At 56.8% G+C, this 53,991-nt stretch carries 40 protein-coding genes; 17 read left to right on the top strand and 23 right to left on the bottom strand.

The annotated features are described in order from the left end of the window. Positions 1–141 precede the first annotated feature (141 nt). Entirely contained in the window at positions 142–1,497 is a 1,356-nt protein-coding gene (locus KHU29_RS18925; RefSeq protein ID WP_211454701.1) for an ATP-binding protein, read from the bottom strand. A gap of 62 nt (positions 1,498–1,559) precedes the next feature. Beyond that, positions 1,560–2,282: a response regulator gene (locus KHU29_RS18920; RefSeq protein ID WP_211454699.1), complete on the bottom strand. Its 723-nt coding sequence runs from the start codon at positions 2,280–2,282 to the stop codon at positions 1,560–1,562. A gap of 343 nt (positions 2,283–2,625) precedes the next feature. Between KHU29_RS18920 and KHU29_RS18915 the strand changes: the two genes are divergently transcribed. The 6 genes from KHU29_RS18915 to KHU29_RS18890 all read left to right on the top strand — a co-directional run bounded on the left by KHU29_RS18915 (position 2,626) and on the right by KHU29_RS18890 (position 13,555). Continuing rightward, positions 2,626–3,126: a Spy/CpxP family protein refolding chaperone gene (locus KHU29_RS18915; RefSeq protein WP_211454697.1), complete on the top strand. Its 501-nt coding sequence runs from the start codon at positions 2,626–2,628 to the stop codon at positions 3,124–3,126. Between the two features lie 351 nt (positions 3,127–3,477). Then, positions 3,478–4,968 (top strand): MdtA/MuxA family multidrug efflux RND transporter periplasmic adaptor subunit, encoded by a 1,491-nt coding sequence (locus KHU29_RS18910; RefSeq protein WP_211454695.1) that lies wholly within the window; start codon positions 3,478–3,480, stop codon positions 4,966–4,968. Positions 4,969–4,985: 17 nt separating this feature from the next. Beyond that, complete coding sequence (locus tag KHU29_RS18905; protein WP_211454693.1) at positions 4,986–8,153, top strand: MdtB/MuxB family multidrug efflux RND transporter permease subunit; 3,168 nt, start codon at positions 4,986–4,988, stop codon at positions 8,151–8,153. Between the two features lie 18 nt (positions 8,154–8,171). Next, positions 8,172–11,390 carry an efflux RND transporter permease subunit gene (locus tag KHU29_RS18900; RefSeq protein ID WP_211454691.1) on the top strand — a complete coding sequence of 1,073 codons (3,219 nt, stop codon included), beginning with the start codon at positions 8,172–8,174 and terminating at the stop codon, positions 11,388–11,390. Between the two features lie 120 nt (positions 11,391–11,510). After that, on the top strand, positions 11,511–13,010 hold the full coding sequence (locus KHU29_RS18895) for an efflux transporter outer membrane subunit (protein ID WP_211454689.1): 1,500 nt from the start codon (positions 11,511–11,513) through the stop codon (positions 13,008–13,010). Positions 13,011–13,123: 113 nt separating this feature from the next. Beyond that, the gene (locus tag KHU29_RS18890) at positions 13,124–13,555 is read left to right on the top strand and encodes an EamA family transporter (protein ID WP_211454687.1); all 432 of its coding nucleotides are present in this window, start codon (positions 13,124–13,126) and stop codon (positions 13,553–13,555) included. 8 nt (positions 13,556–13,563) lie between these two features. On the opposite strand, the gene pabB is transcribed toward KHU29_RS18890, so the two are convergent. Then, positions 13,564–15,483, bottom strand: coding sequence for an aminodeoxychorismate synthase component I (gene pabB / locus KHU29_RS18885; RefSeq protein WP_246542264.1), 1,920 nt, complete (start codon positions 15,481–15,483; stop codon positions 13,564–13,566). Positions 15,484–15,630: 147 nt separating this feature from the next. Between pabB and KHU29_RS18880 the strand changes: the two genes are divergently transcribed. Next, entirely contained in the window at positions 15,631–17,022 is a 1,392-nt protein-coding gene (locus KHU29_RS18880; RefSeq protein WP_211454683.1) for an MFS transporter, read from the top strand. Positions 17,023–17,045: 23 nt separating this feature from the next. On the opposite strand, the gene KHU29_RS18875 is transcribed toward KHU29_RS18880, so the two are convergent. From KHU29_RS18875 to rpsP, 11 genes are all read right to left on the bottom strand, one after another. Next, a complete protein-coding gene (locus KHU29_RS18875) occupies positions 17,046–21,062 on the bottom strand; it encodes a translocation/assembly module TamB domain-containing protein (protein ID WP_246542262.1) in 4,017 nt (1,338 codons plus the stop codon). Positions 21,063–21,103: 41 nt separating this feature from the next. Beyond that, on the bottom strand, positions 21,104–22,894 hold the full coding sequence (locus tag KHU29_RS18870) for an autotransporter assembly complex protein TamA (protein ID WP_425514491.1): 1,791 nt from the start codon (positions 22,892–22,894) through the stop codon (positions 21,104–21,106). A 279-nt stretch (positions 22,895–23,173) separates the two neighbouring features. Beyond that, entirely contained in the window at positions 23,174–24,565 is a 1,392-nt protein-coding gene (gene fumC, locus KHU29_RS18865) for a class II fumarate hydratase (RefSeq protein WP_211454681.1), read from the bottom strand. A 62-nt stretch (positions 24,566–24,627) separates the two neighbouring features. Further along, the gene (locus tag KHU29_RS18860) at positions 24,628–27,465 is read right to left on the bottom strand and encodes a bifunctional diguanylate cyclase/phosphodiesterase (protein ID WP_211454679.1); all 2,838 of its coding nucleotides are present in this window, start codon (positions 27,463–27,465) and stop codon (positions 24,628–24,630) included. Positions 27,466–27,601: 136 nt separating this feature from the next. Continuing rightward, positions 27,602–27,949, bottom strand: coding sequence for a DUF3579 domain-containing protein (locus KHU29_RS18855; protein WP_211454677.1), 348 nt, complete (start codon positions 27,947–27,949; stop codon positions 27,602–27,604). Between the two features lie 184 nt (positions 27,950–28,133). After that, positions 28,134–29,090 (bottom strand): CobD/CbiB family protein, encoded by a 957-nt coding sequence (locus tag KHU29_RS18850; RefSeq protein WP_211454675.1) that lies wholly within the window; start codon positions 29,088–29,090, stop codon positions 28,134–28,136. Positions 29,091–29,373: 283 nt separating this feature from the next. Next, positions 29,374–30,054, bottom strand: coding sequence for a CoA pyrophosphatase (locus KHU29_RS18845; RefSeq protein ID WP_246542259.1), 681 nt, complete (start codon positions 30,052–30,054; stop codon positions 29,374–29,376). Positions 30,055–30,302: 248 nt separating this feature from the next. Then, positions 30,303–30,695, bottom strand: a complete 393-nt coding sequence (rplS, locus tag KHU29_RS18840) for a 50S ribosomal protein L19 (RefSeq protein ID WP_211454673.1) — start codon at positions 30,693–30,695, stop codon at positions 30,303–30,305. A 168-nt stretch (positions 30,696–30,863) separates the two neighbouring features. Beyond that, positions 30,864–31,613: a tRNA (guanosine(37)-N1)-methyltransferase TrmD gene (gene trmD, locus KHU29_RS18835; RefSeq protein ID WP_211454671.1), complete on the bottom strand. Its 750-nt coding sequence runs from the start codon at positions 31,611–31,613 to the stop codon at positions 30,864–30,866. Positions 31,614–31,695: 82 nt separating this feature from the next. Next, positions 31,696–32,289, bottom strand: a complete 594-nt coding sequence (rimM, locus tag KHU29_RS18830; RefSeq protein ID WP_211454669.1) for a ribosome maturation factor RimM — start codon at positions 32,287–32,289, stop codon at positions 31,696–31,698. Positions 32,290–32,306: 17 nt separating this feature from the next. After that, on the bottom strand, positions 32,307–32,558 hold the full coding sequence (gene rpsP / locus KHU29_RS18825; RefSeq protein ID WP_092413551.1) for a 30S ribosomal protein S16: 252 nt from the start codon (positions 32,556–32,558) through the stop codon (positions 32,307–32,309). 360 nt (positions 32,559–32,918) lie between these two features. Between rpsP and KHU29_RS18820 the strand changes: the two genes are divergently transcribed. After that, positions 32,919–33,371, top strand: a complete 453-nt coding sequence (locus tag KHU29_RS18820; RefSeq protein ID WP_246542257.1) for an NINE protein — start codon at positions 32,919–32,921, stop codon at positions 33,369–33,371. 116 nt (positions 33,372–33,487) lie between these two features. Here the strand turns inward: KHU29_RS18820 and KHU29_RS18815 are convergent, their stop codons facing one another. The 4 genes from KHU29_RS18815 to KHU29_RS18800 all read right to left on the bottom strand — a co-directional run bounded on the left by KHU29_RS18815 (position 33,488) and on the right by KHU29_RS18800 (position 37,855). After that, positions 33,488–35,278 carry an acyl-CoA dehydrogenase gene (locus KHU29_RS18815; protein ID WP_211454667.1) on the bottom strand — a complete coding sequence of 597 codons (1,791 nt, stop codon included), beginning with the start codon at positions 35,276–35,278 and terminating at the stop codon, positions 33,488–33,490. Positions 35,279–35,434: 156 nt separating this feature from the next. Continuing rightward, positions 35,435–36,364: an electron transfer flavoprotein subunit alpha/FixB family protein gene (locus tag KHU29_RS18810; RefSeq protein ID WP_211454665.1), complete on the bottom strand. Its 930-nt coding sequence runs from the start codon at positions 36,362–36,364 to the stop codon at positions 35,435–35,437. A 107-nt stretch (positions 36,365–36,471) separates the two neighbouring features. Further along, positions 36,472–37,224 (bottom strand): electron transfer flavoprotein subunit beta/FixA family protein, encoded by a 753-nt coding sequence (locus tag KHU29_RS18805; protein WP_211454663.1) that lies wholly within the window; start codon positions 37,222–37,224, stop codon positions 36,472–36,474. A gap of 403 nt (positions 37,225–37,627) precedes the next feature. Beyond that, entirely contained in the window at positions 37,628–37,855 is a 228-nt protein-coding gene (locus KHU29_RS18800) for a sulfurtransferase TusA family protein (RefSeq protein ID WP_061534113.1), read from the bottom strand. Positions 37,856–38,116: 261 nt separating this feature from the next. On the opposite strand from KHU29_RS18800, the gene KHU29_RS18795 reads away from it, so the two are divergent. Then, a complete protein-coding gene (locus KHU29_RS18795) occupies positions 38,117–39,472 on the top strand; it encodes a DUF4013 domain-containing protein (RefSeq protein ID WP_211454661.1) in 1,356 nt (451 codons plus the stop codon). 6 nt (positions 39,473–39,478) lie between these two features. Here KHU29_RS18795 and KHU29_RS18790 read toward each other — a convergent pair whose 3' ends face one another. The 5 genes from KHU29_RS18790 to ugpQ all read right to left on the bottom strand — a co-directional run bounded on the left by KHU29_RS18790 (position 39,479) and on the right by ugpQ (position 46,046). Continuing rightward, a complete protein-coding gene (locus KHU29_RS18790) occupies positions 39,479–41,068 on the bottom strand; it encodes a rhomboid family intramembrane serine protease (protein ID WP_211454659.1) in 1,590 nt (529 codons plus the stop codon). Positions 41,069–41,235: 167 nt separating this feature from the next. Beyond that, a complete protein-coding gene (locus tag KHU29_RS18785) occupies positions 41,236–41,778 on the bottom strand; it encodes an NUDIX domain-containing protein (protein ID WP_211454657.1) in 543 nt (180 codons plus the stop codon). A 135-nt stretch (positions 41,779–41,913) separates the two neighbouring features. Continuing rightward, positions 41,914–44,538, bottom strand: coding sequence for an alanine--tRNA ligase (gene alaS, locus KHU29_RS18780; protein ID WP_211454655.1), 2,625 nt, complete (start codon positions 44,536–44,538; stop codon positions 41,914–41,916). A 294-nt stretch (positions 44,539–44,832) separates the two neighbouring features. Next, on the bottom strand, positions 44,833–45,054 hold the full coding sequence (locus KHU29_RS18775) for a hypothetical protein (RefSeq protein ID WP_246542255.1): 222 nt from the start codon (positions 45,052–45,054) through the stop codon (positions 44,833–44,835). A 206-nt stretch (positions 45,055–45,260) separates the two neighbouring features. Then, on the bottom strand, positions 45,261–46,046 hold the full coding sequence (gene ugpQ / locus KHU29_RS18770; RefSeq protein ID WP_211454653.1) for a glycerophosphodiester phosphodiesterase: 786 nt from the start codon (positions 46,044–46,046) through the stop codon (positions 45,261–45,263). A gap of 263 nt (positions 46,047–46,309) precedes the next feature. Here ugpQ and KHU29_RS18765 point away from each other — a divergent pair, with 263 nt between their 5' ends. From KHU29_RS18765 to KHU29_RS18730, 8 genes are all read left to right on the top strand, one after another. Continuing rightward, positions 46,310–46,618, top strand: a complete 309-nt coding sequence (locus KHU29_RS18765; RefSeq protein ID WP_246542254.1) for a 2TM domain-containing protein — start codon at positions 46,310–46,312, stop codon at positions 46,616–46,618. Next, on the top strand, positions 46,615–47,745 hold the full coding sequence (locus KHU29_RS18760) for a sensor histidine kinase (RefSeq protein WP_211454649.1): 1,131 nt from the start codon (positions 46,615–46,617) through the stop codon (positions 47,743–47,745). The genes KHU29_RS18765 and KHU29_RS18760 overlap by 4 nt, the downstream gene beginning before the upstream one ends. Continuing rightward, positions 47,742–48,542 carry a LytR/AlgR family response regulator transcription factor gene (locus KHU29_RS18755; RefSeq protein ID WP_211454647.1) on the top strand — a complete coding sequence of 267 codons (801 nt, stop codon included), beginning with the start codon at positions 47,742–47,744 and terminating at the stop codon, positions 48,540–48,542. Before KHU29_RS18760 ends, KHU29_RS18755 begins: the two co-directional genes overlap by 4 nt. Positions 48,543–48,695: 153 nt before the next feature. Continuing rightward, entirely contained in the window at positions 48,696–50,471 is a 1,776-nt protein-coding gene (locus tag KHU29_RS18750; RefSeq protein WP_211454645.1) for a glutamine--tRNA ligase/YqeY domain fusion protein, read from the top strand. A gap of 176 nt (positions 50,472–50,647) precedes the next feature. Continuing rightward, complete coding sequence (locus KHU29_RS18745) at positions 50,648–51,118, top strand: DUF4429 domain-containing protein (protein ID WP_211454644.1); 471 nt, start codon at positions 50,648–50,650, stop codon at positions 51,116–51,118. A 138-nt stretch (positions 51,119–51,256) separates the two neighbouring features. Beyond that, positions 51,257–51,766 (top strand): DUF1993 domain-containing protein, encoded by a 510-nt coding sequence (locus tag KHU29_RS18740; RefSeq protein ID WP_211454643.1) that lies wholly within the window; start codon positions 51,257–51,259, stop codon positions 51,764–51,766. A 162-nt stretch (positions 51,767–51,928) separates the two neighbouring features. After that, positions 51,929–52,549, top strand: coding sequence for a TetR/AcrR family transcriptional regulator (locus tag KHU29_RS18735; protein ID WP_211454642.1), 621 nt, complete (start codon positions 51,929–51,931; stop codon positions 52,547–52,549). A 28-nt stretch (positions 52,550–52,577) separates the two neighbouring features. Further along, positions 52,578–53,828 carry a glycosyltransferase gene (locus KHU29_RS18730; RefSeq protein WP_211454641.1) on the top strand — a complete coding sequence of 417 codons (1,251 nt, stop codon included), beginning with the start codon at positions 52,578–52,580 and terminating at the stop codon, positions 53,826–53,828. Positions 53,829–53,991 lie beyond the last annotated feature (163 nt).

Below are 53,991 nucleotides of genomic sequence, written 5' to 3'. Positions count from 1 at the left end.
AAATGCGCAATTTACTGCGAGAACCTTCGCGAAAGAAACGTCATTATCAGCAGGATCAATTCAGAGGAGGAAAGTTTGGTTAGCGCGTATGGGGCTACCCCCGGCGCACGTACCCACGGAGTAGCTAACGTTTTAGCTACCTCAAATCCCATTCAAAGCCGGCAGCCGCAGCGTAACCTCCAACCCACCCTCCGGATGATTACGCAACTGCAAAGTAGCCCGATGATTCTCCGCGATATTACGCGCAATCGTCAGCCCCAACCCAGTCCCCCCCGTATCCCGCGAACGCGAAGTCTCCAACCTGAAAAACGGATCAAACACCGTCTCCAGCAATTCAGTCGGAATACCCACCCCGCCATCACGAATCCTGATCACGATATCAGCACCCTCACGCGCCACCTGCAGACGCGCATAACGGCCGTATTTGGTCGCATTATCGACCAGATTTGTCAGGCAACGCCGCAACGTATTCGGCTGCGCCATGATCGAAGCCCGCGTACGCCCCTCCAACGTAACGTCCTGCCGGGCATCGACCGCATCGGCGCAAACGCTGTCAAGCAAGGAATCGATATCCAGCTTCTGCATCACCTCCGCCGAATCCATGCTACGCGCCAGATCCAACCCCTCACGCACCATGCTCTGCATGACAGCGAGATCCTCCAGCAACTTGCGACGCAAATCCTCCTCACCCACTTTTTCAAGGCGCAGGCGCAATCGGGTCAACGGCGTTTGCAAATCATGGGTAATCGCCGCCAGCATATGGGTACGATGCTGAATCTGCCGCTTGATGCGCGCTTGCATGGCGTTGAATGCGGTAGCCGCTTGCCGCACTTCGGTCGGCCCGGTTTCATCCAGTGGCGGCCGGTCGATATCGCGCCCCAGCTCGCCGGCGGCAACCGCCAGGTGCTTGATCGGCCGCGCCGTCATTTTGGCCACAAAAAAAGCCAGGCCACCGATCAACAACAGAAACAAGGCGAAATAAGGCGATAGATAGGGGATGCCGGGCGGCCGTCCAGCCGGCCCGCCCGGGCCACGCATCATGCGCAACCTCAGCTTCAGCAGTGTGCCGTCTTTGAGGCTGACGTAGACCACCTGGCATTCTTCGACCTTGCGAAATTCAACACCTCTGCGCGTGTGCAACTTGCAATCGTTTTGCCTGTCCACCACCACGTTGCGATTATGGCCAAGGCGCGCTTTCAGGAGCGCGGTCAGCGAAGGATTGTCATTGACCGCGTTTTCGGTATCTTTGACCATGCTGGCTTCGAGGCCAAAATTATCACTGGTCTGCAGCACGACAGAACGCATGTCGGGGCCGACATTATCTAACGAGAAAACGAGTTGTTCGACCCGTTCGGCGATGCGGAACTCGTAGAATTCCTTGAAAGCCTTGCGTCGCTCATTGTCGGCCAGCCAGCTGGTAGTGGCGGCCGCCACCAGTATCCCCGCCAGCAAAATCAGGAATACCCGGTTGGCAACCGAGCCAAGAAAATTTCTCACAGACAGAATTCCCTTTTTCTAGCGTTAGCCCACGGCTGCCGCTGCCGGAGCGGGCACACGCATCACGACTCTACCGTCACCGCGGTCGCCAGCACATACCCCTCGTTACGCACTGTCTTGATAATCACCGGAGTGCGGGCGTCGTCGCCAAGTTTTTGGCGCAAGCGGCTAATCTGGATATCGACTGAACGATCGAACGGATCGGATTCCCGGCCCTGGGTCAATTCCAGCAGTTGGTCGCGGTTCAGGACCCGGTTGGGATGATCCAGGAATACCTTGAGAATACGATATTCGGCGCCCGATAAAGCCACCACCAGGCCGTCGTTGTTGACCAGGTGGCGCGCGATCAGATCCAGCGTCCAGCGCCCGAACTGGATTTGCTGGGCTTCCGGCGAGACCATGTTCGGCGGCAGCGCCTGGGTGCGGCGCAAGACACTGCGGATGCGGGCAAACAATTCACGCGGTTCGAACGGCTTCGACAGGTAATCGTCGGCGCCCATTTCGAGCCCAAGGATGCGGTCCAGCGGCTCGCCGCGTGCGGTCAGCATGATCACAGGAATATTCGAATCGGCACGCAGGTTGCGGCACAAGGTCAGGCCGTCTTCCCCTGGCAAGGTGAGATCCAGCACCACCAGGTCGACCCGCGCTTCCGATAGCACTTTGCGCATGTCGCTGCCGTTGGTCGCCATCAAGGTGCGGAAGCCGTTGGCGTCCAGGTATTCGGCCAGCAAAGTCCGGATTTCGTGGTCGTCGTCGACCACCAATATGTGAGCAGCAGTTTCCATATGCGTGATTATCCTAGTAACTGCAGTGAGACCGGAAGCGCGGCCAATCGGAAAAAGAAAATGGTAGTAATGAAAGACGACGTATTCAATGCAATCGATTCCTGATAGTTGGAAGCAGCGGATGCCTTTGGTTTCTAGGATTATGGCAATTCGCAGCAAGAAAGACGATAGTAATTTGTATATTGGCATATCTGCCACATGCGTAGACACTTTAAGATACAAAGCAAACTTGATGCCATACATGGCGATACAAAGCCCCGCTTTCATGAAAAATCGGCGACACACCAGCGCGTTTCAATGCGAACTGTGCGGATTGCACTTACATTCATGGAAGGATTTCACTATGTTCAAGCTTCGCAAACAACTGCTGATCGGCATGACCGCACTGAGCTTTGCTGCCGTGGGCGTGACCGCCTATGCGCAAGCCGACGGCGCCGATGGCCGCCATGCGCCGACGCCAGAGCAACAGGCCAAATTTGCCGAAAAAATGGCGAAACGCCAGGCAAAATGGCATGACGATCTGAAAATCACCCCGGCGCAAGAAACTGCATGGCAGACCTTCCTGGGCAAAATCAAGCCAGTCAGGCCAGCCGGCGCGCCGCAACAACGCCCTGGCAAGGAAGAATGGGCCAAGCAAACCGCCCCTGAGCGCATGGACCACCAGATGGAATTCCTGAAACGGGCTGAGACCCGCCTGGCCGAGCGTACTGCTGCCGTCAAGGAATTCTACGCAGTGCTGACACCTGTACAGCAAAAGGTCTTTGATGAGCATTTCAAAAAAATGGAGCATCATCGCTTCGGTCATCGCGGCTTTCACCATGGCGATCCGGAAGATCGTCCATAATTGAACCCGGCCCGGCACCCGTCCGGGCCGAAACCGGCATTCGGTAAACGGCGAAATACGGGAGAGATGCAGGAACCAGCCGGGTTTAACTGGAAACCAGCCGTATCTCCGTGATTTTGCTGTTTGCCGGCCCCAATTCCGCCGGATCGGCCTCCATTGCCGTCCACCCGGCTAGCGGCTATACGGCCTCGCAAGCCCTTTCATTAATTTGAAACAATTTCCAATAAATACACACGACGGTAAAATTTACTCGCTAAACTCATGTATTGTTTTTCTACAATTTGCCGGATGTAAATTCCCGGCAAATTCATGCTTTGCGCCTGACCACACTCTGACTGACCTCCGCCTGCGATGACTACTACACCGACTCCCCGAATCGACCAATCCAGCCAAACCCGTCCCGCCCTTCCAAACCAATACCAGGGCGGATTCCAGCGCGGCTGGCTATGGCTGACCGGAGTCATTGTCCTGGCGCTGGCGGCCTACCTGATCTGGGGGCGCAGCCATCAGGCTGCCGATCCGGCGGCGGCAAAATCCGGACAGGCATCCGGACCGGCACAGGGACAGGCCGCCAATGGCAACGGCAAAGGCGGAAAAGGCGGTAAGCGCGGCGCATTCGCCGGCGCCGGGGGGCCTTTGCCGGTTGGCGTCGCGGTCGCCAAAACGGGCGATATCCGGATCTTTATTTCGGGCCTTGGCAGCGTTACTCCTGAAGCCACCACTGTCGTCAAAAGCCGGGTTAACGGACAGTTGATGAAATTGCATTTCCAGGAAGGGCAGGTAGTCAAGGCCGGCGCCTTGCTGGCCGAACTGGATCCGCGTCCTTACCAGGTGGCGGTGACGCAAGCCGAAGGCCAGCTCATCAAGGACACTGCCCTGCTGAAGGCAGCACAAATCGATTTGCAGCGCTATCGCACATTGCTGGCGCAGGATTCCATCGCCAGCCAACAGGTTGATACCCAGGCGGCTCTGGTCAAGCAATATGAAGGTGTGGTCAAGTCCGATCAAGGCGCGCTCGACAGCGCCCGCCTGCAACTCACTTACTCGCGCATCACTGCGCCGATCAGCGGCCGGCTTGGCTTGCGCCAGGTCGATCTCGGCAACGTGGTGCAAACCAGCGACGCCAACGGCATCGTCATCATCACCCAGTTGCAACCTATCACCAGCGTGTTCAGCATTCCTGAAGATAATATCCCCAGCGTCATGAAACAGATCCAGGCTGGCAAGAAGCTGGCGACCGATGTCTGGGATCGCGATCAAAAGAACAAACTCGACAGCGGCGCTCTGCTGACGATCGACAACCAGGTTGACAGCACTACGGGCACGGTCAAGCTGAAGGCAGAATTCCCGAACACCAATTACGCCCTGTTTCCGAGCCAGTTTGTGAATGTCCGCATGCTGCTCGACACCCGCCGCGACGCTACCGTGATTCCGAATGCGGCAATCCAGCGCGGCGCCCAAGGCAATTTCGTGTATGTGGTGAAAGCCGACCATACCGTGACCATCCGCCAGGTAACAGCAGGTCCGGCGGAAGGTGAATCGACCGCGATTGACAAAGGTATTGCGGTAGGTGAAACGGTAGTCATCGACGGTCTCGACAAATTGAAAGAAGGCGCGAAGGTTGAACCGGTGACCCGCGGCGGTACTGCAGCAACGGCTGCTGCAACCGCGGCAGCGACCGAAGCCGGTGCTGGCAGCGCCGCTGGCGCCCATAAGGGCGGCCATCGTCATCAACAAGACGCCAGCGGCGGCGCTGCGCCGCCTGCGGCACCTGCAGCACCAACCGCTCCGGCTACCGCACCTGCCGCCGCCCCCGCTGCCAACAACCGCAACAGTCAATAAACGACTGTGAAGAACGCATGAATCCCTCACGTCAGTTTATTCTCCGGCCGGTTGCCACATCCCTGTTGATGCTGGCCATTTTCCTGGCCGGCGTCGTCGCCTACAAGCAATTACCGCTTTCGGCTCTGCCGGAAGTCGACTATCCGACCATCCAGGTAGTGACGCTGTACCCTGGCGCCAGCCCGGACGTCATGACCTCATCGGTCACCGCCCCGCTGGAGCGCCAGTTCGGCCAGATGCCGGGCCTTAACCAGATGTCGTCGACCAGTTCCGGCGGCGCCTCGGTCATCACCCTGCAATTCAGCCTGGACCTGAGCCTCGATATCGCCGAGCAGGAAGTCCAGGCGGCGATCAATGCCGGCGGCAACCTGTTGCCGTCCGACCTGCCGACGCCACCGATCTACAACAAGGTCAACCCGGCCGATACGCCGATCATGTCGTTGGCGATTACATCGAAAACGCTACCGCTGCCCAAGGTGCAGGATCTGATCGATACCCGCCTGGCGCAAAAGATTTCGCAAGTGCCGGGGGTGGGCCTGGTCAGTTTGTCCGGCGGCCAGCGGCCTGCCGTCAGGTTGCAATTGAATCCGCGCGCTGTTGCCGCGCTGGGCTTGAACCTGGATGACATCCGCACCGCTATCGGCAACGCCAACGTCAACCAGGCCAAAGGCAGTTTCGACGGCCCCACCCGCGCCTCGACCATCGACGCCAACGACCAGCTGCGTTCGGCTGACGAATACCGGAACCTGATCATCGCGTACAAGAACGGCGCGCCGATCCGCGTCTCCGATGTCGCCGACGTGGTTGACGATGCAGAAAACGTCCGCCTGGCGGCCTGGTCCAACACCTCGCCTGCGGTGATTCTGAATATTCAGCGGCAACCCGGCGCCAACGTGATCGGCGTAGTCGACAACATCAAGAAGATCCTGCCGAAACTGCAGGAAACCCTGCCCGGCGCTATCGATGTCCAGATCCTGACCGACCGCACCACCACCATCCGCGCCTCGGTGGCGGATGTGCAATTCGAGCTGCTGTTGTCGATCGCACTGGTGGTGATGGTGATTTTCGTCTTCCTGCGCAGCATACCCGCCACCATCATTCCAAGCGTGGCGGTGCCGCTGTCGCTGATCGGCACTTTCGGCGTCATGTACCTGGCCGGCTTTTCGGTGAACAACCTGACGCTGATGGCGCTCACCATCGCCACCGGCTTCGTGGTCGACGATGCGATCGTGATGATCGAAAATATTTCGCGTTACATCGAAGAGGGCATGAAGCCCTTGCAGGCCGCTCTCAAAGGGGCGGAGCAAATCGGCTTCACCATCATTTCGCTGACATTTTCGCTGATTGCAGTGCTGATTCCGCTGCTGTTCATGGGCGACGTGGTCGGCCGTCTGTTCCGCGAATTCGCCATCACGCTGGCAGTGGCGATCCTGATTTCCGCGGTCATCTCGCTGACGCTGACGCCGATGATGTGCGCCAAGCTGCTGCACCATATCCCGGACGAAAAACAAAGCTGGTTCTATCGCAAGAGCGGCGCAGCTCTGGACCGGATCATCGCCCGTTACGGTGTGGCGCTGGAATGGGTGCTGCGCCACCAGATCTCGACCTTGGTAGTGGCCGTCGGCACGCTGGTATTGACCGCCGTGTTGTACATATTCATTCCAAAAGGCTTTTTCCCGGTGCAGGACACCGGCGTCATCCAGGGTATTTCAGAAGCTAGCCAGTCGATTTCATTTTCCGCCATGGCTGAACGGCAGCAAGCGCTGGCTGCCGTGGTGCTGAAAGACCCGGCAGTCGAAAGCCTGTCTTCATTCATCGGCGTCGATGGCAGCAATGCCACCCTGAATGCCGGCCGCATGCTGATCAACCTGAAGCCGCGCGACCAGCGCAATATCAGCGCCAGCGACGTCATCCGCCGCCTGCAGCCGGAACTGGATCGCCAGGTCGGCGACATCACGCTGTACATGCAACCGGTGCAAGACCTGACGATTGAAGACAGCGTCAGCCGCACCCAATACCAGTTCAGCGTGGAAGACGCCAATGCTGCCGAATTGAGCATCTGGGTACCCAAGCTGATCGAGCGCCTGCGCAAGGCTCCCGAGCTGGCCGATATCGCCAGCAACCAGCAAGACCTCGGTTTGCAAGCCTACATCGCGATCGACCGCGATGCGGCCTCGCGGCTCGGCATCACCACGGCGGCGATCGACAATGCCTTGTATAACGCCTTCGGCCAGCGCCTGATCTCGACCATCTATACCCAATCTAACCAGTATCGGGTGGTGATGGAGGTCAAGCCGGAATTCCAGAAAGGTCCGGCCGCATTGAACAGTATTTTCCTGGTCGCAGGAAACGGCAACCAGGTACCGCTGTCGAGCATCGCTACCGTTGAGGAACGCACTTCGCCGCTGGTGATCAACCATATCGGCCAGTTCCCCGCCACCACGATTTCATTCAACCTGGCGCCCGGCGCTTCGCTAGGCCAGGCGGTCAAGGCGATCCAGGCGGCAGAACTGGAAATCGGCATGCCGGAGAGTATCCAGACCAGCTTCCAAGGCGCCGCACTGGCCTTCCAGGCATCGCTGAGCAACACGCTGATGCTGATCCTGGCGGCGATCATCACGATGTATATCGTGCTCGGCGTCCTGTATGAAAGCTACATCCATCCGATTACGATCCTGTCGACGCTGCCGTCGGCCGGGGTCGGCGCCCTGCTCTCGCTGATGATCGCCGGCACCGACCTGGGGATTATCGGCATCATCGGGATTATCCTGCTGATCGGTATCGTCAAGAAAAACGCCATCATGATGATCGACTTTGCGCTGGATGCCGAGCGCAACGAGGGTAAAACGCCGCGTGAGGCGATTTACCAGGCTTGCCTGCTGCGCTTCCGCCCGATCCTGATGACGACCATGGCGGCTCTGCTAGGCGCATTGCCGTTGATGCTGGGTAGCGGTGTCGGTTCTGAACTGCGGCAACCGCTGGGGATCACCATGGTTGGCGGCTTGCTGGTATCGCAAGTATTGACCTTGTTCACTACGCCGGTGATCTACCTGGCGTTCGACAACCTGGCGCGCCGCATGAAGGCACGTTTCGGCAGCAAGGACGACAGCGAGGAAGCCACCAACCATGGCGATGACGACCACGATGGCGCGACGCTTGTCCCTCCGCCACAGCCGCAGCCGTAAGGTAAAACAGGTCACAGCATGAATATCTCGCGTCCCTTTATTGAACGGCCGATTGCCACCACACTACTGACCATCGGCATTGCCCTGGCCGGCATGGTGGCATTCCGGCTGCTGCCGGTGTCACCGTTGCCGCAAGTGGATTTCCCGACCATCTCGATCTCGGCTTCTTTGCCGGGCGCCAGTCCGGAAACCATGGCCGCCACTGTAGCGACGCCGCTCGAACGCGCGCTAGGATCGATCGCCGGGGTCACCGAAATGACCTCGTCGAGTTCGCTCAGCTCGACTCGCATCACCATGCAATTCGATCTCAGCCGCGACATTGACGGCGCCGCCCGCGATGTCCAGGCTGCGCTCAACGCAGCACGCAACCTGCTGCCGACCGGCCTGCCCAGCAATCCGAGTTATCGCAAGGTAAATCCAGCCGATGCGCCGATCATGATCCTGGCGCTGACCTCGGACAGCATGACGCAAGGCCAGATGTACGATGCCGCCGACACCATCCTGGCGCAAAAATTGTCGCAGGTAAAAGGCGTCGGCCAGGTCAGCGTCGGCGGCAGTTCGCAGCCGGCGGTACGGGTTGAATTGAATCCGGCCGCACTCAACAAATACGGCATCGGCACGGCCGATGTACGCACTGCGATTGCCGCCACCAATGCCAACCGCCCCAAAGGCATACTGGAAGACGGCGATAAAAATTGGCAGATCTACGCCAACGACCAGGCCAAGACCGCCGCCGAGTACATGCCGCTGATCGTCGCCTATCGTAACGGTGCGGCGGTGCGCGTCAGCGATGTCGCCACGGTAGTCGATTCGGTCGCCAACCTGCGCAACGCCGGCTCAGCCAACGGCAAACCCTCGGTGCTGGTGATCCTGAACCGCCAGCCTGGCGCCAACATCATTGAAACGGTGGATGAAGTACGGGCGCTGCTACCGCAGTTGCGGGCCTCGATCCCGGCCGCCATCAATCTCGATGTCGCGCTCGACCGTACGCCGACGATCCGCGCCTCTTTGCGTGAAACCGAACGCACCCTGCTGATGTCGATCGCGCTGGTGATCATGGTGGTGTTCTTGTTCCTGCGCAACGGCCGCGCCACGCTGATCCCGGCAGTCGCCGTGCCGGTCTCGCTGATAGGCACTTTCGGCGTCATGTATTTGCTTGGCTACAGCCTCGACAATCTATCCCTGATGGCGCTGACGATCGCCACCGGCTTCGTGGTGGATGATGCGATTGTGGTCCTGGAAAACGTTTCACGACACATTGAAAAGCGCATGAAACCGTTTGCCGCGGCATTGCAAGGGGCGAAAGAAGTCGGCTTTACCGTGATGTCGATGAGTATCTCCCTGATCGCCGTGTTCATCCCGATACTATTGATGGGTGGTATCGTCGGCCGCCTGTTCCGCGAATTTGCCGTCACCTTGTCGGTAGCTATCCTGGTATCGCTGCTGGTATCGCTGACCACCACGCCGATGATGTGCGCACGCCTGCTCAAGCACGAACCGCACCGCAAGCAAGGACGTTTCTTCAACGCCACCGAACGCGCCTTCAATGCCATGCTGCACGGCTACGAACGTTCGCTGGCCTGGGCCCTGCGTTTTTCGCCATTGATGATACTGATCCTGCTCGGCACCATCGCGCTGAACGTCTATCTGTACACCGTCATTCCCAAGGGCTTTTTCCCGCAGCAGGATACCGGCCTGGTAATCGGCGGCATCCAGGGCGACCAGGCGATTTCATTCCAGTCGATGAAGGTCAAGCTGAATGAGTTTGTGGAGATTGTCCGCAAGGATCCCGATGTGCAGAGCGTGATCGCCTTCACCGGCGGCGGCCAGAGCAATCGCGGCAACATGTTCATCACCCTCAAGCCGCTATCGGAACGCAAGCTCACCGCCGACCAGGTGATCGCGCGCCTGCGCGGCAAGCTCAGCCATGTGCCCGGCGCCAACCTGTTCATGCAATCGGTACAGGATATCCGGGTCGGCGGCCGCTCCAGCGACGCCCAATACCAGTACACCTTGCAATCCGACGACCTGGCCCTGCTGCGCACCTGGGAACCGAAGATCCGCGAAGCATTCAGCGCCCTGCCGGAACTGGCCGACGTCAATACCGACCAGCAGGACAAGGGCTTGCAAACCACGTTGACCATCGACCGCGAAACGGCGATACGCAGCGGCGTCACGCCGCAACTGATCGACGCCACCTTGAACGACTTGTTTGGCCAGCGCCAGGTATCGACCATCTACCGCGGCATGAATCAATACCATGTGGTGATGGAAGCGGCGCCGCAATATTGGCAGAGCCCGCAGATCCTGCGCGACACTTACGTCAGCATTCCAGCCAGCACGGCCAACCTGTCGCCCACGACTTCGGCCCTCGGCACGCCGCCGGCGTTGACCGCAGGCGGCAAGCTGGCCTCCAATTCGTCGCTGGCGCTGACTCTTTCAACTACGGCAGAGCAACAGATGCCGCTGGCGGCATTTTCCAGCTTCCAGCCGACCAATACCTCGCTCGGGGTCAATCACCAAAGCCAGTTCATCGCCTCCACCATTTCTTTCAATCTTCCGGCCGGCGTGTCTTTGTCCGAGGCAACGGCTGCGATCAATGACGCGCTGGCCCGGATCGGCGTGCCAACCGAGGTACACGGCAGTTTCCAAGGCAGCGCCAATGTGTTCCAGTCATCCTTGAACAGCCAGCCGATGCTGATTCTTACGGCGCTGTTGGCGGTGTACATCGTGCTGGGCATTTTGTATGAAAGCTATGTCCATCCGATCACCATTCTTTCAACCCTGCCTTCGGCCGGCGTTGGCGCCCTGCTGGCATTGCTGGCGACGGGTACCGATTTCAGCCTGATTGCCTTGATCGGGGTGATCTTGCTGATCGGTATCGTCAAGAAGAACGCCATCATGATGATCGATTTCGCCTTGGACGCAGAACGCACCCAGGGCCTGTCGCCACGCGATTCGATTTTTGAAGCCTGCCGGCTACGCTTCCGCCCGATCATGATGACCACCATGGCGGCGATGCTCGGTGCGGTGCCACTGGCATTGGGCCATGGCGACGGCGCAGAGCTACGCCGGCCGCTGGGTATTGCGATTGTCGGCGGCTTGATCATGAGCCAGTTGCTGACGCTGTACACGACACCGGTAGTCTATCTGTACATGGACCGCTTCCGCCTGTGGAGCACAGACAAATGGCAACGGCGCGGCGGCCGGCCATTACCTGAGCCAAACGAAGCATGATGGATGGATGTAGCCTCAGCTTTGTACAGACACAAAAATCATTGTCGGCGGAAAAAATTGCTCGACGGACACAGCGGATTCAACCGATTCAACGGATTCAACGGATTCAACGGATTCAATATGAAACATACGCAAGTACCTATGCATAAAACCTTGTTGGCGGCGGCGGTCACGGCGCTGTTGTTAAGTGCCTGCGCCGTCGGCCCGGATTACGTGCGGCCGGCTACCGATGCGCCGGCCGCCTTCAAGGAGACGAGGGATTGGAAGACCGCTACCCCGCAAGACCAGGAATTGCATGGAAAATGGTGGGAAATCTATCAGGACCCGCAACTGAACGCACTGGTCGAGCAAGTCAATATCTCCAACCAGAATCTGGCGCAAGCCGAGGCGCAATTCCGGCAAGCGAAGGCGTTGGTGGAATCGGCAAGATCGTCTTACTTCCCGACAGTATCGGCCAGTGTTTCGTCCACCCGCTCAGGTGGGCGCAGTGGCAGTAGCTCATCGAGCAGCAGCGGCAGCAGCGGTTCGGTAACAACCAGCGATTCGCTCGGCCTGAGCGCCAGCTGGGAACCGGACCTGTGGGGCCGCATAAGCCGTACGGTGGAGTCCAACCAGGCATCGGCGCAGGCCAGCGCCGCCGACTTGCAAGTGGCCAGGCTCAGCGCCCAATCCACCCTGGCGCAAAATTACCTGCACCTGCGGGTGCTGGACCAGCAGCAAAACCTGCTCGACGACACGGTCGCGGCCTATCAAAAATCGCTGCAACTGACGCAAAACCAGTATGCCGTCGGCGTCGTCGCCCGGTCTGACGTGATTCAGGCCCAGACCCAGCTCAGAAGCGCCCAGGCACAAGCGCTCGACAATGGCGTACTACGCGCACAGCTGGAACACGCAATCGCCCTGCTGACCGGGCAAGCGGCTTCCACCTTCTCGATTACACCGGCGCCGCTGATTGCAGTGCTGCCTGAAATTCCGATCGGCGTGCCGTCGTCGCTGCTGGAGCGGCGCCCCGATATCAGTTCGGCGGAAAGACTGGCAGCGGCGGCCAATGCGAAGATCGGCGTCGCCAAAGCAGCTTACTTCCCCAATCTGACCTTGTCGGCTTCGGGCGGTTTTCAAAGCAGCAGCTTTGCCAACTGGCTGACTGTCCCCAATCGTATCTGGTCGCTCGGTCCGGCCCTGGCGGCGACCCTGTTTGACGGCGGCGCGCGACGCGCTCAAAGCGATCAGGCAATTGCCGCCTACGACGCCAGCGTTGCAGTGTATAAGCAGGCGGTATTGACCAGCTTCCAGGAAGTCGAAGATAACCTGGCAGCCTTGCGCATCCTGGAGCAGGAAGCCACGGTCCAGGGCGAAACAGCCCAGTTTGCCCATCATGCGCTGGAGCTGATCTTGAATCAGTACAAGGCCGGCACCGTCAACTACACCAGTGTAGTGACGGCGCAGGCAACCGCATTCAGCGCGGATTTGTCGGCGCTGAATATCCAGAATCGACGCTATGCCGCGAGTGTGCTGCTGATCAAGGCGCTCGGCGGCGGCTGGAATCAGGCTGAACTGCCTGATAACGCCATGCTGAATGACCGTAATGCCACCGCAGACAGCAAGCCGGCGGCTAAATAACTGTAGGGTGGGCAAGCCTTTTTGCCCACGCGTTGCTGACATACGCAATGTGAGAAAATTTCGAATTCCGCGCGGGCACGCGTGCACACCCTGCATTTAACCGGGAGAAAAAAATGAATTTCGGTTCCAGCTGGCAGCTATTTGCTCTTGGCTCTGCATTTTTCGCCGGCTTGACGGCGATCTTCGGCAAGTTCGGCGTCACCGGCATGAATTCCAACTTTGCCACCTTCATCCGTACCGTCGTCATCCTGTTTGTAATCGCCGGCATCGTCACCTTGCGCGACGAATGGCAGAAACCGGCGCTGGTCAGCCCCGCCAACTGGCTGTTCCTGGTCTTGTCGGCAATCGCCACCGGCTTGTCCTGGCTGTGCTACTACCATGCGCTGCAAATCGGCCCGATCTCGAAGGTGGCTCCGATCGACAAACTTAGCGTCGCCTTCGCCATCGTACTGGGCTTGCTGTTTGCCGGCGAACAGCTGACCTGGCCGGTAGCCATTGGCGGCTCGCTGATTGTAGCCGGATCAGTTGTGATTATCGCCTTTTAACTAACATTTCAAGCTAGCTGCAACAGCCTCGCCGGCATGGCGCCGCGCAAGGCGTTGCACACCATGATCTGTTCTGCGGCTAGCAGATCGTCCATGCTCAAGCTACGTTCGCTGGCGTCCCATGCCGGATCGTTCAACACTACGCTACGCATCACTCCCGGCAGCAATCCCGATTTCAGCGGCGGCGTATACCAGCGTCCGTCCAGCTTGAGGAAAACGCTGCTGCGGCCACCCTCGGTCAACTCGCCTTCCTGATTGAAAAACAGCATATCGAACGCACCCAGCTGTTGTGCTTGTTGCCAGGCTTGATCGTAGCGTTGCCGCACGCTGGTTTTATGCCGCAGGAACAAGTCGTCGGATTGCGTCGGCACCGGTGCGATCAATACACTGACCGGTGTCTCAAGTGTCCCCAGCTGCGCGCTCTGCAGGCTGCAATTGCCATCTGCAGACAGGGTCAGGCGCAGCCGCTGAGGGCCTGTGGCGGGTAAACTTGCGCAATGCGCCTGCAAGGCTGCACGTAATATTTTGTCGTTATAGGGAAAGCCAAAGTAGGCGGCAGAAGCTTGCAAGCGCTGCAAGTGCAAATCCAGATGACGGCAACCTTCGGTGCTAGTGGCGTAGATGGTTTCGAACAAGGAAAAATCGCCGCCCATGCCGGTCAGGAATTTTGCTTTCAATGCACATTCGGCATATTCCTCGGCTGCCACGCTGTCATGCACGATGCCGGCGCCGACGCCCATTTCACCATGACGAATGCTGGCGCCATACAAGCCGTCCGGCGCGGGCGGTTGTAGCCACAAGGTTCGGATCGGCACCGATAAACAGAAATCGCCAAACTGACGGCCTGCCTGCTCCACATCGAACCAGCCTATCGCACCGGTATACAGGCCGCGCGGCTCGGGCTCCAGCTCATCGATAATCTGCATGGTGCGATGTTTCGGTGCGCCGGTAATCGAGCCGCACGGATACAGCGCCTGGATCACGGCGCTGAGGCTGACATCGTCGCGCACCTGCGCCTGCACGGTGGAAGTCATTTGCAGCACGGTATTGAACTGCGTCACCTCGAACAATTGCGGCACACGTACCGAACCGGGGACGGCGATGCGTCCCAGGTCATTCCGCAGCAAATCGACAATCATCAGGTTTTCCGCCAGATTCTTGGGATCTGCGGCTAACGCTTTGGCAGCCAGCCGATCCTGCTCGGCGTCGCCGCTGGCGGCGGCGGTTCCTTTCATTGGACGTGCGGTCAAACCGCCTGCGGCATGACGTACGAACAGTTCCGGCGACAGCGACACAGCCGCAGTGCCGTCCGCCAGCTGGATCAGGCTGCCGTAAGGCACCGGCTGACGCAGCCTCAGCCGCCGATACAGGGTGACAGGGCTGCCATAGACGTCGAAACGCAGGCGATAGGTGTAGTTCACCTGATATGTATCGCCGGCTTCGATGTAGGCGTGGATCTTGGCGATGGCTGCGGCAAACTGTTCAGCGCTGACATTCGGCTGCAGATTCGCGATGCCGGCGCCGGCTTCAGCCTGCTCCGGTTGCGCTGCCTGGCGCTGCGCCAGCCACGCATCGACCTCGGCATCGTTCAAATGCTCGCAACGGGAGAACAACAGGATTTGCGCCAAAGGCAGCTTCTGCAAAGGTATTGGCTGCTGCCGAGGCCTGACATGCTGCAGACCGATCCCCAGCTCGTAGGTAAATAAGCTCACTGCGTGCAAACCTTCCCGCAAGGCTTGCTGCATTTCTTCGATCAGCTGCGGCAGCTGATCTGCCTCAAAACATTGCAAACTGCGGACGTGGCCGGAGTATAAACGCGATAGACGCGACAGGCGCGGCTGCTGAGATGATTGCGACTGTGCCGCAGTCGCACTGCTGTCGTCCAGCAATGCGAAACACTCGGTCGATGAAGGAGACGTGTTGATCATGATTCTTGTAAAAAAACGACGGATAGCCAGAAGAACAGCCTGCATGCTACCTGATCGGTAAGGGATAGTCTAAACCGCTATAATTATGCTCTTTTAAGCAGGATTGGCAGGCTTTTCTGTCCGCCCGGCTCACCAACACCACCCCTCATGGCCATATCCCGCGTCTTCCTCACGCCACTGATCGTGGCTTGCGCCTTGTTCATGGAAAACATGGACTCCACCGTGATCGCCACCTCGTTGCCGATGATGGCGCATGACATGGGAGAAAATCCGATTGCGCTCAAGCTGGCGATGACTTCCTATCTGGTCAGCCTGGCGGTATTCATCCCCATCAGCGGCTGGATGGCCGACCGCTTTGGCGCGCGCACGGTTTTCCGTAGCGCGATCGGGGTGTTCATGCTCGGTTCGATTCTGTGCGGCGTGTCGAACACGCTGGCCGAATTTGTCGCTGCCCGTTTCCTGCAAGGGGTGGGCGGCGCCATGATGGTGCCGGTCGGACGGCTGGTGATCTTGCGCACCACCTCCAAGGCGGACCTGGTGCGTGCGCTCAGCTACCTGACTATCCCGGCTTTGCTGGGTCCCGTGATCGGGCCACCGCTGGGCGGCTTCATCACCACCTATTTTCACTGGCGCTGGATCTTCTTCATCAATATCCCGATCAGCATTCTCGGCATTTACCTGGCTACCCGCTATATCAAAAACCTGCGCAGCGACGACACCGTGCCGCTCGACTGGATCGGCTTCCTGCTGTCGGCCATCGGCTGTTCGACATTGATGTTCGGCCTGGCCAGCGCCGGCCGCCACCTGGTCGCCGGCGATGTCTCGCTGATATGCGTAGCGGTCGGCACGGTCAGTTTGCTGGCATACGTGTGGCATGCGTTCCGTACCCCGCATCCGCTGATCAATTTGCGGCTGCTGCAAATCCCTACGCTGCGTATGAATGTCTTCGGCGGCTCTTTGTTTCGCATCGGCGTGGGCGCGTTGCCGTTCTTGCTGCCGCTGCTATTCCAGCTAGGCTTCGGGCTGACGCCGTTCCAGTCCGGCCTGCTGACTTGTGCTTCGGCAGCGGGCGCCCTTTTTGTCAAAACCATGACGACGACTGTGCTGAAAAAATTCGGTTTCAGGAGCGTGCTGGTCTATAACACGCTGCTTGGCGCACTGTCTATGGCAGCATTCGGCGTGCTGGAAGCAGATTCGCCGCATATCTTCATCATCCTCATGCTGCTGTTGGGCGGTTGCGTGCGTTCGATGCAATTTACCAGCCTGAATGCAATTGCCTACGCCGAGATCGACCAGCGCCAGATGAGCCAGGCCACCAGCCTCACCAGCGTCGCCCAGCAACTGTCGATTGGCCTTGGCGTTACCGTTGGCGGCTTTGCGCTGCAGGTATCGAATCAGGTACAGGGCCACGCGACATTGGTCAGCGCCGATTTCTGGCCGGCGTTCTTGCTGATCGCCCTGATCGCTTTGGCTTCGCTGCCGTTTGCGTTGAAACTGCAGCCGGATGCCGGCGCGGAATTATCGGGCCGCCGCGCCTGATGGACTAAAACCCGCGCCAGAACCTAATCGAAACGCAGGTTGTACAAGACTTCCAGGCCGTTGATGGTGCCGCCGCGCATCACCATCGACCAGCGCCGCGAAAATTGCCAGGTCACTTTCAAGATGCTGGCGGCGCTGGTCAGGCTCTGCTCGTAACCCAGGTTGATTTTCTCGGTGATGGCCTTGCCCAGGCTCACCACCTGCTCGTTCTCGATGCCGGAGTCGCTGGAACCGATCGAGAATTCGTCAAAGCCGATACCTTGGGCAATCTTCTTGCCGCCGTAATTCCCCAGCAGCGCCAGCGCCTGCCCGGCGGCCTGGCGCTGTCCCAGCGCGGAACTGTCGCTGCCATGGCCGAACATCAGCCAGGACAGTTTTTCCTCATCCGATACATTCGGCTCCGACACCAGCTTGACCCGCAGATTGGATGGATTGCCGGTAATCTCCGCCCCCGCCTCGACTTCCTGGTTGCGTTTCATGGCAAGGATATTGATATTCGGATTATCGATCGGTCCCCGGAAGTTGATCAATCCGCGCTCTATCGCCAGTTTGCGGCCAAATACCTCGTAGCTGCCGCTTGCCACCCGAATCGTGCCGGTAGCGCGCAAAGGCTGGTAGGGCTCGCTACGGACTTGCATCGCGCCGCGCAGCAGGATATCGGCGCCGCTGCCGCGGAAGCGGAAATCGTTGCCGAAATCGACCTCCACATTCATCACCGGCGTTGCGCCGCCAGCCGGTTTCTGCGCGGCTTTGGCTATGCTCTCCTGTTCCGTCAACGGCGTCGCCCGCGCTTTGACATCCTTGCGTACGATGACCACATCATTCCCCAGCACCGGCGCACTACTCTTCGGCAGATCGAACAAGGCGCTGTCAACGGTGAATTTGCCGTCCACGTGCAACTGTTCCTTGACGTTGGCAATCTTGGCCTGGCCGGACAACATCAGCTGGCGATCCGGGCTGGCAAACAATTGCAGGCGTTCAGCAATCACGCTGGCGCTCAGATCGGGATTGTCGTGGCCCAGCTGCAGCCTGCCGGTGGCGCGTATGGTGCCGTCGCCACCGTGGAATTCGAGTTGCTGCAAATCGACCACGTTGTTCGCCAGGTTGAGGCGCGCCGTGCCGTCTTTCAGTTTGATTCCCTGGTCGAACAAGGTGACGGCAAGTTTGTCGCCTGTCACTTTTCCTGACAACATCGGTTTACCGAGCTGGCCAGCCAGATTCAGATCCATCGCGAGGCTGCCATCCAGCGCCACCTGCGGCCCGATCAGCGCGCCGATGGGCTTCAACTGCGGCACCTGCAATTTGGCGTGGCCGGACAGGGCCGAGCTGTCGCTGACAGTCCAGCTGTTGCCGATACGCTGCAAAGCCAGCTGCAATTGCGCGTTCAAAGTACCAATCCTGGATGCCGCCAGCTGACTATCCAGCTTGACCCGGCCGGACTGCAGATCTGCGCGCAGTTTCAACTCAGACAAACCCAGGCTGACATCGCCACGTCCCGGGTTGACACGCAAATCGCCGCTGCGACGGGCTATCTGCAGATAGCCTGCCAGATTCTCCGCCAGTGAAAAATCCCAGCTGCTATCCAGCACCAGATCGGTCTTCAAGGGTAATTCCGGGCCGCCGAATTCATGCACCAAGCCAAATATGGTTGCCACATTAAGTGCATCGATGGCGCCGGCTGAACGAATTTTCCCGTTGTCGTAACTAAAATTCTTCAAATCGATCTGCGCATCTGCCACATGCAGGCGCGTTGCCCCCAGCAGCAGATGGCCGGCCTCGGCGTTAATCGTCAGCGGCGCTCCGAGGCTGATGCGCGGCGTTCCCTGGTTTTGCAATTCGCTGATCTGGCCCTGCCAGCCGTACCCGGATTTGCTCTCGCTGAGTTGACCCTGCGCGGCCATGGTCAGATGCAAAGGCTTGCCATGCAGAGTGCCGCTGCTGTCCAGCTTCAAGGTATGCGCGCCATAGGTGCCGGCCAGATTCAGGTTCAATTTATCCAGCGCCATGTCGGTGCTGTGCAAGCCACGCCCCTCGACGCTGACAGCCAGCCGGTTACTGGCTGAATTCAGCCTGGCGTTCAAATCTGCCTGCACATCGGCCTGCCCTGAGAGGCTGTCTATCCGATGCTCGCCGTAGGCTAATTTTTCGGCGTGGTACGAGGCTTGTATATTCGGCTTTTGCATGGTGCCGCTGACCTGGCTGTCAAGATGCACCGCGCCGGAGAGACCGATACCCAGGCCCTGCAACTGCGGCGCATCGATCTTCAGGTCGAGACGATCGCCGGCGGCGCCAAAACTGCCCTTGGCCAGCACCTCGTTACCAGCCACCGACAATGCGACGTCGCTGGGCAGCAAGCGTGCACCGGCCAGATTGAGCACGCCGTTACCAGTCATGGGCAATTGATCGTAGCGGCTATCCTTGATGATGAACTTGAGCTTCAATTTCAGTTCAGGCGCCAGGTTGCCGCTGGCATCGATATCCATATTGATATTTGCCGTCGTCGCCTGCGGACGGGATTTAGCGCCTTTGGGCTGCGTAGCGTTATTGCTGTTGATCCAGAGGAAAGGATTGAAATCGCGCAAATTGCCTTTCACAGCGTAAGCCATCTCCGCATCGCGGCCCAGATTGCCGCTGATATCCAGACGTGCCGGCCCGGCCGCCAGTTGCGCAGTTTGCACGACAATCTGTCTGGCGTCGATCAGCGTTTCCAGTTTCGCCTTGTAGGTGGCGTCGGCCAGGTTCACGCTGATTTGCTGACTGTCCGGCAGCAACCTGACACTGACTGGCCCGCGCAGTTGCGACGGCTTCAATTTGCCATGCAAGGCTTGCAGATCCAGGCCGGCGATGTCGAAGTTGAATTCACCGTTGCGCTTGTTTTTGCCATCACTGTGATATTCACCCTGGCCGCTGATGCTGGCGTTCTTCAATAATTTTATCTGCAGCCGGGATAACTGCTGGGTCTGGGTATCCAGCCTCAACTCGGCGCTGGCGCTTACCAGCGGCAGGCGATCTTGATCCAGAGCGCCTGCCATCGCGTTGGTAATCGTGATCGGGCCGCCCACCGTCAGCGCCGCCAGATCTACGATGGCTGGTGCGCTGCCAGCGATGGCTGCAGCCGGTGGCAAGAGTGGCTTGAGCGCCACCTGCAAGCTTAAGTCTGCCTGCGGCGCGCCGTTGCTGAACAGTTTCGGATTGATGTGCGCAGCGTTCAATTCAAGCTGCTGAAACGGAATGGGTGCAAACGGCGTTGCAGCAATCTTGGCGGTGCCGCTTAACTTGTCGCCGCGCGCGTTCAGATCTATATTCAGCGCCGCCAGGTTGCCGGACAATACCGCATCCAGTTGATATTTTTCTTTTTCGTATTCACCGCTCAACTCTGCTCCGCCGCTCAGCGCAAATGGCTGGATACCACTCAAACTGAGTTTCGCGCTGGCCTTGCCATACGGCGTGTCGAGCCGTTCCAGGAACAGATTGTGCTGTATCCGATCCGATTCGCCATGCAACTGCAGATGGCTCAATTCGGTCGTGCTCAGCCCTTGGTGCAGGGACAGCTTATTCAACGAAATATCGTTGAGAATCAGTTGTAGCGGCAGTTCCAGGCTGGTCGGCATGACGGTCGGTTGCGGTGGTGTCGGCTCTAGCCGGGCATCGACATCGCCGACATGCAGATAAGCGACCGTCAACTTGAGCGGCGACATGCTGAGATGCCACTTGGCGTCGATGCGATCGATCTTGTACCGCTGGGTAGCATCACGGTACACCAGATTGCGCAACTGCAAGCCGTCTGCCACAGTGCCACCGACCAGCTGGCCGGATAAATTGCCGTGCATTACCCAGGTGCTTAACTGCCACAAGGTCCGTGTACCGGATTCAGAACGGACCCCGAAAATTATCGCAGCAACGAGCAAAACCAGCAGCATCAGGCATGCTGCGATCGAGCGCCACAGCCAACGCAACAACCCGCGCAAGCGGCTGCCGCCGCCATCGGTGCCTGGCGGCGGGCTTGCTGATTCCGGAGATGTGGTTGCTGCCTGAGTCATGCGTTCAATCTTATGCGTTTGGTCTTAAAAAAATGAAAAAATCAGAAGGCGATGCCGAGCGAAATATGAGGTCGGAATTGTTTGGCCTGGACGCCATAGGCAAGATCGAGATTCACGGTGCCGACCGGGCTCCGGTAGCGCACGCCGACGCCGGTGCCGACTTTGGTAGACCTGCTTGCCCAGCTATCGGTGGCGCTGCCCACATCGTAAAACACGGCGCCTCCCCATTGCTGGGTGAGCCAGTGCTGATATTCAGCACTGCCAGTCACCACGTACTTGGTCGGATAGACGGTGCCGTTTTGCGAATTGCCGATGCTGTCATAGCTATAGCCGCGCACCGATTCATTACCGCCGGCGCGGAACAGCAAGGAAGCCGGCACCGAGGCGCTGGAACCGGCAGTAAATACGCCACCTAGTTCTGTGCGCAAAATCACCACGTCGCGCTTTGCGACAGGAAAATAATGTTTATAACGCCCGTCGGCCCGGAAAAAAGTCTGATCGGTCAGCAAGCCCTTTAAGGCGAAGCCGGTTTGTATCGAAAAGATATGGCCGCTACGCGGGAAAATGGGATCGTCGACCGCCCGCCGGACCCAGGCAAAACCGGGAACCAGGGCCTGATGCTCTCCCGGCCGGACCACGGTGTTCGGCGGCAGGGTTGCGCCATCAATTTGCTGCAGGCGGTCGCGATAATAATCCAGTGTCAAGGCGGTGTCGTAATTCTCCAGTGAGCGCGCACGCTTGAGTCCGATTTTCATGCTGCGCAAATCGACGCCTTGCAAGGTAGTCCGGTCATACGAACCGTTGACGCCATTGACGAAACTGCGCGTATCCGGCGGCATCGACAAATCCAGCGAGCCGTATTGCCGGCGCTGTTCAATCTTGGTCTGGGCATCGAACACCCAGGCTTTGCCGAAAACATTGTAATTGGTGTACCGGCCCTGCACCTGCGCCCCGGTATCGGAGGCATAACCAAGCCCGGCGCGCAGCCTCTGCGTCCGGAACTCGGTTACCTGGACATTGACCGGCGTCTCTTGCGCATGCGCCGGATCATCGTCGATGCTGACGATCACATTGCCGAAGTATGGCGTGTTCTGGATCTGCCGCTGCAGCAGCAGCAAACGGTTGACGCTGTATTCCTCCCCCACCTGCAAGGGATTGACGTTCTCGATGATGCTGGCCGGATAACGGTTGGTGCCGGTGATATGCAACGCTCCCAAGGTGAAGCCGGGGCCGCTGTCATATTGCACCGAGAGTTCGGCATCGTTATCTTCAGGGGTGACCCGCGCTTCCGAATGGGCGATCCTGGCTGCCGGAAAGCGCTTCTTGAGCAGCACCTGCAAGCCATTCTCCTTGGCCGTCGCCCAGTCAGCCTGGCGAAACGGCTGGCCGGCCGGCAAACTCCAGTTCTGCTGAATCTGGCGCACACGCTCGGGCACCTCGGTAGCGGCGCTGCCGATCACGTTGATGGTGGCGGCGGATACGATGGTGCGCTGTTGCGAATCGATTTTCAGGTGGATCGTCTTGATCTCGCCAGGCTCCACGGTAACGGTTGTTTTAGGAGAGAAATAACCTTCGGTCGAAGTCAGTTGCGTGACTTGTTCGTCCACAGTATCGATCAGAAATTTCAATTGATCTTCGCTCAAATCTTGGCGATCCTTGTAACGTGACAGATCCAGATGCTGCTCAAGCAGGGCCTTTAATTCAGCCGGCGCTTCAATCGCGACCCGATAGGTGGCGTTGGCATTAATCGCACTCAGGCAAAGCAAGCCGAAAACCACGCCATAGGCAGATGGTTTCAACCAGCCAGAGGACATGCGAAAACCTTTCAGCATGCGCGACAGCCTGCGGCCGAACACCGCATGTCAGTTTTTATCAGGAAAACCAGTAAGAGCATAGGCAGAGACAGAAGCAGTGGCAGAAGCAACGGTAGCGGAGGGTCATTTTAACAAACATTGCTTTTGCATTGCAAAAACGACATTGTCTCTTTAACGTCATTGTATTGGATGCTCTGTAGCTATGGCGCGATGTAACATGATTTAACCTCACGAACCTGAGTACATCGCTGCGTACATCGCTGAATGCGTCGGCCATAAGCTGCCCTGCCAAAACAGTTATTCCGGATAAGTCATTTTTGCCGGCTGCACCCATTCGACGAATTCTTGTTCCGTCACATAGCCGAGCGCCAAAGCCGCCTGCTTCAGCGTGCTGCCGTCATGGTGTGCATGCTTGGCGATTTGTGCCGCACGGTCGTAACCGATATGCGGCGCCAGCGCGGTCACCAGCATTAGCGACCGCTCCATCAGTTCGGCAATCCGGTCGCGGTTGGCGCCGATGCCGTCGACGCAATGCTGCTCGAAACTGGCCATGCCATCAGCTAGCAGGCGCACGCTTTGCAGGAAATTATGTGCAATCAGAGGCTTGAATACATTCAATTCGAAATTACCGGAAGCGCCGCCGAAATTGATCGCCACATCGTTGCCGAACACCTGGCAACACAACATGGTCAACGCTTCGCACTGGGTCGGGTTGACCTTGCCTGGCATGATGGAGCTGCCCGGCTCGTTCTCCGGGATGCTGATTTCGCCCAGGCCCGAGCGCGGGCCGGATGCCAGCCAGCGCACATCGTTGGCAAATTTCATCAGCGCTGCGGCCAGTGTTTTCAACGTACCGTGGGCGGCAACCAAGGCATCGTGCGCTGCCAGTGCGGCAAATTTATTGTCGGCAGTGCGGAACGGCAAGCCTTCCGTCTTGGCTAATTGCGCGGCAACCCGGCTACCGAAATCCTTAGGCGCATTGAGCCCGGTGCCTACCGCCGTGCCGCCAGCTGCCAGATCGCACAAAGGCTCCAATGCGGCCTTGATGATTTTTTCAGCGTGATCGAGTTGCGCAACGTAACCAGAGAATTCCTGGCCCAGTGTCAGCGGGGTCGCATCTTGCAGATGGGTGCGGCCGATCTTCACGATATCGTCAAAATCCACCGATTTCTTGTGCAAGGTCGCACGCAGTTTTTGCAGCGCCGGCAACAATGTATTGGCGATAGCGAGCGCAGCGGCGACATGCATCGCAGTCGGAAAGATATCGTTCGATGACTGGCTAAGATTGACCGCGTCGTTGGGATGCACCAGACGCGCCTCGCCACGCACGCCGCCAAGGATTTCCGAGGCGCGATTAGCCAGCACCTCGTTCATGTTCATGTTGCTCTGGGTGCCGGAACCGGTCTGCCAGACAGATAACGGAAACTCATCCGGATGCTGCCCCGCCACGACCTCCTGCGCCGCCTGGATGATGGCGGCGGCCTGGGTTTTCGGCAGCTTGCCCAGATCCTGGTTGACTTGCGCGCAGGCTTGCTTGACGGCAGCCAGCGCTACGATCAGTTCGGGCGGCATGCGCTCGCTGGATATATGGAAATGATGCAGGCTACGCTGGGTCTGGGCGCCCCACAGCCGCTCATCCGGGACTTCAATCTTGCCAAAAGTATCGCGTTCAATTCTGCTGGTAGTCATTTCAGCTCCATAAAAGTGGCGACGCCCTGCACCGTAGCTGCAATCAGGCCGTCAGCAAAGTCTTATGGTAATACTTTTCCTTCGCGCAGGATGATTTCGATGTCAGCCGCCGATACCGGCTCGCTGAAATAAAAACCTTGCATTTCGTCACAGCGATGACGTTGCAGGTAAGACAGCTGTTCTTGCGTTTCAACCCCCTCGGCAATCACTTGCAAACGCAGGTTGTGGGCCAGAGAGATGATCGAGGCGACGATGGCGGCGTCATCCTGGTCGACCGTGATGTCGCGCACAAAAGACTGGTCGATCTTCAATGCGTCGATCGGGAAGCTCTTCAGATAGGCCAGGCTCGAATAGCCGGTGCCAAAATCATCTATCGACAATTGCACCCCTATCGATTTCAGGTCGTTCAGAATACCCACGGCCAGGTCGACATCCGTCATCACCAGGCTTTCGGTCAATTCGATTTCGAGGTAGTGCGGCGCCAGTCCGGTACTTTCCAGCATCTCCGCTACCTGCTGTACCAGATTCTGCTGGAAAAACTGGCGCGTCGACAGGTTAACCGACATCCGCAGATACCCCAGGCCCATGCGCTGCCACGTCTTGTTCTGCTCGCAAGCGGTGTGCATCACCCAGGCGCCCATCTGCACGATCAGGCCGGTTTCTTCAGCCAGGTCGATGAAGCGCGTGGGCGAGATCATGCCTAGTTGCGGATGCTTCCAACGAATCAAGGCCTCCATGCCGACCATGCGGCCGGTACGCAAATCCACTTGCGGTTGATAGTAGAGCAGCAGTTCCTTGCGTTCCAGCGCGTTGCGCAAATCGCCCTCGATCTGCAGGCGTTCAAGCGCTCGTTCATTCATTGCCGCAGTGTAGAACTGGTAATTGTTATTCCCCATTTCCTTGGCGCGATACATGGCGATATCGGCATGCTTGAGCAAGCTGTCAGGATCTGCGCCGTCGTTCGGGTAGACTGCGACGCCGATGCTGCAGCTCAGGAAAAAGTCATAGCCTTCGATTTGCAAGGGGCGCGCAATCGCATCCATCATCCGTTGAATCAGTCCTACGCTTAGCTCTTCATCAATACGCTCCGGCAAGATCAGGACAAATTCATCGCTGCCCAGCCGCGCTATGGTGTCAGCTTCACGGGTGAACGTTTTCAGGCGGCTGGCGACTTCCTTCAGCAATTGATCGCCGGCATTGTGCCCGAGCGTATCGTTGACGAATTTAAAGCGGTCCAGGTCGACGAACACTACCCACACCCGGTGGCCGTATAACTCGCCATAGACAATCGACTGGCTCAGGCGATCGCTCAGCACATTGCGATTGGCGAGGCCGGTCAAGGTGTCGTGCCGGGCCTGATGCTCCAGCTCTGCCTCGTAACTCTTCATTTCCGTGATGTCGTACAAAGACGTGACGAAGTGGCTGACGCGGCCGGAACTATCCTTCACGGGCGCCACGTACAGCTCGTTCCAGAACAAGGTGCCGTCCTTGCGATAACTGCGGAACACCGCATTCGCGGTGCGTTTTTCGCGCAAGGCAGCACGAATTTCCTCCAGGCCGATCTGGTCATGATCGTCGCCATGCAGCATTTCCAGGTTGCGGCCGATCATATCCTTGGCGGAATAACCGGTAATCCGCTCGAATGCCGGATTGACATACTCCACCTGGTATTCCGGCAATTTGGCGCTGGAGATGATGATGGCGTTCGCACTCGATTCGATGGCGCGTTCGCGCAGCTGCAAGGCATCTTCGGCACGCTTGCGAGCGACGATGTCCTCTTTCATCATTTGCGTCGCCAGTTTGACCTGCTGGGTACGGGCATCTACCAGCCACTCAATCCGCTTGGAGCGCGTCGATAGAAAATACAGATAGATGGCCCCCATCCAGCTCAGCAAACTACCCAGTATCAATACCAGGATCGATCCGGCATTATTCTTGGTGAATACGCGTGCCGGCGCCGATGCCTCGATGAACCAGGATTTACCGGCAAGTTCGAAAGTTTGCGACATGTCTTGCGGAGCGTCATACAGCAACCAGGCCGGCAGCCAATCATCGGCACTCGACGGCGTAACCTGGTTGCCCTGGCGATAGACCAAGGTATCTTGTTCCGGCTTGGCGCTGGCATATACCCGAAGATAAAAATCTTCACGCGCCTGGACGCCGTCGCGGGCCAGGATATTGTTGACGAAAGCATCCGCGCGCAATGCCGCGCTGGTATAGCCGATCAACGCACGACGGCGATCGTCGACGCTGTCCAACACTGCACCATGCTGATAAACCGGCATCAGGACCATCATGATCAACTTGCTACCGTTCTTAGGCTTTTGCTCGAACAGATCGGTAGAAGCCGGCAAACCGGTGTCGCGTGCGCGTTTCGCCGCTTCGCTCTGAACTTTACTGGTCGCCACATCCATGGCAAACGCACCCTCGTTGCCCGCCATCGGCTCGAGGAATTCGACCACCCGATATTGATCATGTCCAGCCGCCGGTTCCGGCTTGCCGTCGCTTAGCTGGCGAATCGAAAAATCAGGATAATGCTTGCGTATCTCGGCTTCATAGGCAGGTCGCTGGGCTGCCGTCACCAGGCGCTGAAAGCCCAGCGACTTGATATAGGGGGCACGGCGCAGCATGGGTTCTGTAAAGGTGCGGAATTGTTCGCGACTGACGCCGTCGACGGTGACGAACAGGCGATTGACGGTTTCCACTTCATGCACCAGGCCATCCAGGCCATCCACCACCGCTTTAAGATGGCCACTGGCCAGGCGCCGGAATTCGGCATCCATTTTTTCGTATTCGAGGTGACGGACCGAGACAAACAAGCCGAGCGTGATCGCCAGACCCAATATCAAACTGGATAAAGAGGCAATGGGTATGAAGATTGACGAACCACGACGAAACATTTCTACTCCATTGCGCACAATAGGCGAAATATTACACGGTCTTATTGCCCGATAACGTCACACTTTGATTTCTTTTTAGTGCCGCAGGACAACTAAAAGCCGCAAGGAAAGAAACCTTGCGGCGGCAGATGAGAAATCAAGGCGATTTCGGTGTTTCGGCGTCTGGTAACAAGCAACCCTGCAAGATTTGCAGATCGTTGTCTTTCGCGAAATTGACTACAAAATGATAGGCCAAAGGTTCGATCTGGCGCAAATCTTCATTGACGACTACCGACCGCACGCCATTCAGCAATACCGGCCGGACGTACGGTGAATATTGCAGATGCGCGTTGCGGCCGCCCGATCCTTCAGGGCGAAAACAGGCCATGACGCCGCACAAGCGCTCGGCCCAGTCGCTGGGACGAAACTGCCTGCCATCGCTGGTGATACCTTGAATAAAAAATTCGCGGGCGGGAGCGTCAGGGGATTTGATAGGTTCTGCCATGCGTACAGCTCGTTTTCTTCTATAACGCTTGCTACAGACATTGCTTAGCCTCGGGTAGAAGCAAGCTACTAGTTTTGCGTAAGTGATTCTTACGTATTATATCTTATAGAAGACTTACACACCATCGTGCGTGATATCGCCGTCACGCGTGGGCACAAAAGCGTGCCCACCCTGCATCGTTGATTTATCCGAGCCAGACTGCTGCTGACAAGAGCAACAACAAGAACATCCACAGCAACAAGGCACGCCAAACCAGGCCGACCGTACTTTGCAAGGCGCGCGGGGTGGGAACATCGCCCGGCGGGCTTTCGCTTTCCATGGCGGTCGAATCAACCGTCGACGCATCGGCCGGCAGGATGGAAATCGCGGTTTCAGGTGGCGCGCCCAGCAACACGCCCATGGCGCCGCCGCCGGTAGACAAAATGATACCGTCCGTCTCATTTTTCCAGCGATCGGCAAAATTACGCCAAGCATAGATCGCATCTTCAAAATTACCGACTACCGCAAAGGCCGCCGCCGTCATGCGCGCCGGAATCCAGTCTATCCAATAAAACGCCTTGGCCGCAAAACGTCCGAAAGCTTCATTGTGCATGTGATCCGGTTCATTCCAGCCGCGCGCCAGATACTCGGCAATGCGGTACATCACGGCGCAAGCCGGGCCGACCGGCATGAGGAACCAGAAGAACACGCCAAACACATGGCGATGTGTAGTGATCAGCGCCTTTTCCACGGCAATGCGGGAGATTTCACTGACATCCATGTCGGTGGTATCGAGCTTGGTCCATTCGGCCAGCAAGGTGCGCGCTGTGGCGTCGTCGCCGGTATTGAGGGCCAGTTGAATCGAGGTGAAATAATGGCTGTAGTGGCGGAAGCCGAGGGTCAGATACACGATCAAGACATTCCAGAGCAGTGCCGCCCAGGCGCCGATATGCACGCATAACCAATAGATCAACGCAGTCGGCACGGTGAGCGCCAGTATCACGCAAAACCAGCCCAGCCGGCCCTGGCGCGCCTGGCCTGCATTAAACGAAGCCTCTATCTTGCTCGCAAAATGCTTGACCCATGCATAGACGGGATTGTCCGCACGGAGCGGTTTCAGCTGCTCGATCAGCAATGCAAACAGAATAGAGAGAAATGTCATTAACAACCCTTTGAATCAAGTAACTGCGTCAAGTAACTGCATCAAGTAACCACGTCAAACGTCAAATAACCGCATCAAATACCGCGCATGCAGCAGTGCAGCAATCGGCGTCCATACCCGCTAAATCGCGGCGCGTTGGTGTTGCCATAACATCTAAATTGCAATATCCCATACGATAACGCAGCACACGCACAGAATCAAACTTGTACTGAACTTGTTTTCGGTGCTTCCCTTTTTCGGGGGCGCACAATAAATAATCTAAACCCCGAATTTAAGCTTGAACCTAAGCCCGCAGAAAATGAAACAGATTTCTTAACATGGCGGCAGTCGCTCCCCAAATGAAGAAGCGCTCATAAGGCATCGCATAAAAGGTGCGGCGATAGCCGTCCGGCAGATCGATACTGCGCAATTGATGGTTCAGGCCGTCCATCAGAAATGCCAGCGGGACTTCAAATATTTCAGCTACCTCGTCCGGATCGGCACGCAAGCTGACCGGTGGATTGAGCAGGCACACCACCGGCGTTACACGATAGCCGGTACCGGTAAAATACTCCGGCAAGCTGCCGATCACCTCAACCTGGCTGCGCGCAAGGCCAATCTCTTCTTCCGCTTCACGCAAGGCGGTTTCGATTGGCGAGGCATCGCTCTGCTCCATGCGGCCACCCGGAAAACTCACTTGCCCCGCATGATCGGTCAGATGGGCGGCGCGCTGGGTAAACAACAGGGTCGGCTGCTGCTCGTGCATGACGATGGGAATCAACACCGATGCCGGCGTTACCGGCTTACCCTGCAACTGCGCCATGCGTTGCACGGTATGGCTATCCAGGTGCTCCGGATGCCATTCCGGCCGCTGCGCAAAACGCTGGCGCAGCCATGCCGCATTCATCCTTTCGGGCGCCAACGCAGATTCGCCGGCAACCGCATCAACCGGCAACATCAGGGGATCGAAAGTCAATTTAACCAAGAAAATTCCTCTAGCAATCTTTTCAACACTTCAACACTTTACCGCGATGACGGCTAAGGAGCTATCGCAGTCACAGATAATAACAATTAACGCCATTTTACTTTACGGCAACTATATAGTGGTGATCATGCGATAGCCTGCAGCAAACATAAATCGCAAATGCAAAAAGGGGCACCTGACGGTGCCCCTTTTTTATGCAATACCTATGCCTGCATAACGACAACTTGCTACACAACTTACTTCGCGACTTACTCAGCTGCTGGTGCAGCCTTTGCAGCGTTGCGACGTTGTGGCAGTTTTTCCTTGATACGTGCCGATTTACCGGAACGCTCACGCAGGTAGTACAGCTTGGCGCGACGGACATCGCCGCGACGCTTGACTTCGATCGAAGCGATCAGCGGCGAGTACAGTTGGAATGTACGCTCAACGCCTTCGCCGGAAGAAATCTTACGGACGATGAAGTTGGAGTTCAGACCACGGTTACGACGCGAAATCACAACGCCTTCGTAAGCCTGAGCACGCTTGCGCGTACCTTCAACTACGTTAACGCTGACGACTACTGTATCGCCTGGTGCGAATTCAGGGATATTTTTGGCAAGGCGAGCAATTTCTTCTTGCTCAAGTTGTTGGATCAAGTCCATTTTTAGCTCCATATACCATCTTGCTGACGCCAAATGTGCAAAGCACTGCTCAGTAGAGGATGGGGTTAATACACAGGTGGCCGGCTGGCCTCCCCTTGGTACTGCGATACTACTATTTACTACTAACTGCAAAACCAACTGCAGCCTGGCGATCAAGCACTTTCGTACTTAACCTGAATTCCGTAAAAATTTTTCATCGGCCGCACTCAGCAAACCGGCAGCGCGTATCTTCTGAATCAGATCCGGCCGCTTCTTTGCTGTGGCTGACAGCATTTGCTGACGCCGCCATTTTTCGATTTCAGCGTGATGCCCGCCCATCAGGACCGGCGGCACCGCAACGCCTTCATACTGTTCCGGCCGGGTGTAATGCGGACAATCCAGCAAGCCATTGACAAAACTGTCTTCGACCGCCGATGCACCATCATTCAACACACCAGGCAACTGCCGGATCACCGCATCCATCAGAGCCATCGCCGGCAATTCGCCGCCGGACAAAACGAAATCGCCAAGGCTGATTTCTTCATCCACGCAACGATCCAGCAAACGCTGGTCAACCGCTTCATAACGGCCACAGAGCAATACCAAACCGGGTTCGGTACACAATTCCATGACGCGCTGATGGGTCAGCGGCCGGCCTTGCGGCGACAGATAGACTACTCTCGGTGCAGGCAGGCTTTGTTGCAGCTGACGCGCCTTGGCCGCTTCAATCGCAGCTTCCAGCGGCTTCGCCATCATCACCATGCCAGGGCCGCCGCCATAAGGCCGGTCATCCACGGTACGATGATTGTCGGTCGTGAAATCACGCGGATTCCACAAAGCCAGCTCACATCTTTTTTGTTCAAACGCGCGCCGGGTAACACCCGATTGCGTCAATGCAGCAAACATTTCGGGAAACAGTGTGACGACATCAAATTGCATACCGCGCACCTTTTTGTTTCGCTTGCGATCTTGTTTGCTGCTTTAGCTGCCTGGAGCTTATGCTCAATTTTCAAGCCTGGATTTAATAATCCAGTCCCCAGTCAACCGTGATTTTCTTTGCTGCCTGATCCACCGTCTTGACGAACTGCTCAACAAACGGAATCAATAATTCTGGTGCTGCCTTGGCTTGGTCTTTACTCTGATCTGCGACCGCCGGCAACGTGATCCGAAGAATCGGATGCGCGCCGTTGTCCATCAAATCGGCCACCACACCCAAATGCTCGCCTTGCAGATTCTCAACCACCAGGCCGATCAGATCGACCCAATAGAATTCATCATCCGAAAGCGCCGGGAAATGGCTGCGTGGAATATGCACCACACTGCCCTTCATGGCTTCGGCTGCGTCACGCCCTGCCACACCCATCAGGCGCGCCACAATGTCGCCACTGTGGTTTTTCGCCTGCATCATTTCGACATCGTGCAGTTCCGGCGAATTCTGCCGGTTCAGCCACCATGTCTTGGCGTGCAACAGTGCATCGGCATCCGCCGAATACGGTTTGATCCGCACCCAGCCATTAATACCGTAGGCGCCAGTAATGTAACCGACCACCACCAAATCTGAAGGTATTGCAGTTCCAGCTGGTGCTGCGGCCGACGAGTTTACTGACGCGTTCAACGGTTCAAACTGCCTAATTAAGCAGCTTTTTTGGCAGCGTCGGCAACCAGACGTGCAACGGTCGGCGACATTTGCGCGCCAACACCTTGCCAATGCGTCAGGCGGTCCTGAGCAATGCGGAAAGTCTCTTCTGCACCGGATGCTACCGGATTGTAAAAGCCGATACGCTCGATGAAGCGACCGTCACGGCGATTGCGCGAATCAGTAGCTACGATGTTGTAAAAAGGACGCTTCTTTGCGCCACCACGGGATAAACGAATAACGACCATAATGTTTCCAAAAAGTGTTCGAACACGGAAAAAGCCGCAAATTATAACGCAAAGTGAGCCGCTCCCGCAACCAAAGCAGGCCATGGGTGTGGTTTCACGACGTCAAACAGGTATTTGCAGGGCTCCAAAACGCTTTGCGACCTATGTCGCAAGCGGGCCTGACTATCAAAGTGACATTCTATTGAAGCAGGCTGTACACTACGCCCTCAATCTGCCTTCCGACACGCATGATGCACCTCGGAAACATCAGTGGCGATAGCCAAGCCAGTATATTAGCAATATTCCTAGCCGATGCAAGGATTGCCTGCTTATTACCTGCTTATTACATGCTTATTACCTGCTAATTGCCTGCTTTATTACATGCTCCAGACATTTCATTCACCTACCCTGCCAATGACCCAAGCCCACAAGAACAAGACACTCGCCACCTTCCTGGCCACCGTATTTGGCAGCATAGGCCTGCACCGCTTCTATCTGAAGGGCTTTCAAGATATCTGGGGCTGGCTGCATCTTGCCACCTTGCCAATTTCCATGATCGCTTACTTGCTTTTTAGACAAAATCAGCAAGTGGCATTCCTGTTTGGGCCGCTGGTCGTCTCGGGCCTGATTGCCGTCATCGAATCGCTGGTCATAGGATTGACCCCGGATGAAAAATGGGATGCCCAATACAACGCCAACTCCGGCCGCCAATCCGACTCCGGCTGGTTTGTCGTCTTGCTGGTGGTATTGACCCTGGGAGTCGGCGCGATTGCCTTGATTGGCTCGATTGCGCGTACTTTCGACCTGCTGTTCACCGGCGGCGCTTACGGCTGAAGTAGAGTGGGCACCGATGCCCACGCGGAACGTTCATTTAACGCACATGGCGAATCTCGTTACCGCGTGAGCAGAAAGTCCTGCCCACCCTACGATTTTCTGCAGCTTGGCAAGAATCAGAACTGATCTTCCGTCAACGCCATCACGCCGCTGCTGCCTTCGACAATCGAGATGCGATAAGCATCCGCCTGAGACAGTACATGTTCGGCAAAGAAACGCGCCGTACCGATCTTGGCCTGATAAAAATTGCTATCGCCCGCAGCCGACTGCAATTTTTGCGTTGCAATCAGCGCGGCCCGTCCAAGCTGCCAGCCGCCCAGCACGATGCCGGCCAGCTTCAGATACGGCACGCTACCGGCAAACACGCCCTTGATATCGCTCTTCAGATTATCCACAACGTAGCTGACCACCTGCTCCAGCGCATCGGCGCCGCTGGCCAGTTGCTTGCCGATAGCGACCAGGTCGGCCGCACCGCTGCTCGCCAACTCCGCTTGCGTAGCACGGACCTGGGCAATGATGCCCTTGGCGACCGCGCCGCCATCGCGCGCAGTCTTGCGGCCGATCAGATCGTTGGCCTGGATTGCCGTGGTGCCTTCATAAATCGTCAATATCCGCGCATCGCGGTAGAACTGCGCCGCGCCGGTTTCTTCGATAAAGCCCATGCCGCCGTGAATCTGCACACCGGTCGACGCCACGTCGATTGAAATCTCGGTCGACCAGCCTTTGACGATCGGCACCATGTACTCGTAGAACGCCTGATTCGCTTTACGCGTCGCGGCGTCGGCATGATGATGGGCTGCATCATGGGCAGCCGCGGTCACGTACGCCAAGGCACGCGCTGCCTCAGTCTGCGAGCGCATGCTCATCAGCATGCGCCGTACATCCGGCTGATGAATGATCGTCACGGCGCCGGCTGAACCGGCCAGGTCTCGCGATTGCACGCGGTCCTTGGCGTAAGCCAGCGCTTTTTGATAAGCGCGCTCGGCAACGCTGATGCCTTGCAGGCCAACCGCAAAACGCGCTGCGTTCATCATGATGAACATGTATTCGAGGCCACGATTCTCTTCGCCCACCAAGGTACCGACAGCACCGCCGTGATCGCCGAACTGCAGCACCGCAGTCGGACTGGCCTTGATACCTAACTTGTGTTCCAGCGAAACGCAATGGACATCATTGCGCGCGCCCGGCGTGCCGTCCGCATTGACCATGAATTTCGGTACGATGAACAGCGATATGCCCTTCACGCCTTCCGGCGCGTTCGGCGTGCGCGCCAACACCAGATGCACGATATTCTCAGCCATATCGTGTTCACCGTAGGTGATGAAAATCTTGGTGCCGGAAATCTTGTAAGTGCCGTCGCCCTGCGGTACCGCACGAGTGCGCACCAGCGCCAGGTCGGAGCCGGCTTGCGGCTCGGTCAGATTCATGGTGCCGGTCCATTTTCCGGATACCAGGTTCTCCAGGTAAATCCGCTTTTGCTCGTCGCTGCCGGCAGTCAGCAACGCTTCAATCGCACCGTCGCTCAACAGCGGGCACAAGGCGAAGGAAAGGTTGGCCGCGTTCAACATCTCTATGCATGGTGTCGCCACCAGCTTGGGCAAACCCTGACCGCCAAATTCAACCGGATGCTGCACACCTTGCCAGCCGGCTTCGGCAAAGGCCTTGAATGCCTCTTTAAAACCCTTGCTGGTGGTTACCTGGCCGTCATGCCAATAGCTTGGCTCTTGATCGCCGCTGCGGTTTAATGGCGCGACCACTTCACCGCAGAATCTGGCATTCTCTTGCAACACTGCTTCCACGGTTTCCGGCGTCGCATCTTCACAACCAGGCAGTGTGCTGACCTGCTCCAGACCAGCCAGCTCGTTCAGCACGAACAGCATGTCTTTCAACGGGGCGACATAACTCATGAGTTACTCCAAAAAATTGGGCGGCACCGCAGAGCCTGACTCTGCCAGCACCCGCAATACCACCCGTATACTTTTCACTTTCGATTTTTAACAAGACGTTGAAAAATCATGCTTCAAAAGCCTGATCTTCAGACGCCCTGAAAAACGCCCGTCGGCTTAACCCAGCTCGGCCACCAGTTGCGGCACGATCTCGAACAAGTCGCCAACAATGCCGTAATCCGCTACCGAGAAAATCGGCGCTTCTTCATCTTTGTTGATGGCGACGATCACCTTGGAGTCCTTCATCCCGGCCAAATGCTGGATCGCGCCGGAAATACCGACCGCGATATACAGCTGCGGCGCAACGATCTTGCCGGTTTGTCCGACCTGCCAGTCATTCGGCACGAAGCCCGCATCCACCGCAGCACGCGATGCGCCCATGGCAGCGCCCAGCTTGTCAGCCAGCGGTTCCAGGATCTTGAAGTTTTCAGCCGAACCCAAACCACGGCCGCCGGATACGATGATCTTGGCTGCCGTCAGTTCAGGACGATCCGATTTGGCCAGCTCGCGCGAGACGAATGCGGATTTGCCGAAGTCGGCTGCAGCGGCGATATTTTCCACGGCAGCAGAACCGCCACTCGCAGCAGCGTCAAAACCGGTAGTACGGACGGTGATGACTTTGGTGGCGTCGCTCGATTGCACGGTAGCGATGGCATTACCGGCATAGATCGGACGCTCGAAGGTATCCGGGCTGTCGACCTTGGTGATTTCGGAAATCTGACCGACGTCCAGTTTGGCGGCAACGCGCGGCAAGATGTTTTTACCGTAAGCGGTTGCCGGCGCCAGGATGTGGCTGTAGCCGGAAGCCAGCGCCAGTACTTGCTCGGCGACGTTTTCGGCCAGGCCGTCGGCAAAATAGGCTGCATCTGCTACCAATACTTTGGTCACCCCGGCAGCTTGCGCTGCGGCTTGGGCGGCTGCGCCGCAGTTGCTGCCGGCGACCAGTACGTGGACTTCGCCGCCGCATTGGCTGGCGGCGGTAATGGTGTTGAGGGTGCTGCCTTTTAACGAGGCATTATCGTGTTCAGCAATGACGAGGGCTGTCATGTCGGCTCCAGAGTTATGTACGCTCGCCTGCATCGTTATCAGGATGCGGCGCTACGCTTGATTCTTGAATTGGTTATGTATGGTTCGGCAGGCTAAGTCAGCTTCGCTTACAGGACCTTGGCTTCGTTCTTCAGCTTGGCGACCAGGGTAGCGACGTCCGGCACCTTGATGCCGGCGCTGCGCTTGGCCGGCTCCACCACTTTCAGCGTCTTCAGGCGCGGCGTGACATCCACACCCAGGTCGGCCGGCTTGAACACGTCCAGGGTTTTCTTCTTGGCCTTCATGATGTTCGGCAGCGTCACATAGCGCGGCTCGTTCAGGCGCAAATCGGTGGTGATGATCGCTGGCAGTGTCAGGGCGATGGTTTCCAGGCCGCCGTCGACTTCACGCGTGACCGTAACCTTGCCGTCTTCCAGCACCACCTTGGATGCAAAGGTCGCTTGCGGCCAGCCCAGCAGCGCAGCCAGCATCTGGCCGGTCTGGTTGCAATCGTCGTCGATCGCTTGCTTGCCGAGAATGATCAGCTGCGGTTGCTCCTTGTCGGCCACGGCCTTCAACAACTTGGCCACCGCCAGCGGTTGCAGATCGGTGTCGCCGGTATCGACCAGCACGCCGCGGTCGGCGCCGATCGCCATCGCCGTGCGCAGCGTTTCCTGACATTGCGTGACGCCGCAGGAAATCGCGATCACTTCCGTCACCTTGCCGCCTTCCTTCAGGCGCGTAGCTTCTTCCACCGCGATTTCATCAAACGGATTCATCGACATCTTGACGTTCGCAATATCGACACCGCTGCCGTCCGATTTGACCCGCACCTTGACGTTGTAATCGACGACACGCTTGACTGGTACTAATACTTTCATCGGTATGCCTTTTTATGGAAATAAAAAAATCTGGGTTGATGCGGGCTGACGCCAATTGACGTTAACGTAAATCTTAATTAGGAATTATAAGAGAGAATTCGATCCGACGCTGAAATTTAGCACGATCGTTCTATTAAATCTTAGAGCAAATGGACTAATCGCACCAGTTTTTTTGTAAAACAAAATACGTTCAATGCAATTTATGCAATGGAAATGCGCTGCGCCGACCTGAAACGGAAGACAGAAAGGGATAAACCGAGGTATTGCGCGACCAGCAGAACGCTGGTTGCGGCATGTATTGATGGGTAAAACCTGCTGCGAAGACTACGATGAAAGATTGGCTATGAATCGACCATGAATCGACCAAAAGGCGACTAAAAGCCGACGACGCGCATTTACTTTCTTACTTACGCTTCATGAAGAAAATAAACTCTTTGTTTTCTTCGCTTTGCTCCAGCAAATCATTACCGGTCTGCTTCGCGAACGCCTGAAAATCGCGCACCGAGCCAGAATCAGTCGCCATCACACGTAACACTTCGCCACTCAGCATGTCTGCCAACGCCTTCTTGGTTTTCAAAATCGGCAGTGGGCAATGCAAGCCGCGTGCGTCGAGTTCTTTATTAAATTCCATGACCACTTCGTAATATAAAGATTTTTAACATTTGATGCTATTTAACGATTCTACTCCAAACGCAGACGCCTTTGACGCGTCGCAACAAATCATCAATCATTTTTACAACAACGGTGCTGCAAATAAATATGTCTTTAATGCAATTTATGTTTCAATCCACGTGCTAACATTCATTCACAAAGTAACAACATGTAACAGACACAATCGCCTGAGATAACACCACTCCATGGCAACTCATGGCGAACCATTCTGAGGAACAGCATGCGGGACAGTCTTAGCGAAAAACCTTTCAGCAACGTTACGCCGTTCTGGCAGCGCTTACCTCAATTTTTCCTGTATCCAATGCAGCAGCAGCTGATCTGGCGTCCGATGCTTTATGCCGTGCTCGGCAGCGGCTTGTGGCTACTAGGCAGGAGCGGCGAGGACGACGGATTCTCTCCAATCATTCTAATCGTTGCGGTGCTGGTCGGCATAGGTCTTTCCATCGACCTGATGCGCCAGGCATTCCGGATCCTGGAACAAACCTCGCTCGGCAATTTACGCTATGCCGATTTCGACGAGCCGGACGACATGCACAAGATGACGCCTTACAAGCTCTATTTTGTGATGTTGGTGCAAGGCTTTTTCATCGCCATCATGGCCGGCATCCATCCGTTTCTCGGGCTGCTGGGAAGCGCCGTAGTCAATCTGATGCTGCCGGCCAGCACCATGGTGCTGGGGCATACCCACAGCTTTAGCGACGCCATCAATCCGTTCAACGTGTTCAAGATGATCAAGGCATGCGGCTGGCCCTATCTGGCGCTTTGGGTGTTCGGATTCATACTGAGCCAGTGCGCGCCGATTACCGTCATGCTGTTTCTGGGAAAAGTCCCGATCACCCTGCTGATCGGCTTGAGCGTGTTCGCTTTCGCCTATTTCACCTTCGTTGGTTTCAATTTGATGGGTTATACGATGTACCAGTACCATCAGGAGATCGGTTATTCGCCGGATCGCAATTTTGAAATCAACGCACTCGCCAGCAGCCGTCAACACCGTCCTCTTAGCGACGATGAAATCCTGGCGCAGCAAATCGGTGCGCTGGTGCGTGACGGCGACATCAAACTGGCGATGGAAATGGTTTGGGAAGAACTGCGCTACGACCAGTTCAACGCGCAATTGTCAGGCCACTACGCCAAACTGCTGATGCTCAAAGGCGACAAGAGCAAACAGCTGGAGTATGCGCCGCGTCATCTGTTTGCACTGGCCCGCTCGGGCAAAAGCGGCCGGATCGGCGATAGCTGGCGGCAAGCGCGCCTGCTTGATCCGGAATTCAAGATCGACAATCCCGATCATGTATTGGAAATTGCAGCAGCCGCTGCTTCGGTACGCGAATATCAGATTGCACTGGAAATCGTATCCGGTTTCCACAAGCGTGCGGCGCGTCATAAAGATGTGCCGGCGGTGCTGGTCCTGGCCGGCAAATTGCTGTCCGATCACCTGCGCCAGGATGCCCGCGCCTTGTCGCTGTTCAATCACGTAATAGCGCAGTGGCCGACCAACCCGGCGGCCGGCGAAGCGCAACAATACAAAGATGTGATCGAACGCCTGATGCAAGGTCAAGGCGCCGGGCAAACCTGATTAATATTAATAGCGATTGCCGGGACTGGTTGCCAACCGGCTTTCTTCGCTTAAAGGAAATTGCTGCAACAGCAATTTCTGATAGTGCTGCGCCTTGTCGTGTATGCCCGCCGCCATGAAGCCCCTGGCGACGAACTGCACCAGTTGCGGCAATTGCTGATGCTGGCGCGCAGTCACCATCAATATCTGCAAGATGGCCGCTGCGGTTTGCGGCTGCCCGTTCAATGCGAATCGCTTGGCGACTGCCAGCGATTGCTCGCTGCTCAGCTGCGGCCGCGGTTCGGCTCTTGCCACATAATCCAGGTAGACCTGATGAATTTTATCTTCGGCCAGGCTGCCTTTCGGCAAGCGCAGCAACATCTCGGCGGTCTTGTGGAAAATCGGCGCAGCAGGCGTTTCTTTCGACAGATTGAATAATTGCAGCAACCAGTCCGGCTTCGGCGTCTTCTGTTGCGCCAGTGTTTTGCTTACCAGACTGCTGAAGTCGCGCCGGGCGCGCGTGAAATCCAGCCGGCCCAGGGCTGAATACGCACTCTGCTGCAGGTTGCGCAATTGCTGATCGTCCTCGGTTGGGACAACATAATTAGCGTGTGCCTGATCCAGCTTGCGCCGCGCCAGCAAGCGATAGAGCAAGGCTAGCAAGGCGCCGCCCAGCAAGCCGCCGATATGGGCGTAGTAGTTGGTATTCGACGGTGCGCCAAACAACAAGTCGAACGCTTCCTTGCCGACCCAGATCGGCAACATGATCAATGCCGGCGCCTTGAAGAAATCGAAGTAAAACAAAAACCAGTAAAAGAAGCGTATCTTGCGCAAACCGTACAGCACGGTGTACATCCCCATGACTCCGGAAATGGCGCCCGACGCTCCCAGCGACAGCACCATGCTGTCGCCCTCGAACAAAAGATAGAATGCCGCCGACAACAAACCCGACACCAGGTAAAACAGCAAATACCAGCCACCACCCAACAGGATCTCGACCGCATAACCGACCATCGCCAGGAACACCATGTTGCCCAGCACATGGTCGACGCTGGCGTGCAAGAACATATGGGTAAGCAGCGTGATCGGACGCTCGAATGCCTGCGCCGGGATCAATGAATAGCGCTCGGTAAAACTCCGCGTGCGGATCAGCACGTAGTGCTCTCGCTGCTCCTTCCATTCGGCCAGGTCGTCGTCGGTGAGCGTGCCCAGCACTGCCGGTTTGGCTTGCTGCATCAAGGCCGCAAAGCGGAGGTCGGCGTCCAGTACATGCCAACGCTGGATAAGTTGCTGATAATTTTCCAATGAGGCGGTCTTGCCATCGCGTGCCGCAGCCAGATCGGCACGTGTCCGCAATTGCCGCCAACGCTCCAGGGCCTTGCGCATGGTTTCGGCAGCCTCAGGCTTGTTATCGCTTTCCAGATAACGCGCATAGGCAGGAAACTCGAATTCGGGCAAGCGCGACTCGACCAGATAATAATGCGCGGCCGGCTCCATCTGGCTGCGCTCATGCCATTGAATGCCGAAATAAATCAGCAGATTGATCAGCACCAGCAGGATAGTCACCAGCGGCGGGCGCTTCCAGTCTGGCTTACGGTCTACCGGGATAATCAGCATGGTGGCTCAAGAGCAGGAGGGTTTGTAATTGTAGGGTTGGCACGAATGCCCACGCGGAATTCACTCGTGGCAGATGCCTGTTTCGATAACGCGTACGTCTGCACTCCGGTTATCGCGGTCACGCGTGGGCATTCGTGCCCACCCTTCTTTCTTATTCTTAATGTTACCTATATTTCAGGCTGTGCGGTCTGCAACAACGGCCGCTCGACATACTCGACCGCCAGTCCTTGCGCCCGCATCCAGTCGGCGACAGCGTGGCCGGTGCCGGCGCGCCAGGGACGCAATGCCGCCGGCTCCAGCAGGCGATATTCCAGCAGTTCCGGCGACAGTTGAATCCGGCCGGATGCCTTGACGTGATAGGCGATGATGAGCTCATTCTTGCGCATGAATTCGTAGACACCGATCAGCGTGACCTGCCCGGCATCAAGATTGGTTTCTTCCTTGAGTTCACGCGCAATGCCCTGCTCGGGAGTCTCATCGCGCTCCATGAAGCCGGTGATCAGTGCGAACATGCCTTCCTGCCATGCCGCATTGCGCGCCAGCAGAATCTTGCCGTCGATCTCGACTATCGCCGCCAGCACCGGCAACGGATTATCCCAATGCGTCCAGTGGCCCTCGGGGCAGGCCAGGCGCAATTTTCCGGCTTCGCCGTCGTCAGCACGCTGAATCAGGGATTTGGCACACATCGGACAAAATTTAAATTCGCTCATGTCAGAGTCAAAGTCAGAGTTGGTCAGTTGAGGACAGAATAAAAAAAACGGGAGGAACCAATCCGCGATACTACTGCGATTTGATGCTTCCCGCTTTGGCTTGCCACTCTCTCAGTGACAGTCTGGTAACTGATGTTATGCGCGTTCGCCAACCCATGCAGCGACGCCCTGCAACGCTGCCGCCAGGCCACTGGCATCGGTGCCGCCGGCTTGCGCCATATCGGGACGACCGCCGCCTTTGCCGCCTACCTGCAATGCGACAAAATTGACCAGCTCACCTGCCTTGACCTTCGCAGTAGCATCGGCTGTGACGCCGGCGATCAGGCTCACTTTGCCATCCTTCACGGCAGCCAGGACGATTGCCGCAGTCTTCAGCTTATCCTTCAGCTTGTCCATCGTTTCACGCAAGGTCGCACTGTCGGCGCCTTCCAGGGTAGCCGCCAATACCTTGATGCCGTTGACATCGACAGCCTGGCTAACCAGTTCGTCGCCCTGGTTCGCAGCCAGTTTCGACTTCAGGCTGCTCAGCTCTTTTTCCAGCGCCTTGACGTGGTCCTGCACCTGGGCGATGCGTTGCGTCAGTTCTTCCGGCTGCGCTTTCAATGCCGCAGCGGCTTCGTTGACGCGATTGCTCAGGTTCTGCACCAGCGCCAGCCCGGCTTCGCCGGTCACCGCTTCGATACGGCGAATGCCGGCAGCAACGCCGCCTTCGCCGACGATCTTGAACAAGCCGATATCGCCGGTTCGAGTGACGTGGGTACCGCCGCACAATTCACGTGAGCTGCCAATCGACAATACGCGGACTTCGTCGCCATATTTTTCACCGAACAATGCCATGGCGCCGGCGCCAACCGCGTCGTCGAACGACATCAGCCTGGCTTCGGTGGCCACGTTGGCCAGGATTTCGCGATTGACGATTTCCTCGATGCGACGAATTTCGTCGGCGCTGACCGGGGCGTTATGGCTGAAGTCGAAACGGGTTTTGTCGGCATCGACCAGCGATCCCTTTTGCGAGACATGGCCGCCCAACACTTCACGCAATGCCTTGTGCATCAGGTGAGTTGCCGAGTGATTGCGTATGGTGCGGCCGCGCACTGCGGTATCCACCTTGGCGCTCAGCTTGTCGCCGACTGCCAGCGATCCGCTGCGCAGATTGCCGTGATGACCGAAAACTTCGGCCTGGATTTTCAGGGTATCGGCCACCTCAAACAAGGCGCCTGCCGCTTCCAGCACGCCGGAATCGCCAACCTGGCCACCCGACTCGGCATAGAACGGCGTGGTGTCGAGCACCACGATAGCATCCTGGCCGGCTTCGATTTTTTGTACTGCGCTGCCATCCACATACAGTGCCAGCACTTTGGCGTCATGCGCCAGGGCGTCGTACCCGACGAAGCGGGTCTTGTCGCCGCTATATTCCACTGCCGCCGCCATCTTGAATTTACCGGCAGCGCGTGCCGTCGATTTCTGCCGCTCCATCGCCGTGGCAAAACCTGCTTCATCCAGTTCGACTTCACGTTCGCGGCAGATATCCGCGGTCAGATCGAGCGGAAAACCGAAAGTGTCGTACAGCGTAAATGCGGTTTCGCCGTCCAGCTTCTTCGGCGTCTTGGCCAACGCCGCTTCCAGGATCTTCATGCCGTGTTCCAGCGTTTCGCCGAAACGTTCTTCCTCCTGCTTGAGGACTTGTTCGACACGCTCTGCGGCTTCCGGCAATTCCGGATAGGCAGCGCCCATTTCCAGCACCAGGTCCTTGACCAGCTTGTAGAAGAACGGCTTGGTCTGCCCCAGCTTGTGGCCGTGACGCAGCGCGCGGCGGATAATCCGGCGCAACACGTAACCGCGGCCTTCATTGCCAGGAATCACGCCGTCGACCACCAGGAACGAACAGGCGCGAATATGATCGGCGATCACTTTCAGCGAATTGTTTGCCAGATCGGTGATATTGGTCTCACGTGCAGCCGCCTTGATCAGGTGCTGGAACAAGTCGATTTCATAGTTGCTGTGAACATGCTGCAATACCGCTGCCAGACGCTCCAGGCCCATGCCGGTATCGACGCATTGCTTCGGCAATGGCGTCAGGGTGGCGACGCCGGTCTTCGGATCGATCTGGCGGTCGAATTGCATGAACACGTTGTTCCAGATTTCGATGTAGCGGTCACCGTCCTGCTCCGGGCTGCCCGGAGGACCGCCCCAGACATCGGGACCGTGGTCGTAGAAAATTTCGGAACAAGGACCGCAAGGGCCGGTGTCAGCCATCTGCCAGAAATTATCCGATGCATATGGCGCACCCTTGTTGTCGCCGATGCGCACGATGCGTTCTTTCGGCAGGCCGATCACCTTGTGCCAGATATCGTAGGCTTCGTCATCCGTCTCGTACACGGTAGCCCACAGCTTGTCAGCCGGCAGTCCGTATACCTTGGTCAGCAGCTCCCAGGCCCAGACCAGCGAATCGTGCTTGAAGTAGTCGCCGAACGACCAGTTGCCCAGCATTTCGAAAAATGTGTGGTGACGCGCGGTGTAGCCGACGTTTTCCAGGTCGTTGTGCTTGCCGCCGGCGCGCAGGCAACGCTGTACCGACGTCGCGCGCACGTAATTGCGCTTTTCGGTGCCCAGGAACACATCCTTGAACTGCACCATACCGGAGTTGGTAAACAGCAGTGTCGGATCGTTGCCTGGCACCAGGCTCGACGAGCGCACGATGGTATGGCCTTTGGATTCAAAGAATTTGAGAAACTTTTCGCGGATTTCGGCTGAGTTCATGTTCTTGGGCAAAAATGAAACGGTGCAAGGAAAAAAGGCAACGGAGCACGCTATGACACCCTAGGCAGATCCAACATCGATCGCGCTACGGTTGCGTGTATGTCCTTTTGCAAACCTTTGATTATACGTGATACCAGCAGCCCCGCAATTCAACTGCGGCACGATGAAAAAAGCCCATCAGGATATCCCCCGACGGGCTTTGAATGACATGAAGCTTGTATTCTGACGAAATTCAGCTCAGTTTCAGCTCAGTTTCAGCTCAGTTTCAGCTTCGCATCGGGCTAGAGCAGGCTATCAGGCGCCCTTGTTTACCGGTGTAGCTTTGATAGCGTGCCTTTTGGCATGATGCTTTTTGTGCGTCTTTTTAGCTGGCGCTGCGGCAGCCGGTGCAGCGGCAGGAGCTGCCATCGGTGCGGCTGGAGCAGAGGCCGGCGCTGCGGCAGGAGCACTTTGTGCCATGACAGGCAGAGCGAAAGCAGCGATAACTACGGCAGCCAGCAATTTGTTGATCTTCATTTTTAACTTCCTTTCAATTATTTAAAAAACAAGTAAATACGACGCTTTACTAGTAAATAAAGTTCAACCATATGCATAAATTCCCGGTGAATATGGCCTGAAACTCGGTTCTGCCCTCTATTAACGCCAGCTTATTGATTTGGTTGACATGATGTTACGGGGTGTTTGAACTTTGTTTTACACAGCCTGCGCGAACCGCTTTCCGTTTAGCCGGGCGGGGAAAAATCGGCGCCGATCAGATCAATCCGGTCAGTGCAGAATCCGTCCACGCCCCAGCCAAGTATCTCCCTGGCGCGCGTCGGCGTATTGACCGTGTAGCAAAATAAACCATAACCAGCCTGCTTGACTGCCTGCGCCTGCATCGGCGACAGGTATTTGTGGTTGGTATGCAAGGCAACCGCATCCAGTTCCTGCAAACGCTGTTGCCAGTCATCCTCGATGACGTCAGTCAGGAAGCCGCGCGGGATATCCGGCGCCGCCACTTGCGCAGCACGCAGGGCTTCAAACGAAAAAGACGAAAACAACGGCAATGCAGGATCGGCCCAGGTAACGCGGCCGCTGGCCACATGCGCCGCTATCTCATCGGCAAAGAATTCCTCTGTTACCTGGGCGACCACACGCCCCGTCTCCACCTCAAACCCCTCGGCCGGCTTGATTTCCACATTCATCCAGATGCCATGCCGGCGGCAAAAATCGAGCACCTGCCGATAAGTGCATATCGGTTCGCCGGCAAACTGCGGGCCGAGCCAGCTGCCGGCATCCATTGCGATCAGCTCATCTGAGAGGAAATCGGCAACCTTGCCGACGCCGCGCACGGTGCGGCCAAATACCGCATCGTGCATCAGAATCGGCACGCCGTCGCGCGCCAGCATGACGTCGAACTCGACCGCCCGGTATCCATGTTCCAGGCCGCACCGCATTGCCGCCAGAGTATTTTCCGGCGCCAGCGTACCGCCACCGCGATGCGCGACTATTTTGGGATAGGGCCACATGAATCTTCTCTTTCTATCGAATGAATAAGTGAATCAGAATGACGGAGAGATTGACCGGAACAATTTGCGAGCAACTGTTGCGGTCGGTTACGCTCCACCAGAGACAATCTTGATTACCCTCATTCTTAATGGATTTGACTGATTTGGCAATCGGCGACCACCGGCTGCGACTCACGCCATGCAATCCCGGTTTCGTCGCATTCCGCTTTTTTACGACTGCGGGCCAGCCCACAATGGCTTCATTCGCACCACGGAGGACTGCCATGAATTACGTCAACCCGGACCTGAAATCGGACACCAACCCGCGCTATCAAGACGCACAACGCCAGGTCGAAAGGAAAATCGGCTTTTACCTGCACCTGGCAACATATTTGATTGTCAACAGTGGTCTGTTACTGCTGAATTTCTTGCATAATCCGGGCCGTCCGTGGGTACTGGGACCGATCCTGGGCTGGGGAATCGGGTTACTATTCCACGCCTTGGCAGTGTTCATCAGGAATCCCGGCGCGCAATGGAAACGGCGCATGATAGAACGAGAACTAGAAAAACATAACCATATCCCTCCAGCATGAAACCGACACCAGAGACCGCATTGCCGCAAACGACCGAGCCGCTGATGCGCCGTCTGCTACGCAGCCTGTGCATCAACCTCGGCATCGGCATCATCTGCGCAGCAATCGTCACTTATATGATGCGCATCGGTGGCCAGTTCTTGCCAAACCTGGTGTTTTCGCTATGCATCGGCACGATAGCGATGCTGCTCATAGAAGGCGGCCGTTCCCTGTTCTGGCGCCACGCCACACCGCGCAGAATGCATTTTCTCGCGTTCATACTGGTAGCGGCAGGTATCGCCCAATTCCTCGGCGCCCGGCTGGCGATGCAACTGCTCGGCCTGCCGACAGATAATTACGCCATGTCCATGTACATGAACGTCAACGGCATCGGCCTGATTATCCTGACCGTCTCGGTTTGCGTCGGCGCCACATTGTTTTTCTGGAACCTCAGCACGCTGGCCGAACTGCGTAATCAGGCAGCGCTCGAAAGAGCGCGCACAGCCGCCGTCGAGAAACAAGCGTTGCAGGCGCAGTTGCAGATGCTGCAGGCGCAGATCGAGCCGCATATGCTGTTCAATACGCTGGCGACATTACAAAGCCTGATTGCGCTTGATGCGGCGCGGGCGCAGCAGATGCTGGACCAGCTGATACATTTCCTGCGTGCCTCCCTCTCTTCGTCGCGCATCGAACAAACCACGCTGGCGCAAGAATTCAGCCTGATGGAAGCCTATCTGGAACTGATGTCGCTGCGCATGGGCAGCCGCCTAAGCTTCGACCTGCAACTACCTGCCGCGCTGCGCGATACCGTGATTGCGCCGATGCTGCTCCAACCCTTAGTCGAGAACGCCATCAAACACGGGTTGGAACCCAAGATCGAAGGCGGCCGGGTCGAAGTCAGCGCTAGCCGCCAAGGTCAGCTACTACTGCTCGACGTCAGCGACACCGGCCTCGGCCTCGCCAACGGGGTGGCAACCTGTAACGCTGACGTCGAACAACTGACACCGACCGGCCAGACACACCACATCGGCCTCAGCAATATCCACGAACGCCTGCAGGCGCTATATGGCTCACAGGCCAGCCTGACCGTGAAACCGAATTTGCCGCAGGGCGTCGTCGCCCAACTCCAACTACCCATCCTGTCATGACAACATCATCCAATTTGCGTGCTCTGATTGCAGAAGACGAACCGATCCTGGCTGCTGCCCTGCAGCAGGCATTGCAGCGGCTGTGGCCGGAGCTGCAGATCATTGCCAGCGTCGGCAACGGCCAGGCGGTGATCGAGCAAACCCTCCGGCAACGTCCCGACGTCCTGTTCCTCGATATCAAGATGCCCGGTAAAAGCGGGCTCGAAGCAGCCCAGGAGTTGGCCGAGGAATGGCCGGAGAATGAAGCCTTTCCGCTGATCGTGTTTGTTACCGCCTACGACGAATATGCGATCAGCGCCTTCGAACACGCCGCCGCCGATTACGTGTTGAAACCGATCAGCGACGCCCGCCTGGGTAAGACCATCGCCCGCTTGCAGCAGCGCCTGCAACAGAATAGCGACAGCAATGCCGCGCTGGATAACCTGATCGGCCAGTTGCACAACATGCAGCCCAAGACGAACGCCAGCGTCGAGCCGCTGACCGTGATCCGCGCCGCGGTCGGCAACCAGATCCGCATGATCCCGATCAGCGAGGTGATCTATTTCGAAGCCAGCGACAAATACATCAATGTCGTCACCGCAGATAGCGAGTCGCTGATCCGCACCAGCCTCAAGGAATTGCTGCCGCAGCTCGACAGCCGGCAGTTCTGGCAGGTACATCGCGGCACCATCGTCAATCACCAGTCGATCCAGATGGCGATACGCGACGAAAGCGGCAAGCTGTCGCTCAAGCTGCGCGGCCGCATAGAGATGCCGACGGTGAGCCGCGTGTTTGCGCACCTGTTTCGTCAGATGTAAGAATCTGGAAATGTCTTTTTGATAAATATATTATTTACACGGCCCCGTATTTGCGGTGCAACAAAATCTGCCCGGCCGCGCCTGAAAATGCTCTCGCTACGGTAGAATGAAGTACGTCCCTACTATTCAGCAAAGCGAATAAACCAATTCTCCATGAGCACCGATCACACTAACGGCCACACCCCACCTGCACCAGCCTCGTCCAATTTCTTGCGCGGCATCATTGAAACCGATCTGACCGCCGGCGCCTACGCCGAACGCAAGGACAGCCAGGGGCAGCCGTTACCGCAGGTGGTCACCCGCTTTCCACCGGAACCCAACGGCTACCTGCATATCGGCCATGCCAAGTCGATCTGCGTCAACTTCGGCCTGGCGCGCGATTATGCCGGTCGCTGCAACTTGCGTTTCGACGACACCAATCCTGAAAAAGAAGAACAGGAATATGTCGACACCATCATCGACAGCGTGCGGTGGCTCGGTTTCGACTGGAAAGACAGTACCGGCGAACATCTTTACTTCGCCAGCGACTACTTCGACCAGCTGTACTCCATGGCGGAATACCTGATCACTGCCGACCTGGCCTATGTCGACAGCCAAAGCGCCGAACAGATGGCGGCCAATCGCGGCAATTTCGGCGAAGTTGGCAAAGACTCGCCATTCCGCAACCGCTCGGCAGGCGAGTCGCTGGATCTGTTCCGCCGCATGAAAGCGGGTGAATTCAAGGATGGCGAACACATCGTGCGCGCCAAGATCGATATGGCGTCGCCCAACATGAACCTGCGCGACCCGGCGATCTACCGGATCCGCCATGCCCATCATCACCGTACCGGCGACAAGTGGTGCATTTATCCGATGTATGACTTCACGCATCCGATTTCGGATGCGCTGGAAAACATTTCGCACTCGATCTGCACCCTGGAATTCCAGGATCACCGCCCTTTCTACGACTGGCTGCTGGAGCATTTGAGCAGCGCCGGCTTCCTGCAAAAACCGGTGCCGCACCAGTACGAATTCTCACGCCTCAACGTCACCTACGTGATCACCAGCAAGCGCAAGCTGCGCCAACTGGTGGATGAAGGCATCGTCGACGGCTGGGACGATCCGCGCATGCCGACTTTGGTCGGTATCCGCCGCCGTGGCTTTACGCCCGAATCGCTGCAATTGTTTTGCGATCGCACCGGCGTCACCAAATCCGATGGCTGGATCGACATGAGCTCGCTGGAAGGCGCCCTGCGCGAAGATCTGGATCCCAAAGCGCCGCGCGCCAGTGCCGTGCTGCAGCCGCTGAAACTGATCATCGACAATTTCCCGGAAGGCGAAACCGTTGCATGCCACGCACCGGTCTATCCGCCTGCGCATCCTGAGCACGCCACTGCACTGCGCCACTTTCCAATCAGCAACACGCTTTGGATCGAGCAGGAAGATTTCATGGAAACTCCGGTCAAGGGATATTTCCGCCTGTTCCCGCCCACCGCCGACAAGCCGGGCAGCCGGGTGCGCCTGCGCCATGGTTATGTGGTCGAATGCACCGGCTTTGAAAAAGATGCGGACGGCAAGGTCATCGCAGTCCATTGCACATACTTTCCAGACAGCAAGAGTGGCACCGAAGGCAGCGCCAACTACAAAGTCAAAGGCAACATTCACTGGATCAGCGTCGCCCATGCGGTAGAAGCAGAAGTACGGCTGTACGATCGCCTGTTCACCGATCCGCATCCGGACGCCGGCGGCAAGGATTTCAAGGCCGCCCTGAATCCGAACGCCAAGAAAGTGATCACCGCCTATCTGGAACCTGGCTTGAAGGACGCTAAGGCGGAAGATCGCTACCAGTTCGAGCGGCATGGTTACTTCGTCGCCGATCGCATTGATTCCCAGCCTGGCAAACCGGTATTTAACCGGACGGTTACCTTGAAAGATAGCTGGGTCAAGTAAAAACCCGGTTCAAACCGCAACTCGCGCCCATCTTCGACATGCAAAAGACGCCGCACCGTAAATTCGGTGCGGCGTCTTTATTACTTGGCAAGCCGGTGTTACATTATCTGACCATGGGCAGCAGTAATCGGCGCCAGGAAGAGTGAAATAGAAGGTAAGAAAGAAGGTAACTAAGCGTGGAGCCAGCGGTCATACAGGTGGAAATACAGTTACGGGGCGTCAATGGCCAGGTAACGCTGCTTAGCGACCGAGTCCAGATAAAACGTGCCGGCGCCATGGCGCGGCTTACCCAATCCAGGAATGGCGACAAGGACATTCCGATTTCCGCCTTGAGCGGGGTTCGCATCGAGCTGCCCGGACTTTTGACCAATGGTTATATCCGCTTTTACTTAATCAGCGGCACGCAAAGCGACACCACACTTATTCGCGCCGCCAACGATGAAAATACGGTGCTGTTCAACCGCAGGCAATTCGCCAAATTCGCGCATCTGAAAAGCGAGATCGAGAAAAAAATCGCAGCCTCCCAGGCACTCACCCGCGCGCCTGTAGATTTTGAACAACTGGACCTACTGGCAGAGCAATATAAGCAAGGACTTATCTCGCGCTCGGAATGGATCAGCACCAAGAAAAAACTGCTGGGACTTTGACGATTAAGGTAATGAGGCGCCGGCAGCGGACTCTTCAAGCAAGCACTATAATCACACAGGTTCGTCACACCAGTTCGTCACGCAACTTAGTCACACCACCTTTCCCGAACACTCTGCAACACCAACCAAGGAACACTCATGACCATCTCCATGTACAGCGCTTCGATTCCCGTTTTCAAACAAATGCTGACGGCGCTCAATGACGTATTGGCAAAGGCAGAAACGCACGCGACTGAAAAGAAAATCGACCCGAACGCGTTCCTGCAAGCGCGCCTGTTTCCGGACATGTTCTCGCTGATTCGCCAGGTACAGATCGCCGCCGATTTCGCCAAAAGCGTGCCAGCTCGCCTGGCCGGCGCCGAAGTTCCAGCATATGAAGACAACGAACAAACTTTCGCCGATCTGCATGCCCGCATCAAGAAGACACTGGCATTTATCGACGGCCTGAGCGCGGCGCAAATCGACGGCAGCGAAGCGCTCGAAATCGTATTGCGTCCTGGCACACCGAAAGAGAAAAAATTGAACGGCCAGACTTACCTGCTGGGTTATGGCCTGCCGCAATTCTTCTTCCACGTGACCACCGCCTATGACATCCTGCGCCACAACGGCGTGGAAGTCGGCAAGCGCGATTTCATGGGTGCGTATTAAGATTAAGCCTGCTAAGTAATGCAAAACCTTGAGGCCTCGCCTCAAGGGACATTCTGGCGCTACTATTGACGCGCCGTTTTTTTTAATTTAATGTGAACATGTTCACTAAAGGTTCACGTTCACCGAGTAATTCAATTCGTGAGATGAAAAAGAAAGCGTCTAATGATGCGTAGGGAAAATCAGAAAGCAACTCGCAGAGATCTCCAGAAAGAAGAAACCCGGCGCTTGATCCTTGAATCTGCCTACGTCCTCTTTCAACAGCATGGGTACGACCTGACCACGATGCGCCAGCTGGCCAGCCATTGCGGGGTTGGTCTCGGCACCCTTTTCAAACACTTTCCCGACAAGCCTGCAATTTTGGTAGCAGCCTTTGAGGAAGATGTCGGGGCAATACTTGCCCACGCATTCAAGACATTACCCCGCACAAATATCCACCAGCAGCTAAAGCATGTCCTTTCTGACATTTACGGTTATTACGCAAAAAACCAGGCACTTTCGAGAGTGCTGGTGAAAGAATCGCTATTTCTTGCAGGACCCGCCGGTGAGATTGTGCATGCGCAAACGTTGGCATTCCTGGAGAGGATCGGCCTCCTGTTTGTCGGCGCAGCGCAAAGAAAAGAAATTGCACCGGTCGGCGACGTCATGGAAGTCGCCATTGGTTTCTGGTCGTTTTACTTGCTGGGCTTGACGGTCGGTCTGCGAGATAGCGCGTTCAAGGTGGATGCGCAAGTGGCAATGGTCAGCACGCTACTGCAATCCCACTACCCTCTTTTGACAAAATGAAGTTCAAACCAGACAAGGAAGCGACACAATGAAAATCGGCATCCAGACTTGGGGGAGCGACGGCGATATCCTGCCATTTCTGGCCCTGGCGGAAGGCTTGCAGGCTGCAGGTCATCAGGTGACGGTGGCCTATACCAGCGTAGACAACAAGGACTACTCTGTATATTCAATTTCAGGAGGATTCAATTCCTTCAGAGCGTTTGATACGTTTACGGTCGGCATGAACGAGGCCATGGACGCGATCGTCGAGACCAATGATCCGATGAAGCAGTTCATGTTCGTGATGGAGAAATTTTTCAATCCCGCAGTGGAAGCGATGTATCAGGCATCGCATAAACTTTGCGCTGAGAATGACATCGTGATTGGTCACATGATGAATCACACGCTGCTCACCGCGGCAGAAAAAACCGGCTGCCCACGCGTGGTAGTTGCATTGGCTCCCCTGGCAATCCGCACAAAATATATTCCGTTGTTCGGCCCCAATCTTGGATCGTTTTTGAATCCTTTGACGTGGATGCTAGGTGATTATGCAGGAAGGAAAAAATTGTTTTCACTTGCTGAAAAAATTCGCAGACGTGCGGGACTTCCTCCTCTCGAAAGCATGCAGAAGCAGCTATATGAATCGAAGGAGCTGACTTTGATTGCGTCCAGTCCAACCCTCACCGTCCGGCGGCAGGATTGGGGTGATCATATTCAAATTTGCGGTGACTTGAATTTCCGTGCATCTGATCGCCATATTCCGGTACCAGAAGGAATGGAGGAATTTATTTCTTCAGGCGCGCCTCCGATTTATATGACATTCGGTTCTCTGGCCCCGTTCCGAAGTGAGCAGACAGATCAAATAATGTCCGACGCCGTCGAAAAAGCCGGATGCCGTGCCGTGATTCAGTCGGTCTGGAGCGGGAGGGATTCCCCGCACATATTCAGGTGCAGCCAAGCGCCGCATGCCAAGGTATTCCCACACTGCTCAGCCGTAGTGCACCACGGTGGCGCAGGTACAACGCATTCGTCATTGCGCGCAGGTCGCCCGTCCATCGTTGTAGAACATGCTTTTGACCAGATTTTTTGGGGGAGTGAATTGCAAAGGATCGGCGCAGGTGGCAAGGTCTTGCACCGCAATACACTCACAGCGGATCAACTTGCCAATGCGATCAAAGCTACGCTCGACTCGAGTGAAATGAAAAATAAGGCAAACCAACCAGGAGGAATAATGCAGCGCGAAGATGGTGTAAAAACCGCTGTCGAGCTTATTGAGAAAAAATTTCAGGCACAAAATTAATAGTACTAGATCAAAATTAACCTGGCATTCGCTGTACTGTAGTGGTCAAGTAAATTCGGACACGACGATAGGTTTGTTTGCTGCCATGTTCCGTTCGTAGACGGAGGGCGGCAGATTGCCCAGAACTGAATGCAAACGTTCGTTGTTGTAGAAGCCGACGATG

Origin of the sequence: Collimonas antrihumi (genome assembly GCF_018304965.1) — a bacterium.
GTDB lineage: Bacteria > Pseudomonadota > Gammaproteobacteria > Burkholderiales > Burkholderiaceae_D > Collimonas > Collimonas antrihumi.
The sequence above is the reverse complement of the archived record's forward strand: the minus strand, read 5'-3'. Positions and strand labels throughout refer to the sequence as shown.

What these genes read in the sequence shown, in the direction of transcription:
- KHU29_RS18920 (WP_211454699.1), bottom strand. Translation starts at nt 2,282, where the DNA reads ATGGAAACTGCTGCTCACATATTGGTGGTCGACGACGACCACGAAATC.
- KHU29_RS18915 (WP_211454697.1), top strand. Translation starts at nt 2,626, where the DNA reads ATGTTCAAGCTTCGCAAACAACTGCTGATCGGCATGACCGCACTGAGC.
- KHU29_RS18910 (WP_211454695.1), top strand. Translation starts at nt 3,478, where the DNA reads ATGACTACTACACCGACTCCCCGAATCGACCAATCCAGCCAAACCCGT.
- KHU29_RS18905 (WP_211454693.1), top strand. Translation starts at nt 4,986, where the DNA reads ATGAATCCCTCACGTCAGTTTATTCTCCGGCCGGTTGCCACATCCCTG.
- KHU29_RS18900 (WP_211454691.1), top strand. Translation starts at nt 8,172, where the DNA reads ATGAATATCTCGCGTCCCTTTATTGAACGGCCGATTGCCACCACACTA.
- KHU29_RS18895 (WP_211454689.1), top strand. Translation starts at nt 11,511, where the DNA reads ATGAAACATACGCAAGTACCTATGCATAAAACCTTGTTGGCGGCGGCG.
- KHU29_RS18890 (WP_211454687.1), top strand. Translation starts at nt 13,124, where the DNA reads ATGAATTTCGGTTCCAGCTGGCAGCTATTTGCTCTTGGCTCTGCATTT.
- pabB (WP_246542264.1), bottom strand. Translation starts at nt 15,483, where the DNA reads ATGATCAACACGTCTCCTTCATCGACCGAGTGTTTCGCATTGCTGGAC.
- KHU29_RS18880 (WP_211454683.1), top strand. Translation starts at nt 15,631, where the DNA reads ATGGCCATATCCCGCGTCTTCCTCACGCCACTGATCGTGGCTTGCGCC.
- KHU29_RS18875 (WP_246542262.1), bottom strand. Translation starts at nt 21,062, where the DNA reads ATGACTCAGGCAGCAACCACATCTCCGGAATCAGCAAGCCCGCCGCCA.
- KHU29_RS18870 (WP_425514491.1), bottom strand. Translation starts at nt 22,894, where the DNA reads ATGCTGAAAGGTTTTCGCATGTCCTCTGGCTGGTTGAAACCATCTGCC.
- fumC (WP_211454681.1), bottom strand. Translation starts at nt 24,565, where the DNA reads ATGACTACCAGCAGAATTGAACGCGATACTTTTGGCAAGATTGAAGTC.
- KHU29_RS18860 (WP_211454679.1), bottom strand. Translation starts at nt 27,465, where the DNA reads ATGTTTCGTCGTGGTTCGTCAATCTTCATACCCATTGCCTCTTTATCC.
- KHU29_RS18855 (WP_211454677.1), bottom strand. Translation starts at nt 27,949, where the DNA reads ATGGCAGAACCTATCAAATCCCCTGACGCTCCCGCCCGCGAATTTTTT.
- KHU29_RS18850 (WP_211454675.1), bottom strand. Translation starts at nt 29,090, where the DNA reads ATGACATTTCTCTCTATTCTGTTTGCATTGCTGATCGAGCAGCTGAAA.
- rplS (WP_211454673.1), bottom strand. Translation starts at nt 30,695, where the DNA reads ATGGACTTGATCCAACAACTTGAGCAAGAAGAAATTGCTCGCCTTGCC.
- trmD (WP_211454671.1), bottom strand. Translation starts at nt 31,613, where the DNA reads ATGCAATTTGATGTCGTCACACTGTTTCCCGAAATGTTTGCTGCATTG.
- rpsP (WP_092413551.1), bottom strand. Translation starts at nt 32,558, where the DNA reads ATGGTCGTTATTCGTTTATCCCGTGGTGGCGCAAAGAAGCGTCCTTTT.
- KHU29_RS18820 (WP_246542257.1), top strand. Translation starts at nt 32,919, where the DNA reads ATGCTCCAGACATTTCATTCACCTACCCTGCCAATGACCCAAGCCCAC.
- KHU29_RS18815 (WP_211454667.1), bottom strand. Translation starts at nt 35,278, where the DNA reads ATGAGTTATGTCGCCCCGTTGAAAGACATGCTGTTCGTGCTGAACGAG.
- KHU29_RS18810 (WP_211454665.1), bottom strand. Translation starts at nt 36,364, where the DNA reads ATGACAGCCCTCGTCATTGCTGAACACGATAATGCCTCGTTAAAAGGC.
- KHU29_RS18805 (WP_211454663.1), bottom strand. Translation starts at nt 37,224, where the DNA reads ATGAAAGTATTAGTACCAGTCAAGCGTGTCGTCGATTACAACGTCAAG.
- KHU29_RS18800 (WP_061534113.1), bottom strand. Translation starts at nt 37,855, where the DNA reads ATGGAATTTAATAAAGAACTCGACGCACGCGGCTTGCATTGCCCACTG.
- KHU29_RS18795 (WP_211454661.1), top strand. Translation starts at nt 38,117, where the DNA reads ATGCGGGACAGTCTTAGCGAAAAACCTTTCAGCAACGTTACGCCGTTC.
- KHU29_RS18790 (WP_211454659.1), bottom strand. Translation starts at nt 41,068, where the DNA reads ATGCTGATTATCCCGGTAGACCGTAAGCCAGACTGGAAGCGCCCGCCG.
- KHU29_RS18785 (WP_211454657.1), bottom strand. Translation starts at nt 41,778, where the DNA reads ATGAGCGAATTTAAATTTTGTCCGATGTGTGCCAAATCCCTGATTCAG.
- alaS (WP_211454655.1), bottom strand. Translation starts at nt 44,538, where the DNA reads ATGAACTCAGCCGAAATCCGCGAAAAGTTTCTCAAATTCTTTGAATCC.
- KHU29_RS18775 (WP_246542255.1), bottom strand. Translation starts at nt 45,054, where the DNA reads ATGAAGATCAACAAATTGCTGGCTGCCGTAGTTATCGCTGCTTTCGCT.
- ugpQ (WP_211454653.1), bottom strand. Translation starts at nt 46,046, where the DNA reads ATGTGGCCCTATCCCAAAATAGTCGCGCATCGCGGTGGCGGTACGCTG.
- KHU29_RS18765 (WP_246542254.1), top strand. Translation starts at nt 46,310, where the DNA reads ATGAATTACGTCAACCCGGACCTGAAATCGGACACCAACCCGCGCTAT.
- KHU29_RS18760 (WP_211454649.1), top strand. Translation starts at nt 46,615, where the DNA reads ATGAAACCGACACCAGAGACCGCATTGCCGCAAACGACCGAGCCGCTG.
- KHU29_RS18755 (WP_211454647.1), top strand. Translation starts at nt 47,742, where the DNA reads ATGACAACATCATCCAATTTGCGTGCTCTGATTGCAGAAGACGAACCG.
- KHU29_RS18750 (WP_211454645.1), top strand. Translation starts at nt 48,696, where the DNA reads ATGAGCACCGATCACACTAACGGCCACACCCCACCTGCACCAGCCTCG.
- KHU29_RS18740 (WP_211454643.1), top strand. Translation starts at nt 51,257, where the DNA reads ATGACCATCTCCATGTACAGCGCTTCGATTCCCGTTTTCAAACAAATG.
- KHU29_RS18735 (WP_211454642.1), top strand. Translation starts at nt 51,929, where the DNA reads ATGATGCGTAGGGAAAATCAGAAAGCAACTCGCAGAGATCTCCAGAAA.
- KHU29_RS18730 (WP_211454641.1), top strand. Translation starts at nt 52,578, where the DNA reads ATGAAAATCGGCATCCAGACTTGGGGGAGCGACGGCGATATCCTGCCA.